General features: G+C 65.2%; 49 protein-coding genes, 1 other RNA gene and 2 pseudogenes. 32 read left to right on the top strand and 20 right to left on the bottom strand.

Translation table 11 applies throughout. From position 1 onward, the window contains the following. Positions 1-530 (top strand): annotated as a pseudogene (locus ABZW16_RS23915) (hypothetical protein); the annotation flags it as partial. Positions 531-850: 320 nt separating this feature from the next. After that, positions 851-1,816: an SMP-30/gluconolactonase/LRE family protein gene (locus ABZW16_RS23910; RefSeq protein WP_354958196.1), complete on the top strand. Its 966-nt coding sequence runs from the start codon at positions 851-853 to the stop codon at positions 1,814-1,816. Between the two features lie 102 nt (positions 1,817-1,918). On the opposite strand, the gene hisN is transcribed toward ABZW16_RS23910, so the two are convergent. From hisN to ABZW16_RS23895, 3 genes are all read right to left on the bottom strand, one after another. After that, positions 1,919-2,704 (bottom strand): histidinol-phosphatase, encoded by a 786-nt coding sequence (gene hisN, locus ABZW16_RS23905; protein WP_354958194.1) that lies wholly within the window; start codon positions 2,702-2,704, stop codon positions 1,919-1,921. Between the two features lie 98 nt (positions 2,705-2,802). Next, complete coding sequence (locus tag ABZW16_RS23900) at positions 2,803-2,925, bottom strand: hypothetical protein (protein WP_354958193.1); 123 nt, start codon at positions 2,923-2,925, stop codon at positions 2,803-2,805. A 255-nt stretch (positions 2,926-3,180) separates the two neighbouring features. Continuing rightward, complete coding sequence (locus ABZW16_RS23895) at positions 3,181-3,765, bottom strand: NAD(P)H-dependent oxidoreductase (protein ID WP_354958192.1); 585 nt, start codon at positions 3,763-3,765, stop codon at positions 3,181-3,183. Positions 3,766-3,895: 130 nt separating this feature from the next. Between ABZW16_RS23895 and ABZW16_RS23890 the strand changes: the two genes are divergently transcribed. From ABZW16_RS23890 to ABZW16_RS23815, 16 genes and pseudogenes are all read left to right on the top strand, one after another. Further along, positions 3,896-4,753 (top strand): helix-turn-helix transcriptional regulator, encoded by an 858-nt coding sequence (locus ABZW16_RS23890; protein ID WP_354958191.1) that lies wholly within the window; start codon positions 3,896-3,898, stop codon positions 4,751-4,753. Between the two features lie 192 nt (positions 4,754-4,945). Beyond that, positions 4,946-6,061, top strand: a complete 1,116-nt coding sequence (gene prfB / locus ABZW16_RS23885; RefSeq protein ID WP_354958190.1) for a peptide chain release factor 2 — start codon at positions 4,946-4,948, stop codon at positions 6,059-6,061. After that, positions 6,062-6,919 (top strand): mechanosensitive ion channel family protein, encoded by an 858-nt coding sequence (locus tag ABZW16_RS23880; protein WP_354958189.1) that lies wholly within the window; start codon positions 6,062-6,064, stop codon positions 6,917-6,919. Positions 6,920-7,112: 193 nt separating this feature from the next. After that, positions 7,113-7,802, top strand: coding sequence for a cell division ATP-binding protein FtsE (ftsE, locus tag ABZW16_RS23875; RefSeq protein WP_354958188.1), 690 nt, complete (start codon positions 7,113-7,115; stop codon positions 7,800-7,802). Beyond that, positions 7,802-8,707: a permease-like cell division protein FtsX gene (gene ftsX / locus ABZW16_RS23870; RefSeq protein ID WP_354958187.1), complete on the top strand. Its 906-nt coding sequence runs from the start codon at positions 7,802-7,804 to the stop codon at positions 8,705-8,707. Before ftsE ends, ftsX begins: the two co-directional genes overlap by 1 nt. Positions 8,708-8,808: 101 nt before the next feature. Then, entirely contained in the window at positions 8,809-10,692 is a 1,884-nt protein-coding gene (gene recQ / locus ABZW16_RS23865; protein WP_354958186.1) for a DNA helicase RecQ, read from the top strand. Next, positions 10,689-11,768: a metallophosphoesterase gene (locus ABZW16_RS23860; protein ID WP_354958185.1), complete on the top strand. Its 1,080-nt coding sequence runs from the start codon at positions 10,689-10,691 to the stop codon at positions 11,766-11,768. Before recQ ends, ABZW16_RS23860 begins: the two co-directional genes overlap by 4 nt. Positions 11,769-11,821: 53 nt before the next feature. Further along, a complete protein-coding gene (locus ABZW16_RS23855) occupies positions 11,822-12,070 on the top strand; it encodes a hypothetical protein (protein ID WP_354958184.1) in 249 nt (82 codons plus the stop codon). 52 nt (positions 12,071-12,122) lie between these two features. After that, on the top strand, positions 12,123-12,596 hold the full coding sequence (gene smpB / locus ABZW16_RS23850; RefSeq protein WP_354958183.1) for an SsrA-binding protein SmpB: 474 nt from the start codon (positions 12,123-12,125) through the stop codon (positions 12,594-12,596). Next, the gene (locus tag ABZW16_RS23845) at positions 12,593-13,453 is read left to right on the top strand and encodes a DMT family transporter (RefSeq protein WP_354958182.1); all 861 of its coding nucleotides are present in this window, start codon (positions 12,593-12,595) and stop codon (positions 13,451-13,453) included. Before smpB ends, ABZW16_RS23845 begins: the two co-directional genes overlap by 4 nt. Before the next feature lie 197 nt (positions 13,454-13,650). Next, positions 13,651-14,021: a transfer-messenger RNA gene (gene ssrA / locus ABZW16_RS23840) on the top strand. Positions 14,022-14,682: 661 nt separating this feature from the next. Beyond that, positions 14,683-14,928: pseudogene (locus ABZW16_RS23835) on the top strand (helix-turn-helix domain-containing protein); the annotation flags it as partial. Between the two features lie 185 nt (positions 14,929-15,113). Further along, on the top strand, positions 15,114-15,503 hold the full coding sequence (locus ABZW16_RS23830; protein WP_354958180.1) for a transposase: 390 nt from the start codon (positions 15,114-15,116) through the stop codon (positions 15,501-15,503). Further along, positions 15,452-15,649 carry a hypothetical protein gene (locus ABZW16_RS23825; RefSeq protein ID WP_354958198.1) on the top strand — a complete coding sequence of 66 codons (198 nt, stop codon included), beginning with the start codon at positions 15,452-15,454 and terminating at the stop codon, positions 15,647-15,649. The genes ABZW16_RS23830 and ABZW16_RS23825 overlap by 52 nt, the downstream gene beginning before the upstream one ends. A 361-nt stretch (positions 15,650-16,010) precedes the next feature. After that, entirely contained in the window at positions 16,011-16,844 is an 834-nt protein-coding gene (locus ABZW16_RS23820) for a 2OG-Fe(II) oxygenase (protein ID WP_354958179.1), read from the top strand. Between the two features lie 214 nt (positions 16,845-17,058). Then, a complete protein-coding gene (locus ABZW16_RS23815) occupies positions 17,059-18,387 on the top strand; it encodes a serine hydrolase domain-containing protein (RefSeq protein WP_354958178.1) in 1,329 nt (442 codons plus the stop codon). A 25-nt stretch (positions 18,388-18,412) separates the two neighbouring features. Here the strand turns inward: ABZW16_RS23815 and ABZW16_RS23810 are convergent, their stop codons facing one another. Beyond that, positions 18,413-20,164, bottom strand: coding sequence for a BTAD domain-containing putative transcriptional regulator (locus ABZW16_RS23810; RefSeq protein ID WP_354958177.1), 1,752 nt, complete (start codon positions 20,162-20,164; stop codon positions 18,413-18,415). Between the two features lie 163 nt (positions 20,165-20,327). Next, positions 20,328-20,756 carry a phosphopantetheine-binding protein gene (locus ABZW16_RS23805; RefSeq protein WP_354958176.1) on the bottom strand — a complete coding sequence of 143 codons (429 nt, stop codon included), beginning with the start codon at positions 20,754-20,756 and terminating at the stop codon, positions 20,328-20,330. Positions 20,757-20,946: 190 nt separating this feature from the next. Between ABZW16_RS23805 and ABZW16_RS23800 the strand changes: the two genes are divergently transcribed. Further along, positions 20,947-21,846 (top strand): aminoglycoside phosphotransferase family protein, encoded by a 900-nt coding sequence (locus ABZW16_RS23800; protein ID WP_354958174.1) that lies wholly within the window; start codon positions 20,947-20,949, stop codon positions 21,844-21,846. 165 nt (positions 21,847-22,011) lie between these two features. After that, positions 22,012-23,619: an ABC transporter substrate-binding protein gene (locus ABZW16_RS23795; protein WP_354958173.1), complete on the top strand. Its 1,608-nt coding sequence runs from the start codon at positions 22,012-22,014 to the stop codon at positions 23,617-23,619. Positions 23,620-24,070: 451 nt separating this feature from the next. On the opposite strand, the gene ABZW16_RS23790 is transcribed toward ABZW16_RS23795, so the two are convergent. Continuing rightward, the gene (locus ABZW16_RS23790; protein WP_354958172.1) at positions 24,071-24,526 is read right to left on the bottom strand and encodes an ester cyclase; all 456 of its coding nucleotides are present in this window, start codon (positions 24,524-24,526) and stop codon (positions 24,071-24,073) included. Positions 24,527-24,888: 362 nt separating this feature from the next. On the opposite strand from ABZW16_RS23790, the gene ABZW16_RS23785 reads away from it, so the two are divergent. Next, a complete protein-coding gene (locus tag ABZW16_RS23785) occupies positions 24,889-26,085 on the top strand; it encodes a glycosyltransferase (protein WP_354958171.1) in 1,197 nt (398 codons plus the stop codon). 59 nt (positions 26,086-26,144) lie between these two features. Here ABZW16_RS23785 and ABZW16_RS23780 read toward each other — a convergent pair whose 3' ends face one another. Both ABZW16_RS23780 and ABZW16_RS23775 read right to left on the bottom strand, forming a co-directional pair. Beyond that, a complete protein-coding gene (locus ABZW16_RS23780) occupies positions 26,145-26,546 on the bottom strand; it encodes a PPOX class F420-dependent oxidoreductase (RefSeq protein ID WP_354958170.1) in 402 nt (133 codons plus the stop codon). Between the two features lie 232 nt (positions 26,547-26,778). Beyond that, positions 26,779-27,120 (bottom strand): cupin domain-containing protein, encoded by a 342-nt coding sequence (locus ABZW16_RS23775; RefSeq protein ID WP_354958169.1) that lies wholly within the window; start codon positions 27,118-27,120, stop codon positions 26,779-26,781. Between the two features lie 79 nt (positions 27,121-27,199). On the opposite strand from ABZW16_RS23775, the gene ABZW16_RS23770 reads away from it, so the two are divergent. Continuing rightward, entirely contained in the window at positions 27,200-28,609 is a 1,410-nt protein-coding gene (locus ABZW16_RS23770) for a PLP-dependent aminotransferase family protein (protein WP_354958168.1), read from the top strand. 15 nt (positions 28,610-28,624) lie between these two features. On the opposite strand, the gene ABZW16_RS23765 is transcribed toward ABZW16_RS23770, so the two are convergent. From ABZW16_RS23765 to ABZW16_RS23755, 3 genes are read right to left on the bottom strand one after another with little or no spacing between them, the layout of a single operon-like run. After that, positions 28,625-28,855: a hypothetical protein gene (locus ABZW16_RS23765; protein WP_354958167.1), complete on the bottom strand. Its 231-nt coding sequence runs from the start codon at positions 28,853-28,855 to the stop codon at positions 28,625-28,627. A 2-nt stretch (positions 28,856-28,857) separates the two neighbouring features. After that, positions 28,858-31,107: a BTAD domain-containing putative transcriptional regulator gene (locus ABZW16_RS23760; RefSeq protein ID WP_354958165.1), complete on the bottom strand. Its 2,250-nt coding sequence runs from the start codon at positions 31,105-31,107 to the stop codon at positions 28,858-28,860. A gap of 51 nt (positions 31,108-31,158) precedes the next feature. Further along, a complete protein-coding gene (locus ABZW16_RS23755; protein WP_354958164.1) occupies positions 31,159-31,356 on the bottom strand; it encodes a hypothetical protein in 198 nt (65 codons plus the stop codon). A 127-nt stretch (positions 31,357-31,483) separates the two neighbouring features. Between ABZW16_RS23755 and ABZW16_RS23750 the strand changes: the two genes are divergently transcribed. The 3 genes from ABZW16_RS23750 to ABZW16_RS23740 all read left to right on the top strand — a co-directional run bounded on the left by ABZW16_RS23750 (position 31,484) and on the right by ABZW16_RS23740 (position 34,229). Further along, positions 31,484-31,879: an ankyrin repeat domain-containing protein gene (locus ABZW16_RS23750; RefSeq protein ID WP_354958163.1), complete on the top strand. Its 396-nt coding sequence runs from the start codon at positions 31,484-31,486 to the stop codon at positions 31,877-31,879. A 69-nt stretch (positions 31,880-31,948) separates the two neighbouring features. Then, positions 31,949-33,253 carry a glycosyltransferase 87 family protein gene (locus tag ABZW16_RS23745; RefSeq protein WP_354958162.1) on the top strand — a complete coding sequence of 435 codons (1,305 nt, stop codon included), beginning with the start codon at positions 31,949-31,951 and terminating at the stop codon, positions 33,251-33,253. A gap of 70 nt (positions 33,254-33,323) precedes the next feature. Then, on the top strand, positions 33,324-34,229 hold the full coding sequence (locus ABZW16_RS23740) for a DMT family transporter (protein ID WP_354958161.1): 906 nt from the start codon (positions 33,324-33,326) through the stop codon (positions 34,227-34,229). Between the two features lie 3 nt (positions 34,230-34,232). Here ABZW16_RS23740 and ABZW16_RS23735 read toward each other — a convergent pair whose 3' ends face one another. Further along, complete coding sequence (locus tag ABZW16_RS23735; RefSeq protein ID WP_354958160.1) at positions 34,233-35,162, bottom strand: Rieske (2Fe-2S) protein; 930 nt, start codon at positions 35,160-35,162, stop codon at positions 34,233-34,235. 230 nt (positions 35,163-35,392) lie between these two features. Between ABZW16_RS23735 and ABZW16_RS23730 the strand changes: the two genes are divergently transcribed. The 3 genes from ABZW16_RS23730 (at position 35,393) to ABZW16_RS23720 (ending at position 37,724) form a co-directional block, all read left to right on the top strand. Continuing rightward, a complete protein-coding gene (locus ABZW16_RS23730) occupies positions 35,393-36,301 on the top strand; it encodes an NADP-dependent oxidoreductase (protein WP_354958159.1) in 909 nt (302 codons plus the stop codon). A gap of 100 nt (positions 36,302-36,401) precedes the next feature. After that, entirely contained in the window at positions 36,402-37,115 is a 714-nt protein-coding gene (locus ABZW16_RS23725; RefSeq protein WP_354958158.1) for a helix-turn-helix domain-containing protein, read from the top strand. Positions 37,116-37,337: 222 nt separating this feature from the next. Beyond that, entirely contained in the window at positions 37,338-37,724 is a 387-nt protein-coding gene (locus ABZW16_RS23720; RefSeq protein ID WP_354958157.1) for an META domain-containing protein, read from the top strand. 8 nt (positions 37,725-37,732) lie between these two features. On the opposite strand, the gene ABZW16_RS23715 is transcribed toward ABZW16_RS23720, so the two are convergent. Together ABZW16_RS23715 and ABZW16_RS23710 are read right to left on the bottom strand one after the other, a co-directional pair. After that, positions 37,733-38,383: a TetR/AcrR family transcriptional regulator gene (locus tag ABZW16_RS23715; RefSeq protein WP_354958156.1), complete on the bottom strand. Its 651-nt coding sequence runs from the start codon at positions 38,381-38,383 to the stop codon at positions 37,733-37,735. Then, the gene (locus tag ABZW16_RS23710; protein WP_354958155.1) at positions 38,383-39,066 is read right to left on the bottom strand and encodes an SGNH/GDSL hydrolase family protein; all 684 of its coding nucleotides are present in this window, start codon (positions 39,064-39,066) and stop codon (positions 38,383-38,385) included. The genes ABZW16_RS23715 and ABZW16_RS23710 overlap by 1 nt, the downstream gene beginning before the upstream one ends. A 468-nt stretch (positions 39,067-39,534) precedes the next feature. On the opposite strand from ABZW16_RS23710, the gene ABZW16_RS23705 reads away from it, so the two are divergent. Next, positions 39,535-39,825, top strand: a complete 291-nt coding sequence (locus ABZW16_RS23705; protein WP_354958197.1) for a hypothetical protein — start codon at positions 39,535-39,537, stop codon at positions 39,823-39,825. Here the strand turns inward: ABZW16_RS23705 and ABZW16_RS23700 are convergent. From ABZW16_RS23700 to ABZW16_RS23690, 3 genes are read right to left on the bottom strand one after another with little or no spacing between them, the layout of a single operon-like run. Further along, positions 39,822-40,364 (bottom strand): thioredoxin family protein, encoded by a 543-nt coding sequence (locus ABZW16_RS23700; RefSeq protein WP_354958154.1) that lies wholly within the window; start codon positions 40,362-40,364, stop codon positions 39,822-39,824. The genes ABZW16_RS23705 and ABZW16_RS23700 overlap by 4 nt on opposite strands. A gap of 59 nt (positions 40,365-40,423) precedes the next feature. After that, positions 40,424-41,389 carry a threonine/serine dehydratase gene (locus ABZW16_RS23695; RefSeq protein WP_354958153.1) on the bottom strand — a complete coding sequence of 322 codons (966 nt, stop codon included), beginning with the start codon at positions 41,387-41,389 and terminating at the stop codon, positions 40,424-40,426. Between the two features lie 23 nt (positions 41,390-41,412). Further along, a complete protein-coding gene (locus ABZW16_RS23690) occupies positions 41,413-42,183 on the bottom strand; it encodes a dienelactone hydrolase family protein (protein ID WP_354958152.1) in 771 nt (256 codons plus the stop codon). A gap of 175 nt (positions 42,184-42,358) precedes the next feature. On the opposite strand from ABZW16_RS23690, the gene ABZW16_RS23685 reads away from it, so the two are divergent. Together ABZW16_RS23685 and ABZW16_RS23680 are read left to right on the top strand one after the other, a co-directional pair. After that, the gene (locus tag ABZW16_RS23685) at positions 42,359-42,847 is read left to right on the top strand and encodes a hypothetical protein (protein WP_354958151.1); all 489 of its coding nucleotides are present in this window, start codon (positions 42,359-42,361) and stop codon (positions 42,845-42,847) included. A gap of 146 nt (positions 42,848-42,993) precedes the next feature. Further along, complete coding sequence (locus tag ABZW16_RS23680; protein WP_354958150.1) at positions 42,994-43,704, top strand: helix-turn-helix transcriptional regulator; 711 nt, start codon at positions 42,994-42,996, stop codon at positions 43,702-43,704. Between the two features lie 15 nt (positions 43,705-43,719). Here ABZW16_RS23680 and ABZW16_RS23675 read toward each other — a convergent pair whose 3' ends face one another. The 3 genes from ABZW16_RS23675 to ABZW16_RS23665 form a co-directional block, all read right to left on the bottom strand. Beyond that, entirely contained in the window at positions 43,720-44,115 is a 396-nt protein-coding gene (locus tag ABZW16_RS23675) for a VOC family protein (RefSeq protein WP_354958149.1), read from the bottom strand. Positions 44,116-44,163: 48 nt separating this feature from the next. Further along, a complete protein-coding gene (locus ABZW16_RS23670; RefSeq protein ID WP_354958148.1) occupies positions 44,164-44,577 on the bottom strand; it encodes an arsenate reductase ArsC in 414 nt (137 codons plus the stop codon). A 326-nt stretch (positions 44,578-44,903) separates the two neighbouring features. Further along, positions 44,904-45,812: an oxygenase MpaB family protein gene (locus tag ABZW16_RS23665; protein WP_354958147.1), complete on the bottom strand. Its 909-nt coding sequence runs from the start codon at positions 45,810-45,812 to the stop codon at positions 44,904-44,906. A 132-nt stretch (positions 45,813-45,944) separates the two neighbouring features. On the opposite strand from ABZW16_RS23665, the gene ABZW16_RS23660 reads away from it, so the two are divergent. Beyond that, the gene (locus ABZW16_RS23660) at positions 45,945-46,691 is read left to right on the top strand and encodes a Sir2 family NAD-dependent protein deacetylase (protein ID WP_354958146.1); all 747 of its coding nucleotides are present in this window, start codon (positions 45,945-45,947) and stop codon (positions 46,689-46,691) included. Positions 46,692-46,935: the final 244 nt, after the last annotated feature.

The raw sequence follows: 46,935 nt of genomic DNA, 5'->3' as shown, positions 1-46,935 counted from the left end.
GGCTTGCGAATCGGCGAATCCGTTGGGCGGCAATCGGTTCGGTTCTCGCGGTGAATGCGGCGGTGTCGGCGGTACTGTTCCTGCCGGTATTGCCCATTGCGAAGTTGAAGGATTCGCCGGTGCTCGCGATCAACTACGACGCGGGCGAAACCATCGGCTGGCCGCAGTTCGTGCGCCGAATCGCCGAGGTGCGCGCCACGGTCGGCTCCGATATCGCCATCCTCACCGCCAACTACGGCGAGGCGGGCGCGATCGAGCGCTTCGGCGGTGCATACGGACTGCCCACACCGCACAGCGGCCACAACTCCTACTGGTGGTGGGGCCCACCCAGTGATACGGCCACCGCGGTCATCGCCGTCGGCCTCGACCGTGACCAGCTAACACGGTATTTCGCCGAGGTCGAACCCGTCGGTCGCATCGACAACGGTCTCGGCATCGACAATGACGAGCAGGGCCAGCCGCTGTTCGTCTGCCGCGTACCACGAGCGCCCTGGTCCGAACTGTGGCCACAGGCGAAACTCCTGGGCTGACGGGTCACCTCGAATGATCGTGGTTGCCGAGAAATTGGTTTGCGAGAAATTGGTTTGGGAGCCATCCGCGTGCCCACCGGCTACGAAGATCGATCGACTCCTGTCGACAAGGTGCCGCCCGCAGCGCTCGGTCGCGCCCTCTGCCGAGACTGTCTTTCCACCGCACAAGTAAGGAGATGTCATGGTGATTCGCATGTTCGATCAGTTCGTCTCCGGGATCGTCAGTTTGATGGGCATGTTGTTCACTCCGTAAGCCGAGTCGCCCGGGGCGGGATGTCCGCCCCGGGCGATATGGCCGCACGGCTGTTAGGTTGTGCCGCATGGCAAGACGGCCGCGGCGGCGGCGACTAAGGGCAACGGTGCTGACAGCGGCCGTTGCGGCGGGCATCGTTACCGGAGGTTCGGCCGAGGCGCAGACGCCCGCCGGATCGTGTGCGGATGGCTGGGACGTATCGACGATCGTCAGCGGAGTCGGGAATCTGGAGAATCTCGATACCGATGGTGCTGGCGGTTTCTATGTCACCGGGATCCAGGACGGGTACCTCGCTCATATCGATGCCGCTGGCACGTTCGAGAAGCTGGTCACCGGGCTGGATAACCCGGCCGGAGTGCGCGTCGTCGGGCGGTCCGTCTACTTCCTCACCGGCGATGGTCTGGCGGAGGCGCCGGGCACCTTGCGCCGCTATGACATCGACACCGGTGCGGTGACGATTCTGCTCACGGAGCTGTCCGGTCCGAACGGACTTCTGGAACTACCCGACGGTGACCTGTTGTTCGCCACAATCGGGATCTCCGGCCCGGCGACCGGTATCTCGCGGTACCGGCCGTCGACAGGTGAGTACACAAAGGGCTGGTCCAACTTGCCGTGGACGAACGGACTCGCACTCGCCCCCGACGGTAAGTCGATCTACACCGACAATATGACCCTGCGCGTCTTCCGCGTCCCGCTCGATAACCCGAACAACCCGACCGTCGTCACCGGTGCCCCCAATATGATCGCGCTGCCCGACGATATGGAAGCCACCCGCGCCGACCAACTCTTCGTCGCCGACCACATCCAGGGCGCCGTCTACCAGATCGACCCCGCCACCGGCACCGCATGCACGATCATCACCGGCCTGATCAAACCCGCCCCGCTCCGCAACCCCCCGGACGGCGCCACCTCCGTACGAATCGCCCGAGACGCCAACACCTGGTCCCTATACGTCACCAGCATGGACGGCACCCTGCGCCGCCTACGCCCACCCCCCGGAATCGACCTGACCCCCGCCGACCCAAGACGCTAAACCCCCCACCCCCCAACCGAAACCACCACCACCCATTCGGTGAGAATGCGCTGATGCGGGTGGTCACTCGACGTTTGCCTGCATGAGCGCATTCTTGATGGATCAGGGGTGGAGGTGGGAGAGGGCTTGGGGGTGGAGGAGGGTGTTGGTGGCTAGGGCGTTGCCGTTGTGGGGGCCGGGGGTGCCGGTCAGGGAGGTGAAGTGGCCGCCTGCTTCTCGGATGAGGATGTCGAGGGCGGCCAGGTCCCAGAGGGAGACTTCGGGTTCGGTGGCTATGTCTACTGCGCCCTCGGCTAGGAGGCAGTAGCTGAAGAAGTCGCCGTAGCCGCGGACGCGCCAGACGTTGTCGGTGAGATCGAGGAATTTTTCGCGGAGGCCGCGATCGTGCCAGCCGGAGAGGCTGGAGAAGGCGAGGCTGGCGGAGCCGAGGTCGCTGACGGCGGAGACCGAAATCGGTTTCGGCGCATCGGAATCGAAGCTGGCGAAGGCGCCGGAACCGGCCGCGGCCCACCAGCGCCGGGTCAGTGCGGGTGCGCTCACGACGCCGACCACCGGAACGCCGTCTTCGAGCAGTGAGATCAATGTGGCCCAGATCGGCACCCCGCGCACGAAGTTCTTGGTGCCATCGATCGGATCGATCACCCACTGGCGTCCGGTGAACTCGACATCGCCGCCGAACTCCTCACCGAGCACCGAATCCTCGGGCCGCTGCTGCGTGAGCACCTCCCGAATCGCCTGCTCCACCGCCAGATCCGCATCCGAAACCGGCGTCAGATCCGGCTTCGAATCCACCTTCAGATCCAGCGCACCGAACCGTGCCCGGGTAATCCCATCGGCCACATCGGCCAAGCGCAGGGCAAGTTCGAGATCGGAGGAGTAATCAGCCACCCCCGAACCCTATCCCCAGCCCGCCACCCCTCCGGACAGGACGTCACCCTGGCACGCACGCTCGTCCGTCGGCAGCTCGGCAACGCCGCGGTTGTCGGTCAGACCCGCGCGAGTGCCCAGGCCCACACCGCCAAACTTGCCGCATAGATCGACACACACCTGACCACCGTCGCACGCCCAGCAGCGACATAAGCGAACACCGCGGCAAGCCTCTGCTCCATCGTGACTACCTTCTGGCCCATCGACAAACACTCAGCGACCGACCCGTCAGTGGCCGGGATGTCCTGTCACTGCCATGTCAGGGCTGTCACCGGAGATAGGCCGTACTGCGTGCGAGGTAGTCACGAGCAATGCGTCATCTCCGTCCGGCCCGGCTGGCCGACATCCCTGCCGACCGGCCGCCATTCCATGGGGCGGCCGGTGTCCAGCCTGTGCACGAGCGGTGCGTGGGTGTGGCAGGGGCGCTCGGGCGGTTGTTACGCGGCGGCGGAGCGGGCGGTGGTGAGGGCGGTTGCCCACCAGTGCAATTGGTCGAGCATGGCCGTTGCGGCCGCGGCGGGTTCCGCTGGTTCGAGGAGCTTGCCCTCGGCGTCGAAGAGCAGGTAGTAGCGGGGGAAGGTGACGTAGTTGCGGATGGTGTGGGCATTGAGTTCGTTGAAGACCTGGCGCAGGTGTTCGATGGCGAGCAGGCCGCCGCTCGCGCCGCTGTAGCCGACGAAACCGATTGCCTTGCGGTCCCATTGGGTGAAGTGCCAGTCGATGGCCGCTTTCAGCGAGGCCGGGTAGCTGCGGTTGTAGTCGGGGGTCAGGATGACGAATGCGTCGGCTTCGCCGAGTCGCCTGGTGAGGTCGGTCATTCCGGCCGGGCGCTCCGGATCGGGCTCCATCATGGGGGAGACCGCGGGCAGTGCCAGTGGCAGTTCGGCCTCGGCGAGGTCGATGAGGTCGACCTCGAATGCGCCGTGGCGGGCGGCCTGCTCGACGAACCAGGAGGCGACGGCCGGTGCGAAGCGTCCCTCGCGGACACTGCCGATGATCACCGCGAGCTTCAACATGGACATGGTGTTCTCCTTCGATCACGAGGTTGTTCGAGTCCAAATCTGCTGCCCGGCGTCGCGACCAGGAAGACCGCGCGAAGAGTGGTAGTGGCAGGGACACCCTCCGCGCCGACCGCGCTTGTACCGTCGAGTCGTGAGTAATAACGAGTTGGGCTTGTTCCTGCGCACCCGCCGTGAAGCGGTGACGCCGGCCCAGGTCGGGCTACCCACCGGACCGCGCCGCCGCACCCCCGGCCTGCGCCGCGCCGAACTGGCCACCCTGGCCGGAGTGAGTGTCGAATACATCACGCGACTCGAACAGGGCCGCGACCGCCGACCGTCTCCTTCGGTGGTGTCCGCACTCGCCGACGCACTCGGCTTGGCGCCGAGTGAACGCGTCCACCTGCACCGGCTCATCAAGGGGGCCGACCCCGGATTCAGCTGCATGGGTGGCGCGCAGCCGCCGCGCGAGGTGCGCGCCACGGTTCGCGCCATTCTCGATCGCCTCGAGCCCGCGCCCGCACTGGTCGTCAACCGGCTGCGGGAAGTGCTCGCCTGGACCGAGGGCTATGCGCGCCTGATGGCACCGATCGGACTGCTCGACCATGCGCACCGCGCCAATCTCGCGCTATTCGTCTTCACCGACCCGCGCGCCCGCGCCGCCTATCCCGACTGGGACCACATCGCCGATGAGCTGGTCGCCGCGCTGAAACAGGGCCCGCTCCGCGCCGATCCGCATGTCGCGGCCCTGGCCGACGAACTCACCGTCGCCGCCGGTACCGAGTTCACCCGCCGCGTCGAATCCGTCCCCAGCCTCGCCGCCGCCACCGGCACCACTCGCCTGAGCCACCCCGAGGCGGGCGCGCTGCGCCTCACCTACGAAACCCTCGAACTCTCCGCCGACGACGATCAGCAACTGATCGTCTACCTCCCCGCCGACGATGCCACCGCCACCGCGCTGGATGCCCTCGCCGGTCGCCGCCCGGGTCGGCTGCGTGCCGTTTCCGGCTGACGACGGCTCCGTCACCCCGACGTCGATGGCTCTGAGCACGCACTTTTCCGCCGAAACGGGCCGTCTCCGCCGTGTTCACGCGAAAAGCGCATGCGTCGGCCGTCGGCCGAGGCAGGTGTCGGGAGCACCACCGGCGCCGCCAGGTGCCCGTGTGTTTCACCGTCTCAACCGCGCCCAGTAGGCTTGAGCATCGTGCATCCTGACGTTTCCGCTGATATCGCCGAACTCGACGCAACTCTTAAGACCGTCGAGTCGGTCCTCGATGTCGAGGAGCTGCGTCGACGGATCGATGAGCTCGAGCACCAGGCCGTCGATCCCGATCTGTGGAACAACCAGGAGCACGCGCAGCGGGTCACCAGTGAGCTGTCGCATGCCCAGAGCGAGTTGCGCCGGGTCGAGGAACTGCGGCAGCGGCTCGACGATCTGTCGGTGCTCTATGAATTGGCCGAGGAAGAGGAGGGCGAGGCCAGGGTGGCCGCGCTCGCCGACGCCGATGCCGAACGGGCCACACTGCACGGCGATGTGGAGGCAATGGAGGTCCGTACCCTGCTCTCCGGCGAATACGACAAGCGCGAGGCGCTGGTCAACATTCGCTCCGGCGCGGGTGGTGTAGACGCTGCCGACTGGGCCGAGATGCTGATGCGCATGTACATCCGCTGGGCCGACCGGCACAAGTACGCCGTCGAGGTCTACGACACCTCCTATGCCGAAGAGGCGGGTATCAAGAGCGCCACCTTCGCGGTGAAGTCGCCCTACGCCTACGGCACCCTCTCGGTGGAGATGGGCACGCACCGGCTGGTCCGGATCAGCCCATTCGACAACCAGGGCCGCCGCCAGACCTCCTTCGCCGAGGTCGAGGTGCTGCCGGTGGTCGAGACCACCGACCACATCGAGATTCCGGAGGGCGAGGTACGCGTCGACGTGTACCGCTCATCGGGTCCGGGCGGTCAGAGCGTCAACACCACCGACTCGGCCGTGCGGCTCACGCATATCCCCACTGGCATCGTGGTCACCTGTCAGAACGAGAAATCCCAGCTGCAGAACAAGATTTCGGCCATGCGCGTGCTGCAGGCCAAACTGCTGGAGCGCAAGCGACTGGAGGAGCGCGCCGAAATGGACGCGCTCAAGACCAACGAGGGTGCGTCCTGGGGCAACCAGATGCGCTCCTATGTGCTGCACCCGTACCAGATGGTCAAGGATCTGCGCACCAACTATGAAGTCAACAATCCGAGTGCCGTGCTCGACGGTGATATCGATGGTTTCATCGAATCCGGAATTCGTTGGCGAATGCGAGAGCAGGCGAGCTAGTTGGACGTACCCCAGGCTTTCTCCACGTCCACCGACTTCACCACCTGGCTGCGGTCCTCCGGTCTAGAGATCGTCCTGTACATCCTTGGGGCGATGCTGTTCAGCCGGTTCGCCACCTTTATCAGAGACCGGATCACCCGCAGGATCGACGCGAGCTTCCGCAGCAGCGATGCCCTGGTGCGCTCCGAGGCGGCCAAGCACCGGCATGCGCTGGCCCAGGTCGTCACCTGGGTGATATTGACGATCGTCTACGTCCTGGTCGGCATCGAGGTGCTGCGCCGGTTCGGCTTCGGTGTCACTGGCCTGGTTGCGCCAGCGGCCGTGCTCGGCGCCGCGCTCGGTTTCGGCGCGCAGCGCATTGTGCAGGACATTCTGGCCGGATTCTTCCTGATCACCGAGCGGCAGTACGGATTCGGTGATGTGGTTCGCATCGCCGTAACTGGATCCGCGGAGCAGGCCGAGGGTACGGTCGAGGACGTCACGTTGCGGATCACCACACTGCGCAATGCCGATGGTGAGGTGATAACCGTGCCCAACGGCCAGATCGTGAAAGTCACGAATCTGTCGAAGGATTGGGCGCGCGCTGCCATCGATGTACCGGTCGCGGCCAGCGCCGATATCACCCGGGTCAACGAGATCCTGCACGAGGTCGGTACAAGGGCGTACGAGGACCGAAAGTTGAAGCCGCTGCTGCTCGACGAGCCCACCGTAATGGGCGTCGAGGATCTGACAGTGGACCAGATGAACATCCGAATGGTTGCTAGAACGTTGCCAGGCAAACAATTCGAAGTCGGTCGCGAGTTGCGGGTGCGAGTCGCCGCGGCGCTGCGCCGGGAGGGAATCAGTGAGACCACGTAGATCCACGGCGATCCTGCTGGCAACTTGGATCGCCACGTTCGTGTTGTACCTGTTCGTCAAGCCCGATCAACCGATCGTGCAATCGCCCGAAAAACTCAACATCGTTCCCGCGGTGGTGAATACGGCTATCCCCGGGCATTGACCATGATGTAGCTGGTGGCTGCGCGGCGGTTGCTGGTTACACTGGCTAGCCGTGATCGCTATGCGGAACGTGACCAAGTCGTATCAGACCTCGACGCGACCCGCGCTGGACAACATCACCGTCGATGTGGGTAAAGGCGAGTTCGTCTTCATCATCGGCCCGTCCGGTTCGGGCAAGTCGACCTTCATGCGACTGCTGCTCAAGGAGGAGGCCCCGACCGCGGGCGAGATTCGGGTCGCCGATTTCCGGGTCGACCGGCTACCCGGGCGGAAGGTGCCGAAGTTGCGTCAGCGCATGGGTTGCGTCTTCCAGGACTTCCGGCTGCTACAGCAGAAGACCGTCGCGCAGAATGTCGCATTCGCGCTGGAGGTGATCGGCAAACGGCGCCAGTTCATCGACCGGACTGTGCCCGAGGTGCTCGATATGGTCGGGCTCGGCGGCAAGGCCGACCGGCTGCCGCATGAACTGTCCGGTGGTGAGCAGCAGCGCGTGGCGATCGCCAGGGCCTTTGTGAACCGGCCGCTGGTCCTGCTCGCCGACGAGCCGACCGGCAACCTCGATCCGGACACCAGTGGCGACATCATGCTGCTGCTGGAGCGGATCAACCGGATCGGCACCACCGTGGTGATGGCGACCCACGACAATCACATCGTCGACGCGATGCGCAAGCGGGTGGTGGAGTTGGACCGGGGCCGGCTGATTCGCGATGAAGCGATCGGCGTGTACGGGGTGGGTCGGTAATGCGCGCTGGATTCCTGTTCAACGAGGTCATCACCGGCCTGCGTCGCAATGTCACCATGACCATCGCGATGATCCTGACCACCGCGGTATCGCTGACCATGCTCGGCGGCGGTCTGCTCGCCCTGCGGATCGCGGATAAGACCCAGAGCTACTTCATGGACCGGGTCGAGATCCGGCTCTATCTCTCCGACCTGGTCTCGGCGACCGATACGGACTGCTCCCGGGAACTGTGTCAGCTGCTGATGCAGGATCTGAAGAAGACCGATGGGGTGGTCTCGGTCCAGTTCGTCAACAGCGATGAGGCGATGAAGGAAGCCACCGAGGTGACCTTCAAGGATCAGCCCGAAATGCTGGACATGATCAAGGACACCCGGCTGCCCGCGTCATTGCGCGTGAAGATGACCGATGCCGACCAGTATCCGCGGATCTACCAGACCTTCCGCGATAAGCCCGGCATCCAGAGCGTGCTCAACGATAAGGACACCGTGGACCGGCTGGTCGGGGTGTTCGACGGGCTGCGGAACGCCGCATTCGCCTTGGCGGGCCTGCAGGCATTGGCCGCGCTGCTGCTGATCGCGAATATGGTGCAGATCGCAGCGTTCAGCAGGCGAGAAGAGGTCGGCATCATGCGGATGGTCGGCGCGACGCGCTGGTATACCCAGTTGCCGTTCCTGTTGGAGGCGGTGGTCGCGGCGCTGGCGGGGTCGTTACTGGCGGTCGTCGGCCTGTTCCTCGCGCAGCCGTTGGTGGTGAATCGGGGGCTGGGCGCGCTGTTCAATAGCAACGTCTTCCCGCACATCACCAGTGAGGACATCGCCCTGGTCGCGCTGACCGTCGCGCCACTCGGCATCGTATTCGCCGCGATAACGGCCTATGGCACCCTGCGGTACTACGTCCGCGACTAGGACGAATTCGGTTATCCACAGGTGGAGAACTCGGCGCGGCACCTGTGATCCGCGCCGATGTAGGGGTTCAGTTGTCCGACCGCGCTCGTAGGATGGGCCGGGTGGAATCCCCCGATGCTTTCGCGGCTGTTCTGACCGCCGGCGACCCGGTCGCCGAATCCGGTGCGGCACAAGAAGTTCTACGTCGGGTATTCGGCTACGACAGCTTCCGTGGCGATCAGCGGGAGATCGTCGAGCATGTGGTCGGCGGCGGGGACGCATTGGTGCTGATGCCGACCGGTGGCGGTAAGTCGCTGTGTTATCAGGTGCCCGCGCTGGTGCGTCCCGGTGTCGGTGTAGTGGTATCGCCGCTGATCGCATTGATGCAGGATCAGGTGGATGCGCTCAGTGCGCTCGGCGTGCGTGCCGGATTCCTGAACTCCACCCAGTTCCCGGATGAGCGCCGGATGGTGGAGGCCCAATTCGTCGCGGGGGAGTTGGACCTGCTCTACCTCGCCCCGGAGCGGCTGCGCCTGGAGTCGACCGCCGCCCTGCTGGATCGCGGCAAGGTGGCGCTGTTCGCCATCGACGAGGCGCACTGCGTCTCGCAGTGGGGTCACGACTTCCGCCCCGACTATCTGGCCCTGTCGATGCTGCACGAGCGCTGGCCGGAAGTGCCGCGCATCGCGCTCACCGCGACCGCGACGGCCAAGACCAGCGACGAGATCGTCGAGCGGCTCGACCTCGGCTCCGCCCGGCGCTTCGTCGCCAGCTTCGACCGACCGAACATCCAATACCGGATCGAACCCAAGAACCGGCCGGATCAGCAGTTGCTGGAGTTCATCAAGGCCGAACATGCCGGGGACGCGGGCATCGTCTACTGCCTGTCGCGCAATTCGGTGGAGAAGACCGCGGCCTTCCTCACCGAGAACGGCGTCGCCGCGGTTCCGTATCACGCGGGCCTGGATTCGCGCACCCGCGCCGCCAACCAGGCGCGGTTCCTGCGCGAAGACGGCCTCATCGTGGTCGCCACCATCGCGTTCGGCATGGGCATCGACAAGCCGGATGTGCGCTTCGTCGCCCATCTCGATCTGCCGAAGTCGGTGGAGGGCTACTACCAGGAGACCGGGCGCGCGGGGCGCGACGGACTGCCGTCGACCGCCTGGATGGTCTACGGGCTCGCCGACGTGGTACAGCAGCGCAAGATGATCGACTCCTCCGATGGCGACGCCGCGCATCGCAGACAGCTCCAGTTGCATCTGGACGCGATGCTCGCACTGTGTGAAACGGTGTCCTGCAGGCGGACCCAGCTGCTGGCGTACTTCGGGCAGCCGGGACAGGCCTGCGGTAACTGCGATAACTGCCTGACTCCGCCGCAGTCCTGGGACGGTACGGTGCCCGCGCAGAAGGTGCTGTCCACGGTGCTGCGTCTGAAACGTGAACGCGGACAGAGCTTCGGTGCAGGGCATATCGTCGATATTCTGCTCGGCAAATCGAATCCCAAAGTGTTGCAATATGATCACCATGAGCTGAAGGTCTTCGGGATCGGCACCGATCTGCGTGATGTCGAATGGCGCGGTGTCGTAAGGCAATTGCTCGCACAGGGTCTGCTGACCGTACACGGCGACTACGGGGTGCTCACCCTCACCGAGGCGAGCAATGAGGTGCTGTTCGACGGTAGGGAAGTGTTGCTGCGGCGCGAGCCCGAGCGCGCGCCGCAACCGGCCAGGGCGGTCAAGACGGCGAAGGGCAAGTCACCGGCCGTCGATCTGGCGGCCGCGGACGTGCCGGTCTTCGAGAAATTGCGCGCGTGGCGGGCCGCGACGGCCAAGGAACAGGGTGTGCCCGCCTACGTCGTCTTCCATGACGCGACGTTGCGGGAGATCGTCGCCCGCAGGCCCGCGAACCTATCCGAACTCGGCACGGTCGGCGGCGTCGGTGAGAACAAGCTGGCGAAATACGGTGAAGGTGTGCTGGCTGTCCTGGCCGGAGAGGCCGGGGCATGAACGACAATCTGATCGGGCGACGTGGATTTCTGGCGGGCGCGGCCGCCGCTGCGGCGGGTGCACCGCTGGTCGGTCTATCGCCCGCCGATGCGGTTCCGGTCGCCCCGGGCGTCACCAAATTCGACTTTCCAACCGACCGTAGCGTGCGCCTGCTGATCACCGGCGACGCGGGCACCGGCACTCGCACCCAATGGGCCGTGGCCGATGCTATGCGGGATTACCATCGCCGCCAACCGTTTTCACTCGCCCTCGGGCTCGGTGACAATATCTACGAGAGCGGCCCGAACAGCGCGGTCGACGTCCAGTTCGCCGAGAAATTCGAAAACCCCAATGCGGGACTGGATTTCCCGTGGCTGATGGTGCTCGGCAATCACGACAACAGTTCGGTCCTCGGCGGCGACGGTGGCTGGCTTTTGCGCGGCAACAATGAGGTCGAGTACCACGCGAATTCGCCGCGCTGGTGGATGCCGAGCCGGTACTACTCGGTTCGGGTGCCCGAGCAGCAGCCGGTGGTCGAGTTCTTCGTCCTCGATGTGAATCCGCTCGCCTCGTACGTGCCGCCGATTTTCGCACCGTACTGGGAGGTCGACGGTCAGTTCATGAACGAGCAGCGCGCCTGGCTCGATCGCGCCATCGCCGAATCACCCGCCAAGTGGAAGATCGCCTGCACTCACCACCCCTATCTCAACAACGGTCCGCACGGTGACGCTGGCCGCTACGAGGGGCTGTCCGTGGCACCCATCAATGGCATCCACGTGAAGCGGTTCTTCGACGACCATATCGTCGGCAACTGCCACTTCATCCTGTCCGGCCACGATCACTCGCTCCAGGTGCTCGAGCCGACCCCCGCATCGAAGGGCACCCGCCAGCTGGTCTCCGGCGCGGCCGCCAAAACCGTGGCCGCCGAACCGAAGCTGAATCCCGGCGGCTCGGGCAATGCCGCGCTCTTCGAGAACTATCACGAGCTCGGCTTCATGATCATGGACCTCACCGCGAGCAGCGCCGACCTGACCGTGGTCACCGTCGATCTCGCCAGCGGTGCCGCCACCGAGGCGTTCGCGCGCCGACTTGCCTGAATCGCAACGGAATTGCGCGGCATCGGACCGTTGCGGCGGCTACCGTGCACGCTATGGCATCCGGTGATCACCGCCCCGCCGACGACGGGCCCGACCTCGGCGGCTCCCCACCGAGCGACCCCGGCGATACGCCGCCCTATCGCCGCGGCACCCACGACCCCGCGGTGGATTCGGTCTGGCTGCGCCATCGCCCGCCGCCGCCACCGCGTCCACGCGGTCTGCCACGTGTGACCACGCTATTGCTGGTCGCGGCCTTCATTGCGGTGCTCGTGCTGTACCTCCTGGTCCGGCCAGGGGGCTAGCGGGAGCGGGCGCGGAATAATCCGGTTGCCGAGTCACTTAAAGTTGACCGTTATGAAGGAAACGGGGCGCAAGGTCATCGCGACCAACCGCCGGGCGCGGCACAACTACACGATCCTGGACACCTACGAGGCCGGGATCGCGCTGGTCGGTACCGAGGTCAAGAGTCTGCGCGAGGGTAAGGCCTCGCTGGTGGACGCCTTCGCGACCGTCGACAACGGCGAGGTGTGGCTGCGCGGCCTGCACATTCCAGAGTTCAGCCACGGCACCTGGACCAACCACTCACCGCGACGGGTGCGCAAGCTGCTGCTGCACAAGCGTGAAATCGAGCGGCTGGTCGGCAAATCGCGTGAGGGCAACCAGACGCTGGTGCCGCTATCGATGTACTTCTCCGACGGCAAGGTCAAGGTCGAGCTGGCGTTGGCCAAGGGTAAGCAGGACTACGACAAGCGGCAGGATATGGCCAAGCGCACCGCCGAGCGCGAGGTCACCCGCGAGCTGGGACGGCGCATCAAAGGCATGCGTTGACCGTGCTACTGGCGCTGGTGGCCGCGGTGGGCTACGGCGTGAGTGATTTCTTCGGTGGTGTGGCGTCACGGCGGGTGACCGCCCTGCGCGTCGTGATCGTTTCCTATCCGATGTCGACGCTGTTCGTCCTCGTGCTGCTACCGCTGATCGGTGGCACCCCCGACACCGCATCGATGCTGTGGGGACTGGCGGCCGGTATCGCGAGCGGCCTCGCGGTCTGGTGGTTCTATGCCGCGCTGGCCAGCGGCCCGATGGCCGTGGTGTCGCCGCTGACGGCGCTGTTGGTCGCGGGAATTCCGGTATTGGTCGGCCTGGTGATCGGCGAGCGCCCCAGCCCGCTCGCCATTGCGGGCATCGTGTTCGCACTCGGCGCGGTATACCTGGTCAGCCGAGAATCGCCCGATGATGTCACCGAAGAGATCACCGGCGGGCGTGAGCTGCGGTTCACCAGAAAAGTCGCGTTGCTCACCATCGGCTCGGGCGCGGCCTTCGGACTCGCCTTCGTCTTCCTACACGAAACACACGCGAGCGCCGGGGTCTGGCCGCTGCTGGCCCAACGTGGCGCGGCAAGTCCGATGGTCTGGCTGATCGCGTTATCGGCAGGGGAGTTCCAGCCGCTGCGCGGTGAACCACTGCGGTTGGCGGCCTATATCGCGGTGCTGGACACCATCGCGAATGCCGCGCTGCTGTACGCCTTCCATGGCTCGATGCTGTCGCTGGTCAGCGTGATCGGTTCGCTGTATCCGGCTGCGACCGTCCTGCTCGCGATGGTCCTGCTCGGTGAGCGGGTCGGCCGACAGCAGCAGGTCGGGATGATGCTGGCGCTCGGCTCGGTCGGGTTGATCGCGGCGGCCTGATCGCTTCGCCGGGGTCCTGAGCGCGGGATGCAGGAGCGACTGATGGGGCTGGATGGGCGGCAGTGACATCGCGGCGTGCTGCGCCCGACTCTGCTTCCGAGCAGGTCAGAGGCCTGAAATCGGTTATGGGAATAATGGAATGAACCCGGCATGGCCGAGTGTTAACATAACTAGCCCGACAAGGTGTCGGGACGTACGGGGCTGAACGGTTTCGACTGCGTACGTTGATTCAGGGGAAGCGTGTCGGTGCAGGCAAGAGACCACCGTAAGCGTCGTTGCAACCAATTAAGCGCCGATTCCAATCAGCGCGAGTACGCCCTCGCTGCCTAAGTAGCAGGCGTCTCTGTCAGTCCGGGTTCGTCCCTCGACCCGGGTACTGGCATCAGCTAGAGGGAATTACCGTCCGACTCGGTCGCGGAGCCGGACGGGACATCCAACAGTGACTGGGATCGTCATCCGAGCTTGTTCGCGAGACCCGGAGATCCAAGTAGAGACCTAGCGAACTGCACACGGAGAAGCCCTGAAGACACGGCGGAGGACCCGGGTTCGATTCCCGGCAGCTCCACTCGAAAGGCCCGGTCCATTCGGACCGGGCCTTTGTCGTTATGGGGGCGCGGATACTAATCCGGCTAGCTGGTGACTTCGATCAGAACACCTGACCATCGACATAGGGAACTCTTCGTGCAGCGCAGAGATCAGTCCTCGCGTCTGGTTCCATTGCGGACCATCCTCGATCAGTGTGGCCACAGGTTCCATCGTGGCCCCCAGTATTTGCTCGAGGATCGGTGCAGTGGCCGGCTCGTGGTTCGCCCAGCCGAAGAAGGTCTCTCATTCATGCGGGTCGGTGCTGCGTAGCACTCGGCGGATGAATTCCTCCTGGTAGAGCAGGGCTCGCTGCTGGAGATTGGTCAGTAGTGGGACGGCCTCGGTTTGTACCCCATACCACCACAAAGACTTTCATGATCTGGAATGCAGGCTTACGTGTGGTCGTTACATGCAAGCGGATCGGCGCCATCGGCCGCTAGTGCGTCGCCAAGTAGGTTGCCTCGGCAACCGGGTGTCGGGTTGATCCAGGACACGTGGCGGGTGATGCTGCCGGTGGAGGTGGTGCTGTTGGCCCGGAAGCCGGAAGTGTTTGTGCGGGTGGTGACCCCGGAGGAGGGCGCTGGTTGCAGAAGATCACCAAGACGAGCAGACAACCGATCCGGACGCGGCGAGTGATCGAGGTGATGGCCTCTGCCCAGCGGCAACCAGTTCCTGCGATCGCGAGGTTGACGCAGGTCAGCGAAGCGTATGTGCGGCAGGTGATCCACGATTTCAATGAACGGGGGTTCGAGGCTTTGGACCCAAAATGGAGCGGGGGCAGGCCGAAGAGGGTGAATCGGGCGACGCGTGAACGCATCGCTTGTATCGCCCGGTGCTGTCTGCGGGATCTGGGTTGGCCGTTCTGGGTGTGGAGTTTGTCGAAACTACGAGAAGTACTGGCCAGCAACGGGATCGCTGATATCAGTCGAGAAACTCTGCGTCAGATCCTGCGGGCCGAGGGGGTGTCGTGGCAGGCGGTAAAGACGTGGAAAGCGGGTAGCGACCCCGAGTTCACCGCGAAGATGAACTGGGTACTCGATCTCTACGACCATCCGCCTGCCGACGGGCGGGTGGTTTGCGTGGACGAGTTCGGGCCGCTCAACCTGCAACCCGCGCTGGTCGTGGCTGGTTCGGGCGACGGAACCCGAAGCGGTTGTGTGCGACCTACCGGCGCACACAGGGGGTGCGGCACCTGCTCGGTGCTCTGGATCTGGCGACCGGCAAGATCCGCTATCGGATTCGGGATCGTAAACGGTGGTGGGAATTCCTGTCGTTGTTGAAGTCACTGCGGGCGCGCTGGCCCGGTGAGAGGCTCTACGTCATCGCCGACAACTTCTCCTCGCACAAGCGAGCCGAGGTCACCTGGGCTGGAGCCAACGACGTGGAACTGGTGTTCCTGCTGACCTATTCATCGTGGCTGAACGGATCGAATCCGAATTCGCGGCTCTGCGTTACTTCGCGTTGAACGGCCCCCACCACCGCAGCCACGACGAAGAGGACACCGCGATCGGTGCCTACATCCGCTGGTACAACCAGCACGCCCAACCCAAACGCGAGTTCGCCGTCAATTCCAAGATCCGGCGACCCGATTACCTACCCAAGGTTGCTTGACGAGGCCTAGATTCTCGGGTCCTTGGGTGAGTCTCATGGTTCGGTTGGAGCCTCGAGTTCAGCTGCGGCGCTGGCCTCCACGCGGTCGGATCGGTACTCCCGCCTCTCGCAGCACCTTCGCCACCGTCCGTTTGGCCATATGATGCTCCACTTTCAGCTGAGCCGTCGACGCGCCAGCGGCATACTTGGCGACGATCTGAGCTGTCTCCTCCGGCGGCAGTCGCTTCTTCGGCCAGCCTGACCACCTCGGCTCACAGCGCCAAGAGCCGACAACGTCGCAGCCGTGGAGGCACCTTCGGAAGCTTAATTCCCAGCAATGGAAAGTGGCTGTGCGGGGTATCGGCACATAAGCTCTGCGAATATGACAATGGTAATGGATGCTTCGTGGCGGGACTGGCTGCAGGAAAATCTCGCCCGGGGCTGTTCTGTCGAATCGATAGTCGAATCAATGATCAACGGTGGTTTCGACAAAGATGTGGCCACGGCGGCGGTGCATGCTTTGTTGGCGGGACAGATTCCAGTTTACTCGCGCTATGAGTATGATATGTGTCCCGTTTCGACCGATCGAACTATTCACGCTCACGACCGCGCGATCTACTCGGTGATGCGGGTAGAGCGGCCGCAGCTGATCGTGTTCGGCAATGTACTCTCCGCCGAGGAGTGTGATCAAATAATCGAGCTGTCCGAAGGTAAATTGCAGCGGTCCACGATCGTCGACTCCGACACCGGGCGTCCGGAGATAATTAGGAATCGCACCAGCGAAGGCACGTATTTCCAGTTGTCCGAGACCCCATTGATCGACCGGATCGATCGGCGGATCTCCGCCCTGATGAATTGGCCATTGGAAAACGGCGAGGGACTGCAAATTCTTCGGTACCGGGTCGGAGGCGAGTACCGTTCCCATTTCGATTACTTTCCGCCGGACCAGCCGGGCCACGCCGCCCATATCGCTCGCGGCGGCCAAAGGATCGCGACTCTCGTGGTCTACCTCAACGACGTCGAAGGCGGCGGTGACACCGTCTTTCCTGAGGCGGGAATTTCGATCTCCCCTCGCAGGGGCCATGCGGTGTATTTCCGATACTTCAATAACCTCGGACAGCTCGACCCGGCGACAAAGCATGCCGGAGCGCCGGTGCTCGCCGGCGAAAAATGGATCATGACCAAATGGATGCGCCGCTATCGCTACTCTGGTTGAGATGCGGCTCGCGCCCCCGGATCCACCCTGGCACGCCCATTCGGGGCCGCGGTCCCCGGGCCGCTGCGGTCGGTGTGTACAGAGTCCAACGACGTGACGCCGACCGGCGAATGAGGGCTTTTGGGGTGTGGCCTTTCTGCCCGAGGCGGTGTGGTGTGGGGTTATGGTGGCCGCGCTACATAGCCACGTTCCAGCAAACCTTGGGCGGAGAGTTATGGGACATCGGATGGGTATCGCTGCGTGTGTTGCGGCTGCGGGGCTGTTGATTGTGATGGGCTGCGGGACTGCTACGGATTCCGGTGGGAGCTCTGGGAGTACGCATTCGACTGTGTCGGGAGGGGCGCATGCTGAGCCCGCGTATGTCGCAGGTCTCAGATCGGCGATAGCGACGGTGATGAAGGACAACGTTATTCCGGGGGCGGTGGTGGTTGTCAGGTCGGGGAAGCAAGGGGATTGGAGCGAGGCGTTCGGTAGTCGGAGTGTCGATGCGCGTGAGCCGATGTCGGTCGGTGACTACTTCCGGGTGGGCAGTAATACCAAGACCATGACGGCGACGGTGATTCTGCGGTTGGTGCAGGAGGGCAAGCTCGCGCTCGATGATCCCATTGACAAATACTGGCCGGGGGTGCCGAACGGTGATCGGATCACTATTGCGCAGCTCTCCGAAATGCGAAGTGGTCTATACAGTTACACGTTCGATCCGGAGTTCAATGCCACCCTCGACAGCGAACCGCAAAAGGTTTGGACGCCGGAAGAGTTGCTGGCGATCGCGTTCGCGCATCCGGTCGACTTCCAGCCCGGGGAGAAGTTCGAGTACAGCAATACCAATACGATCTTGCTCGGGCTGGTCATCGAGAAGGTCACGAAAATGACTGCTGCCGAGAGTTTTCGGCAGCATATCTTCGAACCGCTCGGGCTGAAGCACATGTCGCTGCCCGCGGTAGCGGACTCTTCGATTCCGGATCCGCACCCGCAGGGCTATTCCTTCGGCACCAATGTCTCCACCATCGAAACGTTCGCACTTCCCGCCGCGGAACAAGCCGCGGCGGTCGCAGGCACCCTCAAACCGAACGATGAGACAAACGCGAGCCCGTCATGGGCGTGGACCGCTGGCGGCGCGATCTCGACGGCCGAAGATTTGGCCACCTATGTGAAGGCGCTCGTCGGCGGCGGACTGCTGGACGCGAAGATGCAGAAGACCCGGCTGGACAGTATTCAGCCGATCGATCCCACCGACCCGGAGAATGCCGGATACGGTCTGGGCATTGCGCGATTCGGTCCCCACCTCATCGGTCACGACGGTCAGATTCCGGGATTCATGACGTTCATGGGCTACGACTCGGTGTCGGATCTCACGATCGCGATCTGCACCAACCTCGCGACGGTACCGTCGGGTGAGGGGTCGGCGCTGGTACTGCTGAAAGCCATGCTGCCGGTCTTCTACGGTGCCGATGCCGTGCCAGGGCGAGATCCGGCCGCGGCGACTACGAGTACGACGGCGCCGCCGAGCAGTTCCACGGAAACGACAACCTCCGGCCGGTGACGACTGCCTCGACACAAGTCGTGGATCAGGCCAGGATGGCTTCGGGCGGATCGGCGACAAGTGCCCGGGTGGCCAATTGTTTGGCGTACAGGCGATGGATTTCGAGCATTGTGTAGTGGGGGTGGCTGGTGTTGGGGGAGGGGACCACGGAGATCAAGTGGGCGGCGAGTAGTTCGTCGAGGGCGGATAGGTCGGTACCGGTGGGGAGGGCTACCGAGTTGAAGAGTTCGCGGGGGGTTAGGACGGTGCCCAGGTGGTGGTAGACGGCGGCGGTGGTGGGGGTCAGGCGGTCTACCGTTGCCGCGAGGCTGCGGCGGATGTCGTAAGGGCCGTAGGTGAATTCGTTGAGGCGTTGTTCTTCGTCGGACATTCGGCCGAGTTGTTCGACGATGGTCCAGTGGGGGCGGGCGGTCAGGCGGGCGGCGACGGCCCGCAGCGCCAGGGGGATGCCGGAGCAGCAGCGGGTCAGGGCGCTGACGGCCCATTCCTCGGCCCCGACCCGGTCGGGGCCGAGGACGGCTTCCAGAACCTCGATGCTTTCGCTCATGGATAGTTCGTTCAGTACTACGCGATGAATGTTGGGTGGGCCCAGCGAGATTCGGCTGGTGACGAGAGTCGCACTCTGCGGGCCGACCGGGAGTAAGGGGGTGAGTTGCGTGTCGGCGGCGGCGTCGTCGAGGACCACCAGCATACGCCGTTCGGATAGGGCGGCCAGGTAGCGAGCGCGACGGGCAGCGAGATCAGTTGGGATGTGGGTGATTTCGAGCTGATGGAGTAGCTGTTCGAGTACGTCCGACGAGTCGGCGGGGGTGGTGGTACCGCCCAGATCCACGTGCAGCACGCCGTCGGGGAAGCGGTCACGCAGTAGGTTCGTCAGGTGATCCGCCAAGGCGGACTTGCCGATTCCCGGGCTGCCGGTGATCAGAACCGCGGTTGCGCTCGGCTCTGCGAGTGTTCGTTGTATGCATGCGATTTCGGTGGTACGGCCGCGAAAAGTGTTCGTAGGAGGAGTTGGTGCGGAACGACGGGTCGAAATCGGTATTACCACAGCGGTATTGGGATCCTGCCTACCCAGCAGCAGTTCGTGCAGTTCGCGCAGCCGTGGGCCGGGATCGACACCGAGTTCGGCGGCGAAGCGGCGTCGCATGCGGTCGTAGTGCGAAAGTGCCTCTGCGCCGCGGTTATCCAGATAGTAGGCGGTCAGTAGGCGCTGGTGTAGATCATCGGCGAGCGGACTCTCCAACAGCGCCTTGCGTAGTTCGGCGGCCACCACTTTCAGCTGGCCGAGGCGCAGACTGGCATCCGCCCATTCGACGAGCGCCTCGTGGCGGAGCTGGCGCAGGCTTTCCCGGAAGCGCAGGGCCCAATCACTGTCCAGCCCGGCCAGCGGTTCGCCGCGCCAGATGGCGAGGGCCGATGCCAGCAGGTCGGCGCGATCGGGATGGTTGGCATCCATTGCCCGAGATCGGTTCAGCAGTCGGCGGAATTCGAAAAGATCTATTCGGTTGGGATCGACGTCGAGTCGATAGCCACCGACGGTGCGGCCGATCGCCGCCGTTTCCTCGGAATGTGCGGTTGCCGTGCGCAATATCCGGCGCAGCCGCGTCATATAGGTGTACACCGAATGCCGGACGGTGTCCGGTGGATCGTCCCACACGCGGTCCACCAGGGCTTCGGTCGAGATCGGGCGTTCCGGCTCCGCGAGCATCGCCGCGATAATGCCGCGCTGTTTGGACGGACCCAGATCGATGGTCTTGCCATCTATCACGAGCTCCACGGACCCCAATAGTCTGAATTCGATCATTTCCTCCACCGAGACCGAGAAATCAGATCCGTGAACACTGCCGTTCATTTCGAGTGCGCAGCGTAACACGCATCACTGCGGTCCGCAGTGGGCCGAATGGCAACGGGCCGCCCCCGCCACGGCCCGTTACCCGTATTCAGAGTTCGGCACCCACCTCCACCGACTCGGCCTGGCCTCTTTCTTGTGCCGCAAGCCGATGCACCAGATCGAGCAGATTGCCGACAGTTACCAACTCGAGCACCTGACCACTGCGCAGCGGGCGGGTCAGCGAATCACTGTTGAACTGCGGCAACACTCGCTCGAGATGGGCCAACCCCATCTCGCTGACCGCCTCGCCACCGAACTCATCGTCGGGAATATCTCCCCGCAACAGTGCGGCTACATCGTCGCCGGAGATCTCGACTCCGGAATCCCGGTGGATGCGGAACCATATATCCGGCAGGTCGATCGATTCGGCGCCGAGATCGCCGATCAGCGTCGACTCTGGATGAATTCGGATCTTTTCCAGGCCGATCGCGTCCGCGACGGACGTGATGACCACGGCCGTAAGATCTTCGGCTCTCATGGGTCGACTCTGGCTCCTGCACCTAGGCGCGGACCTCGAGCAGACCTCGAGCCGATCCAAACAGCCTGTTCGCCGAGCTGGTCGCTCACATGGCAACTCCAGGGCAACATTTCGATCGGTGCGGTGGCCCTTGGATCAGATTGATTGTGAATCAACATAATTCGGGGGATCCAACCGCTACCATTGGGCTATGACCGCGATGCGGCGGGGCAACGGGACGGGACCGATTCTTCGGGCCGCCTGTGTGAGCGCTGGAATCAATGCCGCGGGTGCGCAACTGGGTCGAGTCAGCGAAGAGGTCGACTACCGGTTGCCCGACGGCGTGGTGGTGCGGATCGGCACGCCGGGACAGGAGGGCGCGGCCAGACGTGCGGTCGATGTCGCCCGGTGGTTGACATCCGCCGGAGTCCCGGTGATGCGGGCCGTTGCCAATATTCGGCAGCCGGTGGTGGTGGACGGGCGTGCGGTGACCTACTGGCATGCGCTGCCGCGGCACCGCGCGGGCACACCCACGGAGGTGGCCGCGGCGCTGACGCGGCTGCACGGACTTTCGCCGCCGACCGATCTGGAGTTCGGGCAGGTGGCGCCCTTTGTCGGGCTCGATGAACGCATTGCCGCGGCACACACCATGAGTGCCGACGATAGGTCCTGGTTGCGTGGGCATTTGGCGGAACTGCGCGGGCGGTGGGCCGCGCTGCCGACTGGGCGGCCCTGGTGTGTTGTCCATGGCGCCGCGTGGAGCGGCAATGTCGTTGTCGCCGAGGACGGCAGCGTGATCTTGCTCGATCCGGGGCAGTTGTCGATCGGTCCGCCGGAATGGGATCTGGTGCACGCGGCGATCGAGTGTGCGTCGTTCGGCTGGATCACCGACGAGCAGTACGCGCAGTATTGCCGTGGCTACGGCAGCGATGTGATGCGCTGGGACGGCTACTACCTATTGCGCGATATTCGGGAGTTCCGGATGGCGACGATGGCGGCGCAGGCGGCCGCCGCGAATTCCGCCTACCGGGAGCAGGCGGAACTGCGGTTGGCCTGTGTCCGTGGCGATATCGGTCCACGGCCGTGGAGCGGCTGGACGGCGCTGGTATAACCGGCGGCGACATCATGGCCGAGGTCGTCGCATTGCCCACCGTGCTCCGGCTCGGTGAAATCCTGGCAATCGCGAAATCATCCGGTGATCGGTGGATTTCGAGACAACGCCGGTTCGAATGGCTACTGTCCAAAGGCATTCCAAAGTGGAGCATGGGAGAATGCGTTGAGATTCAACAGGGCTATAGCGTCGACCGCGGCGGTACTGCTGGCCACAAGCCTCGGACTGGCCGCATGCTCATCGAGTGACAGTGCCGATTCCGGTATCGTCACCACCAATGGCGGTGAGCCGCAGAACCCGCTGGTGCCGACCAATACCAATGAGAATATGGGCGGCCGGGTCGTGGACCGGCTGTTCGCGGGGCTGAAGTACTACGACGCGAATGGTATCGCGCACGACGAGATGGCCGAGTCGATCAAGACCTCCGATCGCAAGACCTACACGATCACCATCAAACCGGATTGGAAATTCTCCGACGGCACCTCGGTGACGGCGAAGTCGTTCGTCGATGCCTGGAACTACGGCGCCCTCGGCACCAATGCGCAGTTGCAGAGCTATGTGTTCGCACCCGTCATCGGCTTCGACGACGTGTCGGCGGAAAAGCCGACGGCGCAGACCATGTCGGGTCTGCAGGTGGTCGACGACCGAACCTTTACGGTGGCGTTGAAGCAGCCGTCCATCGATTTCGAGACCGAGTTGGGCTTCGCGCCGTTCTATCCGCTGCCCGAGGCCGCGTTCAAGGATATGAAGGCGTTCGGTGAGAACCCGATCGGCAATGGTCCGTACCAGTTCGCGCGCCCGGGCGCGTGGGAGCACAACGTCAAGATCGATCTGGTGCCCAATCCGTACTACAAGGGCGGACGCCCGCCGAAGAACAAGGGCCTGCGCTTCGTGATGTACCAGTCCTATGACACGGCGTACTCGGATCTGCAGGCGGGCAATCTCGATACCCTCGATATCGTGCCCGATAGCGCCATGTCGACCTATAAGAAGGATCTGGGCGACCGCGCGATCACCAAGCCGATCGCCTATAAACAGGCCGTCGGCATCCAGACCAATGTTGCGCACTTCGGCGGCGAGGAGGGACTGCTCCGGCGTCGGGCGCTGTCGATGGCGATCAATCGGGAACAGATCTGCGAGAACATCTTCCACGGCATCCGCAAGCCCGCCCGCGATTTCACCGCACGCACCCTGCCCGGATTCGATGAAAACCTGCCCGGCGTCGAGGTTCTGAACTACAATCCGGAACAGGCCAAGAAGCTGTGGGCACAGGCCGATGCCATTTCACCGTGGTCGGGTCGCTACGAGATCGCCTACAACTCCGACGGCGGCCACCAGGGCTGGGTCGAGGCCGTGGCCAATAGCGTGAAGAATGTACTCGGCATCGATGCGGTCGGTGTGCCCTATCCGACCTTCAAGAACATTCGCGATCTGATCAACGCCAAGACGATCGGTAAGGCGTTCCGGTACGGCTGGCAAGGTGATTACCCGACCATGCTGCAATTCCTGACCTCGCAGTACTACAGCTTCTCCGATACCAATAACGTCAACTACAACAACCCCGAATTCGACCATCTGCTCGACGCCGCGCTCGCCGCGCCGACGCTGGCGGAATCGTACAAGATCGTGGGGCAGGCACAGGCGTTGCTGCTGAAAGATATGGCCGATATTCCGCTGTTCGACTACGTGGCCGCGGCCGGTCGATCCGAGAAGGTGAAGAAGGCCGATCTCGCGTGGAACGGCCTGTTCGACTTCGAGGGCATCGAGAAGTAGTTCCGAACCGACATGCAGCGGGTGCGCGGCGAAAGTGCGCCCGCCGCATCGGTTTTCAGCCTTGTTCGCGGAAACTGCATAGGTGCCACCGGCGACTCCCGGCGCTACCCGCGGGGTTCGAGGAACACCGGTAAGGCGAGTGGCCCGCAGGTGATGAATTGCGGGCTGTAGGGAATAGTGGCGGGGTCGCAGGCCAAGCGCAAGCGCGGGAACCGGTTGAATAAGGCCGACAATGCCGTACGGGCCGCCGGTCTGGCAAGAGGTGCACCGAGACAGAAGTACGGCGCCGCCGATGCGTTCCCGATCGCCGACGAGTTCGCCGACCACCACATCTGCCTCCCGCTGTGGCACCGCCACTCGCCAGGCCGTGGACATCGTGGTAGGCGCGGGGCATGCCCGCCAGGGCTATTCGCCGTGCCGCATCGTGTGTGTGACCGGAACCCAGACGCGCTCAGCGATGTCGGGTATCCGCTGTGCCACCTTCGTCGGCGGTGGCCGTCCGGTGTTCGCCCTGCCCGATCTGCCTCATCAACGCGTCCATATCGGAGAGGTCCCAGACCTCGGCGAACTTGCCGTCTTCGAGGTGATAAAGAGTGAACTCGGAAATAGTCACCCGACGACCGGTTGCCTCAATTCTATGGAAATTCCCCCGGTGGGTGCCGGTTACGGTGAAGTGCGCCGCTATATAGTCGCCGTCTACGAGCAGGTTCCGCATCTCCCAATGCCAGTCCGGAAATGCGGCGAAGAGATCCGAGAATTGCGCCGCAACGGCGGCTGGATCCATAGGGACGTCATTGACCTTGATGGGTGACGTATAAAATGACGCCATTCGATCGGAATCGTGCTCGTTACAGCGTTCGAGATAAGACAGGTACAGGGATCGGTGTTCGTCGCGCTGTGTCACCATGCGTTATCACCGCCTCACGTGGCCGACTCGCTTACCTTCGCAGACATCTTAGTACTTCAGCAGCCATTTCATATCCTGACCGACATTTCGGTCACAGCAATGGTGGGCGATATCTCCGCTGGTCCGACCATTTCCGCCCCGCAATCGATACAGCGGTCACAAGGTCGTACGGCGGGTACCGCCAACCTCGGGGGTGCGGGGTCAACTGCGGTAACAATTAGCCGGACGCGGGGCCGAGGTGCTCACGACCGCCAGGTCGGCTGCGAGCACGGTGCCATCATCACCGGTGGGGACACTTTGATCGCCGGACTTCCTATGGCCGACTACGGTCCACGCCGGAACATGCGAAAAGGAGTGACGGCGTGCAGGTGCTTTTGTCGGCGAGCGGGACACGCGGCGATATCGAGCCGGCCTTGGGGCTCGCGCTGGGGCTGCAGGAGCTCGGAGCCCAGGTGCGGGTGTGCGCGCCACCGAACTTCGAGAGGCGTTTCACCGAGCTGGGCGTGCCGCTGGTGCCGTTGGGGCCGCCGATACCGGGTTCGGATGGTGCAAGAGCCTCGATGGCGGATATGTTGGACTACGTAGACAAGTGGCCCGCAGTTCAGTTCGACACGATCCCCGCAGCAGCCGCAAGATGCGATGCGGTAATAGCAACCGGCATTACGGAACTCGCCGCCCGGTCGGCCGCTGAGAAACTGGGAATCCACTACCAGTACGCGAGCTACCAGCCGACCAGCCTGCCCTCGCCGCATCATCCGCCGATGCCGCGGATGCCAGGCGAGCGGCCCGCGCCGGAGGCGATTGGCAACCAACTACTGTGGGAGATCGACGCCCAGGGTTGGAACGCGCAGTTCGGCGAGGCGCTGGATGCCGGCCGGGCGGCCCTCGGGCTGCCACCAGTGGGCAATGTGCGCGACCATGTCGTCACCGACCGCCCGTGGTTGGCGGCAGACCCGGTTCTGGGGCCATGGCCAGAATCACCCGGTCTGAATGTCGTACAGACCGGTGCCTGGATCGTTCCCGACGAACGCCCTCTCCCCGTCGAGTTGGCGGCGTTCTTGGACGCGGGTACACCCCCGGTGTATATCGGCTTCGGCAGCATGCGGGTGCACAACGGCATCGCCCGGGTCGCGATCGAAGCAGTCCGCGCGCACAACCGCCGTGTGCTCCTCTCTCGTGGCTGGGCCGAGTTGGCCCTGATCGACGACCTCTCCGACTGCATGGCCGTTGGCGAAGTGAACCATCAGGCGCTTTTCACCCGGGTCGCTGCCGTCATCCACCACGGCGGTGCGGGCACGACAACAACCGCCGCCCGAGCTGGCGTGCCTCAGGTAGTGGTACCCCAGATGACGGACCAGGCATACTGGGCGCGCCGAGTGGCCGATCTCGGCATCGGCACGGCGTGTGCGGACGCCGATCCCGATCAAGCGTCATTGTCCGCCGCTCTCGACATGGCATTGACGTCCACCGCCCGAGCGCGTGCGAGCGAGGTGGCCGGCATGATCCGCGCTGATGGGGCAACGGTGGCAGCGAAGTTGCTGATCGACGCGATCAGATAGGCACACTGGGGCGCCAAGGGGAGCGCCGGTAGGTCTGTTGGACTTACGGGCACGACCACCTAGTTGTTGGGCGTGCGACTGGTGAAATCGAAGGAGCCGCCGTCGATGCCCCAGGAGATGATCCGTTCGGGGTGGATCCGAATGATCGAGCGCTCCTGGGGAGGGAACGGCGGCTCCTGGTCGTCGAGCGCCTCGGCCGTGCCGCGCACCTCGATGCCGCGAATCACATACGGCTCCAACGAGACCTGCTGGTCGACGACGAACGACACCCGACTGCCCGCCTCGACATTGCGGTACTTACGGCTGCTGTGCATGCGCATACCGCCGATGTCGATGGTGCCGTCGGCATTCACCCGATAGCTGGTCGGGTTGTTCTGCACAACGCCGTCGGGCGATACCGTCGCCAGCCGACCGATCCCGGCCTCCGCGAGGAACTGCTGCTCATTCGTAGTGAAAGTCACCAATGAAGCGTAGCGGGATGCCTCGGCAGCGACCCCGCGATCCTCATTCGACACCGGCTGTGTGCCCGTCCTATGAAACCTGCACCGTCAATGGCGCTCCGGGCCAGATACTGATCGCCTACCATGCCGAGCCGGGGTCGGTGTCCGAACGCGCACTTGCCCTGCTCGCCATGATCGCCACGGGTGCGGTCCCGAATCCGCTTCCGTACCGGTCGATTTCGAGAGATAGGCCTCAGTTGCCGTACTGCTTCGTCTCTGGCCGCTCGACCAGCACGACATGCGCCGGTGTGTCCGCCACCGGACGATGCCGAATTCCCTTGGGCACCACGTAGATATCACCGGCGCCGAGGCTCACCGGTTGCTGTCCTTCGAGTTCGATGCGGAAGGTGCCGTCCCAGCACAGGAACAGTTCGTCCTCGTCGTGGTGGTGCCATGGGAACGCACCCTCGAGGCGGGCGGCCTTGACAACGGTGTCGTTGACCCGTGCCAGCAGGGATTGTTGAAAGGGGCCGGGCAGTGCCGCGATGGCGCGATCGATGGAGACCGCCTGCGTGGTGATCGTTTCTTCGGTCATGGGAACGATCCTCGGCGGCGCCGGTGCGCGCGGACAGGGCCAATCCGGCAGAATTGGTTTGGAGATGGAGCCAATTGCTGTGACGGAGCGACTCGGCCGCTGGTCGTCGGGTCGCGGACCGCTCTATGTGCTGCTCGCAGCCCGGCTGCGGCAGTTGATCGACGACGGTGAGCTGCCGCCGGGCGCCGCGCTGCCGCCGGACCGGGTATTCGCCGCGCAACTCGCCGTGGGACGGAGCACGGTGGTCGCGGCCTATGACCTGCTGGAGTCGGAGGGGCGCATCGTCCGGCGCCGGGGGAGCGGCACCCGGGTGGCCGGTGTGGCGACGGTGGCGACACCGGAAACGACCGGTGCGCCCATGTTCCTGCATCTGCTCGAGCCGCGACCCGATGTCATATCGCTGGCCTGCGCCGCGCCGGAGTGCCCACCGCCGGAGGTGGCCGAGGCGTATGCGCGGATCCTGCCCGAATTGTCCTCGACCACAGCCGATATCGGCTACTATCCGGGCGGCCATCCGGCCCTGCGCGCGGCCATTGCCGAGCGCTATCTGCGACAGGGTGTGCCGACGCGGCCGGACGAGGTACTGGTGACCAATGGCGGTCAGCAGGCGCTATCGCTACTCGCCCGCGCATTCCTGCGGCCCGGTGATCGCGTGCTATTGGAAACCCCAACGTACCCAGGCGCTTTGGAGGCATTTCGCGAGGCGGGTGCGCTGCTGCATCCGCTGCCGCTCGGGCTCGACGGATTCGAAGCGGCCGCGCGCACACACCGGTCCGCACTCGCCTATGTGACGCCGACCTTTCAGAACCCGACGGGCGCAGTACTTTCCACGCTGGTGCGGCGGCGGCTGGTGGAAGTGGCCGCTGCCGTGGATGTTCCGCTGATCGCCGATGAAATCGTGGCCGATCTCGGTTTTCCCGGGGTCGACCTGCCGCAGCCGCTGGCCGCCGATGCCGCAACCGTCATTACGATCGGTTCACTGAGCAAGAACATCTGGGGTGGGTTGCGCATCGGTTGGGTGCGTGCGTCGGCGGCGACCATTGCCCGGCTGACCCGCCTGCGGGCGGTGCACGACCTCGGCGGCAACCTCCCGGCTCAGCTGGCCGCCGCGCACCTGGTGCCGCGGATCGATACCCTGTGCGCGGCCCGCGCCGCGCAACGCGAGTCGTGTCATGATCTCGTACTGGCCGCCCTGTCCCGGAAATTGCCAGACTGGTCCGCGACGCCGGTGCGCGGCGGTCAGACCCTGTGGATTCGCCTGCCGTACGGCGACGGAAGTTCCTTCGCGCAGACCGCGCTACGGCATGGTGTCGCGGTACTGGCTGGCAGTGGCCTCGACGTGTCGGGGCGCAGCGACGACCATGTCCGCATCCACTTCCGGCATCCACCGCAGACGCTCACCGAGGCGATCGACCGCCTCGCCACCGCATGGCGCGCCTACCACCCGCCCAGCCGGGCCACCGCGGCGCCACCGGCTCTGGCGGTATAGCGGATGTCCCGAGTTCTACGGTTTCTGCTGGGCGGTAGCGGCGTGGGCGAGTAGGAATTCGACCGCGGCGGTGAGAGTCAGGGCGGCTGTGCTGTCGAAGGCCGCCGAGAACGCCTCGGGTCCGAGTGCCGCACCGGCTCGTTCGGCCGGTGCGACGAGATTGTCGTAGCCACGCCGATCCGCGGTGCCGAGCATGGCGGCCGCGGCACCCAGCAGGTGGGCCGCGGTGGTCGGCTCGTCGCGCACTGTCAGCGCGGCATACAGGTGGGCGACGAAGCGCTGAGCAAGAGCGCCATGCCATGTTCCCAACCGGTGAGCGCTGGCCATTTCGAGGCCGAAAGACCAGCCCCTTCAAGGAATGCGGGCGCGACCAGCAGTACCGTCCGGGCGGGACCGGTGGGCAGATCTGTTGAACCCCTCGCGATTTCCAGACCCGCCGCCACCGCCCGCATGCCGTCCTCGATGGCCCCGGCCTCGTATCGCGACAACCCGTCGAGCACACCGTGCAACGCCCGCAGCTCATCCGGCAGCCCGCTGCCGATCTCGAGCACCGCTCGCGTCCAACGGAGCCGTTCGCTGTGGATCCCGCGCAACGTCCAGTACCAGAACATCGCCGCGATCAAGCGGATACCGAGTTCGGCATCACCGGTATCGACCGCGAATCGCAGTGCGGCGGAAATATTGTCGCGCTCGGCATCGAGCCGGGCGAGCGCGCCGAGCTGCTGCGCGGTGCGCAGCTCGGCCTCCGCGGATTCGGTGACGCGCAGGAAATGGCGTGCGTGCCGCTCGCGGACCCCCGGCGCACGCCCGGATTCCGCCAAACGTTCCAGCGCATAGGACCGGATGGTCTCGAGCATCCGGTACCGCTCACCGCTGCGCTCCACCAGCGATTTGTCCACCAGATCGGTGAGCAGATCGAGATCATCGAGGGCGTCGAGGGGCGCACCCGCCGGGAATACCGCCAGCCACATGGCCAGTTCCTGTTCGGGTTGCGATAGTGGCGCCCAACTCCATTCGATGACCGCACGCAGTGTCCGATGTCTGGCCTGTGCGGTCCGGCTACCCCGACCGAGCAGTGTGAACCGGTCATCCAGCTTCGCCACGATCTGGCCGACCGATAGTGCCCGCAGCCGGGCCGCCGCCAATTCGATCGCCAGCGGCAGTCCGTCGAGCCGTCGGCAGATCTCGATCACGGCCAGCGCGGTACTCGCGTCCAGCGCGAAATCGGGGCGCACCGCCCGCGCGCGCTCGACGAAAAGGCGCACCGCCGGAAAGCTTTCGGCATCGGCCACCTCCTCGGGCCAGGGCAGGGGCCGGATCTGGTGGATATGTTCGCCATCGATGGCGAGTGGTTCCCGGCTGGTGGCCAGCACCCGCAGCTCATGACACCCGCCCAGCAGCCGGTCGACGAGTGCGGCAACCGCCTCGACCAGATGTTCGCAGTTGTCCAGGATCAGCAGGACACGTTGTTGCGCAAGGTATTCCGTCAGCCGGTCGATGGGCTCGCCCGTCGACGGATCGAGCAGTCCGACCTCGCGCACCCCGATCGTGGTGAGCATTGCGGAGGCGACCTGTTCCGGATCGGTCACCGCGGCGAGTTCGACCAACCAGACCGCATCGTCGGCCCGCTCGGCCACCTCGACGGCGAGCCGGGTCTTGCCAGCGCCACCGGGCCCGACAATGGAGATCAGGCGAGCGGTGTTCAGTCGCTCGGTCAGGTCGGCCACATCGTCTTCGCGCCCGACGAAACTCGTTATCTGCGCACGCAAGTTGGTGCGGCGGCGGGCTGTCGAGGGTTCCTGTCGCAATATCGACAGGTGTAGTTCGGTCAGCTCGGGGGAGGGATCGATGCCGAGTTCGTCACCGAGACGATCCCTGGTGCGTTCATAGGCGGCCAGTGCGTCGGCCTGCCGACCCGCCCCGTACAGGGCGCGGATCAACAGCCCCTGGATGCGCTCGGTCAGCGGATGCGCCTCGGCCAGTATGCGCAGTTCGTCGAGGACATCGTTACCCGCGGCGACCTCCAGCCCGAGCCGGTGTTCGGCCGCGTCGAGTCGCAGCTCGTCCAGCCGCACCGCCGCATCGGCGGCGAACCGCAACTCCAGCAGGTCGGTCAGCGCCGGACCACGCCACAACGCCTCGGTCTCGCGCAATGCGGCCAGCTCGCTCGACTCCCGCCCCGCCGCGGTCAGCCGTTCGAACCGAACGACATCCACATCGAGGGGGTCGATGACCAGCCGATAGCCCGGCGCCCGCCCCTCGACGCGCGCCGTACCGATCGCAAGCCGAACCCGAGACACCAGGGCCTGCAAGGCATTTGCGCCATTGTCCGGTGGGTGCCCATCCCAGATCGCGTCGGCGAGCACATCGGCGGGGACCACTCGGCCTGGTTCCATGGCGAGCCGGGCCAGCAATGCGCGCACTTTGACTCCGGCGATCCGAATCGGTCGGTCCTCATCATCGCGGACCTCGAACGGACCCAGCAGCAAAACACGCACGGCGATAAGCCTGCCGTATCGGCAAGGAGTGTCGGATCTCTGGTGGGGCGGCTAACGACTGTGCGGCAGGATGCCGAGCGTCACAGCCAGTCCGGCCGCAATACATGCGGCTGCGGCCGCGGTCGTCGAGAGGGATCGGGTGATGGTCGCGATGCCAGCCACGAAAATCAGGCAGGTGATCGAGGCCAGCAGCGCGGTTCCGCGATCGACACCGGCGACGCGGTGCAGTCGCTTACGCGTTGCTGTCATTGTGGGGGAGTACCCGATCCTCGAGTTATCAAACTGTTATCGACAGTGACCGCCCACGTTCAGACCGGTGCGCACATTCGGCCGCATCTACCGGCGATGACCGATCTCAGGTGGTAGTACTGGGCAGATGAGCGCTGACGACATGGATCCGGAACTGCTCGAACTCGCCACCAAGATCTTCGATCTGGCGCGCCATGGCAATGCCGAGCAGCTCACGGCCTACCTGGACGCCGGTGTCCCGGTGAACCTCACCAATGACCATGGCGACAGCCTGCTCATGCTGGCCGCCTACCACGGTCAGCAGGACGCGGTGCGGGTGCTGCTCGCGCGCGACGCCGACCCGAATCGGGCCAATGACAAAGGGCAGACGCCGCTGGCGGGTGCGGTCTTCAAGGGCGAGGTCGAGATCCTGCGTGCGCTGCTCGCCGCGGGCGCCGATCCGGATGCCGGAAGCCCGTCCGCGCGTGCTGCGGCCGCCATGTTCGGCAAGAACGATCTGCTGAGCCTGTTCGAGACGTCCTGAGCCACCGTATTGGCACTGGCTGGAACGCCGATTCGGACGCGTTCGCGCGGGTCGGTATAGTCGCCGCGGATGAGTAATGTCACCACCCGAGATAGGTCCAAGCCCGTGAACCGACGATTCGGGCGCGTGGTGTGGCTAGTGCCGGTGTTGCTCATTGCCTTCGCCACGTGGTGCCTGACCGAACCGCTGTGGCCCTTCCATCGGATCACCGGCGGTTTCATCGACCTGCAGGTATACCGGCTCGGCATCGAGGCGCTACGTGACGGCGCGGATATGTACGGCCAGCTGCCACAGACCACCATCGGCATCGGCCTGCCGTTCATCTACCCGCCGTTCGCCGCACTGGTGCTGAGCCCCTTCGCGCTGCTGCCCTGGGATGCCGCGGCCTTCACCTTCTTCATCTCCTCGACGCTCGCGCTGGCCGTCACGCTGTATCTGGTCGCGCGGCGGCGCTGGCCCGAACACAGTGGGCTGCGGCTGGCGCTGCTGGCCACCTCATGCGCGACGCCGCTGGCCATGCTGTTGGAGCCGATCCGTTCGACGCTGGACTTCGGGCAGGTCAACCTGCTGCTGATGGTGCTGGTCGCCGCCGACGCGCTGACCGAGAAGCCGAAGTGGAGGCGCGGCATGCTGGTCGGCGTTGCGGCTGCGATCAAGCTGACTCCGGCCGCGTTCGTGCTGTATTTCCTGGTGCGCCGGGACTATCGCGCGGCGGTGACGGCCGCCGTCACCGGTGCGGTGGCGACGGCGCTCAGCTTCGCGGTGCTGCCCAAGGAATCGGCCACCTATTGGTTCGGTGGACTCGGCAATGTCTCGGGATTGAGCGGCTCGTCGTTCCACACCAACCAGTCGATTCAGGCCGTGCTGGCCCGGTTCGGCGTGGAGAAGCCGCTGTTCACCGTGCTCTGGCTGGTGCTGAGCGCGGCGCTGCTCGTCCTGGTGGTCGCGGCCATGCGACAGGCGGAACAGGCGCCCGCGCTCGCGCTAGGGATCAATGCGGTCTTCACTTTGCTGGTATCGCCGATCTCCTGGTCGCATCACTGGGTGATGATCGCGCCCGCGCTGTTCGGGATGGTCTGTTATGCGACCACGGTGCCGCGGGGTCGGGCGATCGGGTGGTATGTGGCCATCGTGGTGACCGCGGCGGCGTTCGTCTACGGGCCGCAGAACTGGATGCCCGGCGACAATCGACGCGAATTGTCGTGGACGCCTTGGCAACACCTGTGGGGCAACACCTACGTGTGGTTGAGCGTACTGCTGGTCGTGGTGTTCCTCGTGGGCAGTAAGCGTGCGAAGTCGCTTGCAGCCGCGGCGGATTCGGTGCCACAGGATGGCGATCTCGTCGATCTGGCAGGTCCTCGCCCCGCCGCCTGACTCCCACGCGCCATCCGTTGACAGTATGCGGATGATGGAAAGTCGGGGTTTTGTCGATGGAAGGTGTCGCGTGGTCGCGATCGATTTCGAACGGAATGTGCAAGCGCGGCCGCTGACGGCTGTGCGCGCGATGAGCCTGCGTGGGCTCGGCGGGGTGCCGCCGACGGCCTTGGTGCTGATCGGGATCGTAAGCGTGCAGGTCGGCGCGGCGCTGGCCAAACAGCTGTTCAGCGCCACCGGTGCCGCGGGCGCGGTGACGCTGCGGCTGTTCTTCGCCGGGATCGTGCTGTTGGTCGTCTGGCGGTCCGGGCTGCGGATCGAGCGGCGCGCGCTGCCGGTGGTGCTCAGCTACGGCGCGGTGCTCGCCGTCATGAATCTATGTTTCTACCAGGCCATCGACCGAATTCCGCTCGGTATGGCGGTGACCCTCGAATTCCTCGGGCCGCTCAGCGTCGCCCTGGCTGGCTCGCGGCGGTGGGCCGATCCGGTGTGGGCGGTGCTCGCTGGCGCCGGGGTGCTGCTGTTGACCAGGGCGGGCGGGCAGACGGCGTGGTCCGGAGTGCTGTTCGCCCTGGCCGCCGGAGCGTGCTGGGCGGGCTACATCCTGCTCAGCGCCGCACTCGGCGACCGCACCAGCGGCGGCGGAGGTCTGGCCATTGCGATGGCATTCGGCGGTGTGCTCATGGTCCCGGTCGGCATCGCCGAGGCGGGTACCACGCTGTTCCACCCCTCCGTCCTCGCCGCCGGATTCGCCGTCGCGATGCTGTCGTCGGTGCTGCCGTATTCGGTGGAACTCGAAGCGCTGCGGCGCATTCCACCGCGTGTCTTCGGCATACTGATGAGCCTCGAACCCGCGGCCGCCGCACTCGCCGGACTGATCGTCCTCGGGCAGATCATGAATCCCGGGCAATGGACCGGCGTCATCTGCGTGGTGGCCGCCTCCATCGGAGCGACCCGAACCGCTCGGCGAAAGTAGCCGTCAGCAGCCCGCGCTACCCGGGGCGAAGAACGGTATCTCACACCACAACGGTTTGATCACCGGCGGCGTTGCCGGTGCGCCCGCCACGATCCAGTCGCCCTGTACCGATACCTCACGGCGCGACAGCGGCTCGTTGGCCGGGCCGGTGGCGACGGAGCCGTCGAGATTGAATTTGCTACCGTGACAAGGGCAGTTGATGGTGCCGCCCGCGATTTCGTTGAGGGCACAGCCCTGATGCGTGCAGATCACCGAGAAGCCCTGGTAGTTACCGGGATTCGGTTGGGTGAGCACGGTATCGCCGAGAATGAGCCCGGAGCCGACCGGTACGTCGGAGGCGCGGGCCAGCGCGTTCTCGGGTGCGCCCGGCTCGATGACCTGCTGGGCCGGTGCGGGTTGTTCCTGGACCTGCTGCTGGGCGGCGGGCAGCGGGGCGAACGCGCCCGCGACGATCCATTCCCCCTGTACAGAGATGGTGCGTGCGGCCAACGGCCGGGTGGCCGGACCGGTGGCTACGGATCCGTCGAGGTTGAATCTGCTGCCGTGACAAGGGCAGTTGATGGTGCCGCCGCTGATCGTATTGACAGCACAGCCCGCATGCGGGCAGATCACCGAAAAAGCCTGGTAATTACCGGGACTCGGCTGGGTGACGACGGTATCGCCGAGCAGCACGCCGGAGCCGATCGGCACATCGGAGGTGCGTGTGAGCGCGGTGCCCGGCGCCGGTTCGGGGCCCGCCTGCACCTGCTCGGTCGGCGGTGGTGGTGGTTCGGTACTGGGAGCGGCGGCGACCGAATTCGATGTTGTCGCTGGCGGCGCGGTGGAAGTGGTTGTCGGCGTTGACGAGCGCTCGCTCGTCGAGCAGGCCGCGACAACTGCCGCGGCCCCTGCTCCGATGACGATTGTTCGACGGTTGAAGTGTTCGGCACTCATCGCGACCTCGGCGTTCTCGACACATTGTGCTATGTGTTACGAGATGGCCGCCGATTCGGTTCGAGGTCGTTTCGGATTCACGTGAAGATTGGCGCTGCCTACCGCCCGGTTGAGACTGGGACCGGGCGGTAGGCAGCTATCGGTCATTGAACGGAACACTCCTGAGATCAGGGCTGGTGTTCTATGAGACTCTGCTGAGAAAATTCTGATCCTGCACGTAGGCTGAGGCGATGTGGGCGATTGCGTACTACGAACACGGTGGGCCAGAGGTACTGCAGATCGTTGACATCCCGATTCCGGAACCGCGCGCTGGTCAGGTCCGGGTCGCAGTGCGGGCCACCGCGGTTAATCCGGCGGATTGGAAGATTCGTTCCGGCGCACTGTCTTTCGGTGAGCCGGTCTTCCCACAGTATCCGGGTGGTGAGATCGCGGGTGTGGTCGATGCGGTCGGTCCCGAGGTGACCGAGGTGGCGGTCGGCGATGAGGTGCTGGGCTGGGCCGTCGCGGCCTACGCCGAATACGCGATCAGCACCGCCGTCGCCGCGAAACCGCCGGAATTGTCCTGGGTCGATGCCGCATCGCTCCCGGTCGCGGTCTCGACCGCGGCGAAGGCATTGGCCGCATTGAAATTACAACCGGATGAGACAGTGCTGATCAATGGTGCCGCCGGTGCGGTGGGGTCGATGGCCGTGCAACTGGCGGTAGCCGATGGCGCCACCGTAATAGGTACGGCCTCGGCGGCCAATCAGGACATCGTTCGCGAACTCGGCGCGATCCCGACCACATATGGTGACGGTGTTTCCGGTCGTGTGCGAGCTCTCGCTCCCGATGGCGTCGATGCGGTCTTCGACGCGGCCGGACACGGTGTGCTGCCTGCCGCCGTCGAACTGCGCGGCGGCACTGATCGAATCGTGACGATCGTGGATCCGGCCGCACTGGAACTCGGCATCACCTTCCTCACCGGCGGCGGTGGCCCGCGGCCCACTGAACTTCTGCACCAGGTCGCCGAGCGGGTCGCCAGTGGTGCATTCCGACTGTCCGGACCGGCGCGGACATTCCGGCTCGAAGAGGCGGCGGACGCGCAGGAGGAGAGCGAAAAGGGGCGCGGTCCAGGCAAGGTCGTGCTTACTGTGAGCTGAGCGTCGCAGAACGCCTTGTTGCGAACGACAGTGGGCGTAGCATCTTCTCTTGCCGTGTTGTGCCGACGCGCGGCCGCGGTGCGGAGGAAGGCGGGGCGCGATGGCCGGGAGTCCATCGGCTGACGGAGCGGGCCGTGGGGTGCTCGATGCCGGTTTCCAGATACTGGAAGCGATTTCGGCGGCGCCGGAGGGCTGCGGGCTGTCGCAGCTGGCCAGGTCCACGGGGTTGGCGAAGGCCACCGCGTACCGATTGGCCGAGCAGCTGGTGGCGCTCGGCGCGGTGCAGCGGGTGGAACAGCGGTATTTCGTCGGCGAGCGGATTGCGGAGCTCGGTCGGCACTGGCAGGCCGCGCCGCGGCTGCGCCGGGCCGCGCAACGACCGGCCCGGGTGTTGGCGGCTCTGACGAATTCGACTGTCGCCGTCTGTGTTCTCGACGCGGGCGAGGTCCGGCTGGTGGCCGGGGTCAAGGGCGCGGAATTCTTTCTCAACACCACCGCTGATCCCGATGTGGTGTATCGGACCGCGATGGTGCAGGTGCTCTTCGCGGGACGTGCCGACAATACCGTCCCGCCACCGACCTATTCGGCCGCCGAATGGCATCGCGTGCGCACGGGGATCGCCGATGCCGGAATGGTTTCCGTCGACCATCACGATCTGATCGCCGGAATATGTTGTGCTGCAGCGGCAATCCGACAACCCGGCGTCTGCGATGTGGCTGCCATCGCTTGTATGTCACTGTCGCAACAGTTTCCGCCGAATCTCCCGGGCCTGGTCGCACGCGCCGCGCGCGAAATCGAGAAGAATCTGCGCTGATCGGTTCGCTCAGTGGACCGGGTCATTTCTGCCCGCGGGGGCGGCAATCAGGATAGGTGGGCCGTCGTACGCCGTGAGTAGGGGCTGATCCGCCAAATGACAGTATCGCGTAGCGATTCGATAAGGGGTGGTGGTCGGGTGACGGGTGGGCCAGTATCGCGTAGCGATTCGATAAGGGGTGGTGGTCGGGTGACGGGTGGGCCAGTATCGCGTGGCGATTCGATGAGGGGTGGTCGGGCAATGGGTGGGCACGACTGCGAGCTGTGGGGTCACCGCTACGTCTCCTCGTCGGTAACCGAGAACGGCCGACCACGATTCCTGGTCCGCGGCACCCGGATCACCCTGTGGTTCGTCGACGAAACCCAGCGCCTGTCCGCCCACGCGGGCGGCAATACCGTGATGTTCGAGGTGGATGTCGATGACGGCGTCCTGAAGACCCGCTCCCCCTTCAGCACCGTCCTGTCCTATCCGCGGGAAGTCACCAACCAGGACACCTGGCTCACCGAATTCCTCCTGCTCGCCCCCGCCTGGACCGCCATCGACGGCACCCTCATCCTCACCGACGACCGAACTCGCATCGAACTGGAGCAAACCGCCGATCGCCCCTGATCAGCGGATCACGCCGGTGGGTTGAGAAAGCCCTCGACCACCCGGCGGACCTTGTGCACCACATCGGTATCGCCGAGCCGCAGAGCGGTATTGGCCGAGCACAGGACGGCGTCGATCTGGAAGGCGGCGAAATCGGTATCCAGGTCCACGATTTCGCCAGCATCGACGGCGTACCGGAGTTCGCGGGCGATAGTGGCCATCCAGTCCCGCTGGTCGCGGACCAGGGCGTCGCGGACCGGTCCTGGATGGCTGTCGAAATCCGCCATATTGGCGACGCGGTAGCAGCCGCCCGCGAACAGCGGTGTCTCGGCGTAGCCGATCCAGTGCTCGATCAGCGAGCGAAGGCGTTGCACCCCATGGGGCTGTGCGCGTGCGGGCCGGATGACGGCATCGATGAACATCTCGCGGGCCAGGTCGAGCGCCGCGAGCTGCAGGGCTTCCTTGGTCTTGAACAGCGTCTGCACACCCGCCTTGCTGAGGCCGGTATCGGTCGCCAGTTTGCCGAAGCTCAAGCCGTCGAGACCATCGAGGGAGGCGGTGTCGACGGCCTGGCGGAGCACAAGCTGGCGACTGCGCGCGCCGCGCTGTAGACGCTTGTCCTCGGGCCCGCCCGCTACCGGGCCACCACCCCTTGCCGAATCGCTTCGTGATGCTGGCATCATGCGGGTACTCGCTTACCGAGTTGGTGTGCAAGGGATTTGACGACCTCGGCCGCCATGACCGCCTGTCCCGAGGTCGAGAAGTGGATGCGGTCCGCGCTCAATAGATTCGCGCGGTCGTTGATCGGGTGATCCCACATGTCGATGACCAGTGCGCCGTACTCGGCGGCGAGGCGGCGAGTAATGTCGTTGACCAGCCGCACCCGCTCGCGCCAATCCGAAAAGACCGGCACGACATAGGCTCTGCCCAAGGTGAAGGTCATCAGCTGGGCTCCGGTTCCGGCGGCGAACCGGTACATCGCGCGCAATGTCTGCTCGATTTCGGCGAAATCCGGTGTGCGCCGGACGATATCGTTCGCACCCGATGGCACGTGGAGCAGATCGGGCGCGAACTCGGCGAGCTGATCGGCTTGGTGCCGCATGATCTGGGCCGTCGTCGCCCCATCCTGTGCGGTGTTGCGGTATGCCAGGTCGGGATGCACCCGGCGCAGCGTATCCGCCACGCGATCGGCCCACCCCATGCTGGCGTAGCCCGGGCTCGGATCGCCGGTCCCGGCCGAAAGACTGTCGCCGATCACCGCGAACCGGCGCCACGGTGCGTCGAAGAGCAGCGCGGCCGCGTCCAGCGGAGACAGGCAGAACGGATCGGTTTCCTCGGTGGTCGGGAGCGTCGCCGTCGTCATAAGTTAAAGAATACGTCCGATCGTATGCTTAAGCAAGGGCGTCGGACGGCACCACCGCATGCAGCAGATCGCGCAGCGTCTCCTGCTGGGTGACCGTGGCGACCGCACGGCTGCCGCGAAAGCCGATCGTCCTCGGCTCGGTCGCGGTAGTGGTCGTCGCGAATCCGGGTTCGGCTCTCGCGCCGAACTATTCGATCCCTGCTGCTGGCCAGGTTCGTCGCCGGGCTCGTTGTCGCAACGTCTTTCGCCGTCGCGATCGCCACGGTCACTTCGAGCGTCCGCACGGTGTTCGGTCTGCTGCTCGCGCTGCACATGCTGCGGCATGATGGCGAACCGGTGCTGAAATCCAGCTGAACCGGCATGCCGATGAATCCGGTTGCTGCACAATCTGTCTCGAGCCGAGACGCTATTATCTGGCTAGGCGCTCTACGGCGTCGCCAATATCAGAAGAGGGGTACGACTGTGAGCATGATTCTCGCCGCGGCACATGACACCTATGGAGCAGTCCTGGCCCAACTCGGCAACCCGACACCGGAGGCGCCACCCCTCGCGAACAAAATCCTGCAGATGGTGCGCTATTTCACGTGGTTCATTCTGCTGGCCGGCGTCACCGCCATCACCTACGCGGGCGGTCGGTTCGCCTGGGAGAAGTGGTCCGGCGGCGGCCTGCAGTCACCGAAGATGGTGGCGGGAGCCATGATCGGCGGTGTCGTCGCGACCAGCGCGGGCACGATCATGAATGCGGTGATCGGTACCTAGGCCCGCCATTTGATGGAGCAGCCCATGCTCGGCCGATGCGGTTCGGGCACGGTTGCTCCGGTGAGCACATTCTCGATCGCGGCGTGTAATTCATTGCCGGTCACCGGTTTACCGTTGCCCGGCGTGGATTCGTCGAATGCGCCGCGGTAGGCGAGTTCGAGGCGCGCATCGTAGAGGAAGAAGTCCGGCGTGCACGCGGCGCTGAAGGCTCGACCCACCTGCTGGGATTCATCGATCAGGTAGGGGAACTTCCAACCGGCGCGGTCGGCTTGGGCGCGCAGCCCTTCCGGCGCGTCGTCCGGGTAGGCGTCGGCGTCATTGGTGCAGATCGCGACCGTCGGGATCGCCAGTGTGCCGAGTACCTCGCCGAGCTTCGACTCGATATGCCGCACGTACGGGCAGTGATTGCAGGCGAAGATGACCAGGAGTCCGGGACCGGCGATGTAGTCGGCCCTGGCGTGGGTGTGACCGTCGAGATCGGGTAGCGCGAAGTCCGGCGCGGGCGTTCCGACCGGGACCATGAGGGATTGGACCGACATGAGGTGCCTCCATCCGAGTCGATATCGAGCTTAGTGCCCCGACCCGAGCTCGACCCGATTTACTGCGCCAGGTCCGCTGGATCGGTATTCGCACCGCACAGCACGACACAGATCCGCTCGCCGGGTTGGGCGCGGTAGGCACCGTCGGCGGTGGTCAGGGCCGCGAGCGCGGTCGCGGCGCCGTGTTCCACCGCCAGGCGGCGGTCGTGCCACAGTTTTCTGCGGGTCGCGATGATGTCCCGATCGGCGACGAGGACCGAGGTGACGTCGTAATTCCGCGCCGCGTGCAGCGCCAGTTCGGTGGCGCGGCGGGCGCCGAGGGAATCGGCGGCGACCGAGTCGACCGGTGCGTCGACGATCTGCCCGGCCGCGATCGCGGCGTGCAGGGCCCGGCAGTTCTCCGGTTCCACCGCGATCGTCCTTACGCCATAGTGCGCCGCTGCCGTGGCGATTCCGGCGAACAGACCGCCGCCGCCGACCGCGACGACGACGGTGTCCAACCGGGGGAGCTGCCGGTGGATCTCCATCATCAAGGTGCCCGCACCGGCCGCGATATACGGGTTGTCATAGGCGTGGGAGCGCAGCGCGCCGCTGGTGTCGGCGTATTCGTGACAGGCCGCGAGTGCGTCGGCGTACTCGGCACCGACCAGGCGCACGTCCGCGCCGTAGCCGCGCAGTCGCTCGACCTTCACGGCCGGGGCGGTGGTCGGGAGGAATACCGTCGCCCGAACACCCTGCCCGCGTGCTGCCCACGCGCACGCGAGCCCCGCGTTCCCGCCCGAGGCGATGGTCACGCCCGCGTCGGGTAGCGTCCCGTCATCGCGGTGCGCCTGGATGAAGTTCTGCGCCCCACGGGCTTTGAACGATCCGGTGTGCTGCATGAACTCCAGCGCCAGCCACAGCTCAGCCGGTCCGGATCCGGTCGTCGCGACCGCGTCACTTTCCCCAGGGACGATGGCGACCGGCCGCACCCGACCTGCGATCCGATCGGCGGCGGCCTTCACGTCCTCGTAGCTCAACTCCATCTGCACTCCTCCACGTTGTCCCATCATCTTGCCCGCTGGGCCCGCCGCAGCAGCGCGAGGAGATCCGCGAGGTGGCGGTCGTAGGCCGCCTGATCGAAGACGGGAGTGTCACGCATGGTGAAGCCGTGGCGGGTATTCGGGTAGACCACCGAGGTGTAATGCACATGCGCCGCGTCGAGCGCCTTGTCGAGACGGGCGATCTGCTCCGGCGGCATCGAATCATCCTGGCTCGCGTGCGCGATCAACAATTCGGCGGTAATGCCAGCGGCGGCGTGATGCGGACTGTCGGGTTGGTCGTCCACGGCGAGGCGGCCGCCGTGGAAACTCGCCGCCGCGGCAATGCGATTCCCGAATGCGCCCGCGGTGCGCAAGGCGAGTCTGCCGCCCATGCAGTATCCGGTAACCGCCACCGGACCCGGCGCAACGAACTCGGCGGCGCTGAGCCAATCGAGATAGGTTTGTGCGTCTGCCAACGCTTTGTCGGGCGTGAACGCAGCCCGCTTCGGGCCCAGTGCGGCAAAGAATTTCGCGTGCCCGGCCGGGTCGGTGGATTCGGGCATCGGCAGCACGGGGGCGCGCCCGGATCGGTAGAAAACATTGGGCGCCAACACGGTGAACCCATTGGCCGCGATGGCTTCCATCATTTCGCGCAGGTACGGGCGCAGGCCGTAGGCGTCCATGTAGAACAGCACGCCGGGATGGGGTCCGCCGTCATCGGGTCGGGCCAGGTAGGAGTCGGCATCGCCATCGGTGGTGCGGACATCGAGCGTGCTGAATGCGACGGGCATCGTCATGGAGTAGTTCCTTCGAGACGAATGGCGGCGAGAGCTACGCCGACCAGTATCGCGCCATCCGGATTTCCGATTTCGGCCGAGTCCTCTTATTTGCAAACAAATTGCCGATTTCGCGCCATGTAGTCTGCGTCCATCTGGAAGTTGTAGTCATGCTCTGTCGAAGAGAGGTTGACCTGTGAAACTGATCTGGATGACGGTGACGGCCTCGCTGGCCGTGGCCGTGGCGGGGTGTTCCGATGACAAGTCCCCGACGGCGGCAACGGAATCGTCGGCCGCGTCGGAATCGAGTTCGGTGAGCGCGATGCCCGCCGCGACCGAACACGAGGAACCCGGCAGCGGTGTGCGAATTCCGCTGGGGGAGACCAAGAAAGTGCCCATTCCCGCCGATGCCGTGATGGATATCAAGGTGCCCGTCGACTGGGCCGCCGCGACCACAAGTCTGCGCTGCACCGTCACCGACAGCACCGGCCGCAACGAAGACCTACGTTCGACCAATACGAACAAACCGGAAAATATCGGCGGGAAAGAGTGGATGACACTGTGGACCTTTTCTTCGCCACCGGGTGCCGAGGTCACCGTGGGATGCAAGGATCCGGAGTCGAAAATCGCCGCGGGTGACAATCAGGTGATCCGGGTCATCCCACGCGGTATCACTCCGCACTGAGCGGTGATTCGACACACCGGCGCCGTGATGGCGCGTGGACTTTCGCCTAGGGTCACGCCCGCCTGTCCGTCGCTGATCGTGATGGCCCCCGCAGAACCGATTGAGGCGCGGCCTTCGGCGTGAGCGGCGCGGGTAGCCTCGGATCCGTGGCAGAGCTGGCGTCGAGGTATCGGGAGCGGCGGTCGCGGCTCACCGATGCCGTGGTGTGGACGAACACCAACGCGACCGGGGCTGCAGCGCCGCCGGTGCTGCCGGATGGCTGCATGGATCTGCTGTGGAGCGAAGACAGATTGCTGGTCGCCGGGCCGGATACCCGGGCGTATATGGCCGATGGTGCGGTCGGCCGGCGGTGGGTGGGGATACGGTTGGCGCCGGGGACGGCACCCGCGCTGCTGGGAGTGCCCGCGCACGAGTTGCGCGATAGGCGGGTCGAGCTGGCCGATCTGTGGTCCGCGGCGACCGCGCGACGGCTCGCGGAACAGATCGGGGCGGCGCGGGATCAGCCCGCCGCGCTGGAGGCGATCGCATTGCGGCGGGCGTACGAGACCGAGCCGCCCGATCCGGTATTGCGGCGGATCGTCGGTGCACTGGATGCCGGATGGTCGGTCGCGGCGACGGCCGACGCCGCCGGGCTCGGTGCGCGGGTGCTGCATCGGCGATCGCTCGCGGCATTCGGCTACGGGCCCAAAACCTTGGCGCGCATTCTGCGACTGCAGCGGGCGCTCGCGGTGGCCCGCAGCGGAGTGCCGCTCGCGGACACCGCATTTCGCACCGGATTCGCCGACCAAGCCCATCTCGCGCGTGATGTGCGCGAACTGGCCGGAATGCCGTTGAGCGAGTTGCTCACTCGCCGCTAGCGCGTGGTTGCCGGATCAACTGGACAGCGGCGCATACAGATCGACGCCAGTGCCGTCCGGATCCAGGATCGTGGCATAGCGCTGGCCCCAGAAGGCGTCCCATGGCTTCAACTCGCCGTGGTAGCCCGCGCCGGTGAGTTCGTCGTAGACCGCATCGACTTCGCCCGGGTCCACGCACTGGAACGCCAATCCGATCCGGCCCGCCGTCGTCGGTCGCTGCCAGTCGGCGTGGAAGGATTTGATGACCGCCTCGGTATCCAACGTGACCCGCACGCCGCCGGGCAGTGCGGTTTCAACGTGGCCCTCGGTCTCCGCCCCCTCCGGGAACTCGAGACCCAGGCGTCGGTAGAAGGCGAGCGAGGCGGCCATATCGCTGACGACAATGCCGAAGACGTTCAGTTGTGGAGTCATATCCGCAGCGTATGCCGCACTTCGGCAGGTGTATTGAACAAATCGGACTCAGCAGGCGGTGGCCGGAATCAATTCGGCGATCAGGTTCTCCACCAGGATGCGGATCCGGTCGCGGATCGAGCGGACGATCGCGATGTCCTCGCCGGTCGGATCGGGCAGCATCCAGTCGCGATAGCTGATGCCGGGGAAGAACGGGCATACGTCGCCACAGCCCATGGTGACGACGACATCGGACATGGCCACCGCGTCGACGGTCAGCGCCTTGGGCGCCTGCGCGGAGATGTCGATATCGAGTTCGGCCATGACCGCGACGGCTGTCGGGTTGAGTTCGTCGGCGGGCACGCTGCCCGCAGAACGCACATCGATGCGGTCACCGGCGAGTGTGTCGAGGAATCCGGCGGCCATTTGCGACCGGCCCGCATTGTGGACACAGACGAACAGCACGATGGGCTTGTGAGCCATACGCGGGAGAACCTTTCAGGCTGGTGTATCGGAGCTTGTGCTGGGCGCGATGTCGGAAATGTCGGGCACAGTTTGCACCGGGTCTGCGTCGTAGGGTGCGTGATACGTATACCAGGGCGGGGCGAATGTGTTTCGCGACGAGGGGGCCGACTTTGTCCGCCAAGGCATCTCGAGGCCGCTCACTCGAGAGTTGTTGCCACGCGCGGAATATCGACCGAGAAGAAACCGGTCGGTCATGAATTCTGCATTTTGCCTGCATACAGCGGGCCCGCGGTGCCGGACGGCAGCCGCGGGCCCTTCGCTCGTCGCAGCCGAGCGCGTGACACTCACATGGGACGCAGGTCGATGACCTTGCGCAGTCGCGCCCGATCGCGCTCCAGCCGACGCGCCTCGTACGCGATCGGGAAGTAGCGCACCCGCTCCGGCAGCAGCGGCACCGTGCGAGCGATGAACCAGCCCAATGCCTTCAGTTTGCGTTCATCGGATGCGGTCCAGGTGAGGCCGAGCTTGCGGCGTGCGGGCTCCGGCGTGGTGCCGACGGTGACGAAGTACTGCAGCCGTCCCACCGGCGATACCACGCGCTGCCACACCGGCCGCAATGCGCGCGGCAGCTGCCGCGGTGGCGCGACGGAGCGGATGACCTTCAGGTAGTCATGTGCGGTGCCGGTCTCCTGCAGGTGGTTGTCGACCATATCCGCGAAGAACTTCTCGAATTCGGCATAGTTCGCCGGAATCTCCTTGGGAGCCACCGAGAAATTGCGCATGAGCTGCACCGTCTCCTGGTAGTACGCCTCCCTCTCGGCCGCGGTGAGCGGGCGGCGGGAGAAGTACTCCGCATTCTCGGTGAAGGCGAAGGTGCCGGTGTGCAGGACCCAGGCCCACGGTCCGGCGGCCAGCGCGTTGTGCCGTACGCCGTCCGGGGTGGTGGTGTTGAGCGAGGCGTGCATCTTGCGCAGCCGATCCGCCTCGGCGATCGCCTCGTCGCCGCCGTAGATCCACATCATCACCGAACCGATGCTGCGCACCGCGCGTCCGAGCGGATCGGTTCGGAAGGTGGAGTGCTCATCGACCACGGCGGAGATGGTCGGCTCCATGGTCTGCAGCAGGAACGCCGAACCGGCCGTCAGGGAGAAGGTGATCAACCCGGTCTCGTCCCACATCCGCGTGCCCGGTGCGAATGGGCGGCGCTGCGGTCCCTTCCCTGAACTGCTGTCGAATGGGCCGGCGGCGGTCATTGCGATCTCCTTTGATCGGTCCCTCCAAGAACATGAGAGATTTAGTGTAACAATCTCTCACGACTCGGCTCGTCGTTGCGGCCAACCGATCACTATGGGCAGGGATCGCGCAGCGCCCTAGGCTGATTCGATATGACGACCGACTGGCGCAAACGTGACGGACGGATCGGCGTGCTCACCGGCGCGGGCATCTCCACCGATTCCGGCATACCGGACTTCCGTGGCCCGCGCGGGGTGTGGACGAAGGATCCCATCGCCGAACTGCTGTCGACTTATGACGCCTACCTCGCCGATCCGGAGCTGCGTAAACGGTCCTGGCTGGCGCGCCGCGACAACCCGGCCTGGCAGGCCGAGCCGAATGCCGCGCACACCGCGCTCGCCGACCTGGAACGCGCGGGACGCACCATCACGATCATCACCCAGAACATCGACCGGCTGCACCAGCGCGCCGGATCCTCGCCCGGCCGGGTGATCGAGATCCACGGCAATATGTTCGAAGTCGTCTGCGTCGGCTGCGATTACCAGACGACCATGGCCGCCACCCTGGCCCGCGTAGCGGCCGGCGAGGCGGATCCGCCGTGCCCGGCCTGCGGCGGCGTCCTGAAATCGGCGACCATCATGTTCGGCCAGCAGATGGACCGGCGCACCATGACCAAGGCCGCGCTGACCGCCGAGGCCAGCGATATCTTCCTCGCCATCGGGTCCTCACTGCAGGTGGAGCCCGCCGCGTCGATGTGCGCGATCGCCGTCGACAGCGGCGCGGATCTGGTCATCGTCAATGCCGAGGCCACGCCCTACGACGGCATCGCCACCGAGGTCATCCGCGAACCCATCGGCACCGCGCTGCCGCGCCTGGTATCCGAAATACTGGCTGACTGACTACCTGCCTCGGCCAGCATGGAGCGAGTCTTTACGGGCGACCGTTCGCCCGTTTCGCGTCCGAGTCGTCGAACTGCATGCGCCGTAGGCGCGAGTCTCGACCACTGGGCGGTGCACCTCGGGTGCCGAACTGCCCGCTCGAGGTGACTACAAGGGAGCGAGTCTTACGAGTGACGTTCGCGGCCCGTCTCGCGTCCGAGTACAGATCCAGCGCGGGCAGATCCCTCTACCGCCGGACATCTCA

The organism is Nocardia sp. NPDC004604 (assembly GCF_040609795.1).
Taxonomy (GTDB): domain Bacteria; phylum Actinomycetota; class Actinomycetes; order Mycobacteriales; family Mycobacteriaceae; genus Nocardia.
This window is presented reverse-complemented; position numbering and strand designations above follow the sequence as displayed.

Bases quoted from the DNA above. Each gene is read 5' to 3' on its own strand.
- ABZW16_RS23755 (WP_354958164.1), bottom strand. From the start codon at position 31,356: ATGACAGCAACGCGTAAGCGACTGCACCGCGTCGCCGGTGTCGATCGC.
- ABZW16_RS23815 (WP_354958178.1), top strand. From the start codon at position 17,059: ATGGGACATCGGATGGGTATCGCTGCGTGTGTTGCGGCTGCGGGGCTG.
- ABZW16_RS23790 (WP_354958172.1), bottom strand. From the start codon at position 24,526: ATGGTGACACAGCGCGACGAACACCGATCCCTGTACCTGTCTTATCTC.
- ABZW16_RS23720 (WP_354958157.1), top strand. From the start codon at position 37,338: ATGAGGGGTGGTCGGGCAATGGGTGGGCACGACTGCGAGCTGTGGGGT.
- ABZW16_RS23675 (WP_354958149.1), bottom strand. From the start codon at position 44,115: ATGACTCCACAACTGAACGTCTTCGGCATTGTCGTCAGCGATATGGCC.
- ABZW16_RS23910 (WP_354958196.1), top strand. From the start codon at position 851: ATGGCAAGACGGCCGCGGCGGCGGCGACTAAGGGCAACGGTGCTGACA.
- smpB (WP_354958183.1), top strand. From the start codon at position 12,123: ATGAAGGAAACGGGGCGCAAGGTCATCGCGACCAACCGCCGGGCGCGG.
- ABZW16_RS23700 (WP_354958154.1), bottom strand. From the start codon at position 40,364: ATGTCGGTCCAATCCCTCATGGTCCCGGTCGGAACGCCCGCGCCGGAC.
- ABZW16_RS23715 (WP_354958156.1), bottom strand. From the start codon at position 38,383: ATGCCAGCATCACGAAGCGATTCGGCAAGGGGTGGTGGCCCGGTAGCG.
- ABZW16_RS23745 (WP_354958162.1), top strand. From the start codon at position 31,949: ATGAGTAATGTCACCACCCGAGATAGGTCCAAGCCCGTGAACCGACGA.
- ABZW16_RS23670 (WP_354958148.1), bottom strand. From the start codon at position 44,577: ATGGCTCACAAGCCCATCGTGCTGTTCGTCTGTGTCCACAATGCGGGC.
- ABZW16_RS23895 (WP_354958192.1), bottom strand. From the start codon at position 3,765: ATGTCCATGTTGAAGCTCGCGGTGATCATCGGCAGTGTCCGCGAGGGA.
- ABZW16_RS23750 (WP_354958163.1), top strand. From the start codon at position 31,484: ATGAGCGCTGACGACATGGATCCGGAACTGCTCGAACTCGCCACCAAG.
- ABZW16_RS23725 (WP_354958158.1), top strand. From the start codon at position 36,402: ATGGCCGGGAGTCCATCGGCTGACGGAGCGGGCCGTGGGGTGCTCGAT.
- ABZW16_RS23690 (WP_354958152.1), bottom strand. From the start codon at position 42,183: ATGACGATGCCCGTCGCATTCAGCACGCTCGATGTCCGCACCACCGAT.
- ABZW16_RS23730 (WP_354958159.1), top strand. From the start codon at position 35,393: ATGTGGGCGATTGCGTACTACGAACACGGTGGGCCAGAGGTACTGCAG.
- ftsX (WP_354958187.1), top strand. From the start codon at position 7,802: ATGCGCGCTGGATTCCTGTTCAACGAGGTCATCACCGGCCTGCGTCGC.
- ABZW16_RS23860 (WP_354958185.1), top strand. From the start codon at position 10,689: ATGAACGACAATCTGATCGGGCGACGTGGATTTCTGGCGGGCGCGGCC.
- ABZW16_RS23710 (WP_354958155.1), bottom strand. From the start codon at position 39,066: ATGACGACGGCGACGCTCCCGACCACCGAGGAAACCGATCCGTTCTGC.
- ABZW16_RS23820 (WP_354958179.1), top strand. From the start codon at position 16,011: ATGACAATGGTAATGGATGCTTCGTGGCGGGACTGGCTGCAGGAAAAT.
- ABZW16_RS23705 (WP_354958197.1), top strand. From the start codon at position 39,535: ATGATTCTCGCCGCGGCACATGACACCTATGGAGCAGTCCTGGCCCAA.
- ABZW16_RS23660 (WP_354958146.1), top strand. From the start codon at position 45,945: ATGACGACCGACTGGCGCAAACGTGACGGACGGATCGGCGTGCTCACC.
- ABZW16_RS23800 (WP_354958174.1), top strand. From the start codon at position 20,947: ATGACCGCGATGCGGCGGGGCAACGGGACGGGACCGATTCTTCGGGCC.
- ABZW16_RS23805 (WP_354958176.1), bottom strand. From the start codon at position 20,756: ATGAGAGCCGAAGATCTTACGGCCGTGGTCATCACGTCCGTCGCGGAC.
- ABZW16_RS23695 (WP_354958153.1), bottom strand. From the start codon at position 41,389: ATGGAGTTGAGCTACGAGGACGTGAAGGCCGCCGCCGATCGGATCGCA.
- ABZW16_RS23855 (WP_354958184.1), top strand. From the start codon at position 11,822: ATGGCATCCGGTGATCACCGCCCCGCCGACGACGGGCCCGACCTCGGC.
- ABZW16_RS23665 (WP_354958147.1), bottom strand. From the start codon at position 45,812: ATGACCGCCGCCGGCCCATTCGACAGCAGTTCAGGGAAGGGACCGCAG.
- ABZW16_RS23735 (WP_354958160.1), bottom strand. From the start codon at position 35,162: ATGAGTGCCGAACACTTCAACCGTCGAACAATCGTCATCGGAGCAGGG.
- ABZW16_RS23900 (WP_354958193.1), bottom strand. From the start codon at position 2,925: ATGGAGCAGAGGCTTGCCGCGGTGTTCGCTTATGTCGCTGCTGGGCGT.
- ABZW16_RS23775 (WP_354958169.1), bottom strand. From the start codon at position 27,120: ATGACCGAAGAAACGATCACCACGCAGGCGGTCTCCATCGATCGCGCC.